Origin of the sequence: Methylocystis sp., from assembly GCF_050246715.1 — a bacterium.
Classification (GTDB): Bacteria; Pseudomonadota; Alphaproteobacteria; order Rhizobiales; family Beijerinckiaceae; genus Methylocystis.
The window spans coordinates 1-57,671 of the sequence record NZ_JBFWVN010000005.1 but is presented as its reverse complement, the minus strand read 5'-3'; the positions used below and the strand labels follow the sequence as shown (position 1 = coordinate 57,671).

45 protein-coding genes are annotated in these 57,671 nt (G+C 63.0%); 14 read left to right on the top strand and 31 right to left on the bottom strand.

Going from position 1 to position 57,671, the window contains the following annotated elements; all coding sequences use genetic code 11:
* Window positions 1–8: 8 nt before the first annotated feature.
* Complete coding sequence (locus AB7I51_RS03955; protein ID WP_428403428.1) at window positions 9–1,031, top strand: RluA family pseudouridine synthase; 1,023 nt, start codon at window positions 9–11, stop codon at window positions 1,029–1,031.
* A 223-nt stretch (window positions 1,032–1,254) separates the two neighbouring features.
* Here AB7I51_RS03955 and typA read toward each other — a convergent pair whose 3' ends face one another.
* The 3 genes from typA to epmA all read right to left on the bottom strand — a co-directional run bounded on the left by typA (window position 1,255) and on the right by epmA (window position 5,905).
* Window positions 1,255–3,075 carry a translational GTPase TypA gene (gene typA / locus AB7I51_RS03950; RefSeq protein ID WP_428403427.1) on the bottom strand — a complete coding sequence of 607 codons (1,821 nt, stop codon included), beginning with the start codon at window positions 3,073–3,075 and terminating at the stop codon, window positions 1,255–1,257.
* Between the two features lie 172 nt (window positions 3,076–3,247).
* Window positions 3,248–4,732, bottom strand: a complete 1,485-nt coding sequence (locus tag AB7I51_RS03945; protein ID WP_428403426.1) for a hypothetical protein — start codon at window positions 4,730–4,732, stop codon at window positions 3,248–3,250.
* 129 nt (window positions 4,733–4,861) lie between these two features.
* Entirely contained in the window at window positions 4,862–5,905 is a 1,044-nt protein-coding gene (epmA, locus tag AB7I51_RS03940) for an EF-P lysine aminoacylase EpmA (RefSeq protein WP_428403425.1), read from the bottom strand.
* Between the two features lie 96 nt (window positions 5,906–6,001).
* Between epmA and efp the strand changes: the two genes are divergently transcribed.
* Complete coding sequence (gene efp / locus AB7I51_RS03935) at window positions 6,002–6,571, top strand: elongation factor P (RefSeq protein ID WP_428403424.1); 570 nt, start codon at window positions 6,002–6,004, stop codon at window positions 6,569–6,571.
* 130 nt (window positions 6,572–6,701) lie between these two features.
* Here the strand turns inward: efp and AB7I51_RS03930 are convergent, their stop codons facing one another.
* The 20 genes from AB7I51_RS03930 to AB7I51_RS03835 form a co-directional block, all read right to left on the bottom strand.
* Window positions 6,702–7,115, bottom strand: coding sequence for a very short patch repair endonuclease (locus AB7I51_RS03930; RefSeq protein WP_428403423.1), 414 nt, complete (start codon window positions 7,113–7,115; stop codon window positions 6,702–6,704).
* A gap of 92 nt (window positions 7,116–7,207) precedes the next feature.
* The gene (locus AB7I51_RS03925; protein ID WP_428403422.1) at window positions 7,208–8,374 is read right to left on the bottom strand and encodes a DNA cytosine methyltransferase; all 1,167 of its coding nucleotides are present in this window, start codon (window positions 8,372–8,374) and stop codon (window positions 7,208–7,210) included.
* A gap of 218 nt (window positions 8,375–8,592) precedes the next feature.
* Entirely contained in the window at window positions 8,593–10,263 is a 1,671-nt protein-coding gene (locus tag AB7I51_RS03920) for a ribonuclease J (RefSeq protein WP_428403931.1), read from the bottom strand.
* Complete coding sequence (locus tag AB7I51_RS03915) at window positions 10,260–11,048, bottom strand: biotin--[acetyl-CoA-carboxylase] ligase (RefSeq protein WP_428403930.1); 789 nt, start codon at window positions 11,046–11,048, stop codon at window positions 10,260–10,262. Before AB7I51_RS03915 ends, AB7I51_RS03920 begins: the two co-directional genes overlap by 4 nt.
* Before the next feature lie 144 nt (window positions 11,049–11,192).
* Complete coding sequence (gene nuoN / locus AB7I51_RS03910; protein WP_428403929.1) at window positions 11,193–12,626, bottom strand: NADH-quinone oxidoreductase subunit NuoN; 1,434 nt, start codon at window positions 12,624–12,626, stop codon at window positions 11,193–11,195.
* A gap of 13 nt (window positions 12,627–12,639) precedes the next feature.
* A complete protein-coding gene (locus tag AB7I51_RS03905; protein WP_428403928.1) occupies window positions 12,640–14,148 on the bottom strand; it encodes an NADH-quinone oxidoreductase subunit M in 1,509 nt (502 codons plus the stop codon).
* Window positions 14,148–16,148, bottom strand: a complete 2,001-nt coding sequence (gene nuoL / locus AB7I51_RS03900) for an NADH-quinone oxidoreductase subunit L (protein WP_428403927.1) — start codon at window positions 16,146–16,148, stop codon at window positions 14,148–14,150. The genes AB7I51_RS03905 and nuoL overlap by 1 nt, the downstream gene beginning before the upstream one ends.
* 7 nt (window positions 16,149–16,155) lie before the next feature.
* The gene (nuoK, locus tag AB7I51_RS03895) at window positions 16,156–16,464 is read right to left on the bottom strand and encodes an NADH-quinone oxidoreductase subunit NuoK (RefSeq protein WP_428403933.1); all 309 of its coding nucleotides are present in this window, start codon (window positions 16,462–16,464) and stop codon (window positions 16,156–16,158) included.
* A gap of 14 nt (window positions 16,465–16,478) precedes the next feature.
* Entirely contained in the window at window positions 16,479–17,081 is a 603-nt protein-coding gene (locus AB7I51_RS03890) for an NADH-quinone oxidoreductase subunit J (protein ID WP_428403926.1), read from the bottom strand.
* Window positions 17,082–17,191: 110 nt separating this feature from the next.
* Window positions 17,192–17,680 (bottom strand): NADH-quinone oxidoreductase subunit NuoI, encoded by a 489-nt coding sequence (gene nuoI / locus AB7I51_RS03885; RefSeq protein WP_428403925.1) that lies wholly within the window; start codon window positions 17,678–17,680, stop codon window positions 17,192–17,194.
* A 7-nt stretch (window positions 17,681–17,687) separates the two neighbouring features.
* Entirely contained in the window at window positions 17,688–18,737 is a 1,050-nt protein-coding gene (gene nuoH, locus AB7I51_RS03880) for an NADH-quinone oxidoreductase subunit NuoH (protein ID WP_428403924.1), read from the bottom strand.
* Between the two features lie 11 nt (window positions 18,738–18,748).
* A complete protein-coding gene (gene nuoG / locus AB7I51_RS03875; RefSeq protein WP_428403923.1) occupies window positions 18,749–20,809 on the bottom strand; it encodes an NADH-quinone oxidoreductase subunit NuoG in 2,061 nt (686 codons plus the stop codon).
* A 34-nt stretch (window positions 20,810–20,843) separates the two neighbouring features.
* Window positions 20,844–22,148, bottom strand: a complete 1,305-nt coding sequence (nuoF, locus tag AB7I51_RS03870) for an NADH-quinone oxidoreductase subunit NuoF (protein ID WP_428403922.1) — start codon at window positions 22,146–22,148, stop codon at window positions 20,844–20,846.
* Between the two features lie 20 nt (window positions 22,149–22,168).
* Window positions 22,169–22,783 carry an NADH-quinone oxidoreductase subunit NuoE gene (gene nuoE, locus AB7I51_RS03865; protein ID WP_428403921.1) on the bottom strand — a complete coding sequence of 205 codons (615 nt, stop codon included), beginning with the start codon at window positions 22,781–22,783 and terminating at the stop codon, window positions 22,169–22,171.
* Window positions 22,783–24,003 (bottom strand): NADH-quinone oxidoreductase subunit D, encoded by a 1,221-nt coding sequence (locus AB7I51_RS03860; RefSeq protein ID WP_428403920.1) that lies wholly within the window; start codon window positions 24,001–24,003, stop codon window positions 22,783–22,785. Before AB7I51_RS03860 ends, nuoE begins: the two co-directional genes overlap by 1 nt.
* 10 nt (window positions 24,004–24,013) lie before the next feature.
* On the bottom strand, window positions 24,014–24,616 hold the full coding sequence (locus AB7I51_RS03855; RefSeq protein WP_428403919.1) for an NADH-quinone oxidoreductase subunit C: 603 nt from the start codon (window positions 24,614–24,616) through the stop codon (window positions 24,014–24,016).
* Between the two features lie 165 nt (window positions 24,617–24,781).
* Complete coding sequence (locus AB7I51_RS03850; protein WP_428403918.1) at window positions 24,782–25,372, bottom strand: NuoB/complex I 20 kDa subunit family protein; 591 nt, start codon at window positions 25,370–25,372, stop codon at window positions 24,782–24,784.
* Window positions 25,363–25,728 (bottom strand): NADH-quinone oxidoreductase subunit A, encoded by a 366-nt coding sequence (locus AB7I51_RS03845; RefSeq protein ID WP_409981132.1) that lies wholly within the window; start codon window positions 25,726–25,728, stop codon window positions 25,363–25,365. Before AB7I51_RS03845 ends, AB7I51_RS03850 begins: the two co-directional genes overlap by 10 nt.
* 186 nt (window positions 25,729–25,914) lie before the next feature.
* Window positions 25,915–26,727 carry an ATP12 family chaperone protein gene (locus AB7I51_RS03840; protein ID WP_428403917.1) on the bottom strand — a complete coding sequence of 271 codons (813 nt, stop codon included), beginning with the start codon at window positions 26,725–26,727 and terminating at the stop codon, window positions 25,915–25,917.
* Between the two features lie 118 nt (window positions 26,728–26,845).
* Window positions 26,846–27,919 (bottom strand): RluA family pseudouridine synthase, encoded by a 1,074-nt coding sequence (locus AB7I51_RS03835; RefSeq protein ID WP_428403916.1) that lies wholly within the window; start codon window positions 27,917–27,919, stop codon window positions 26,846–26,848.
* Window positions 27,920–28,092: 173 nt separating this feature from the next.
* On the opposite strand from AB7I51_RS03835, the gene AB7I51_RS03830 reads away from it, so the two are divergent.
* The 3 genes from AB7I51_RS03830 to AB7I51_RS03820 all read left to right on the top strand — a co-directional run bounded on the left by AB7I51_RS03830 (window position 28,093) and on the right by AB7I51_RS03820 (window position 31,418).
* Window positions 28,093–28,926, top strand: coding sequence for a hypothetical protein (locus AB7I51_RS03830; RefSeq protein WP_428403915.1), 834 nt, complete (start codon window positions 28,093–28,095; stop codon window positions 28,924–28,926).
* A gap of 35 nt (window positions 28,927–28,961) precedes the next feature.
* A complete protein-coding gene (locus tag AB7I51_RS03825; protein WP_428403914.1) occupies window positions 28,962–29,564 on the top strand; it encodes a MotA/TolQ/ExbB proton channel family protein in 603 nt (200 codons plus the stop codon).
* 75 nt (window positions 29,565–29,639) lie between these two features.
* On the top strand, window positions 29,640–31,418 hold the full coding sequence (locus AB7I51_RS03820) for a sodium:solute symporter (RefSeq protein WP_428403913.1): 1,779 nt from the start codon (window positions 29,640–29,642) through the stop codon (window positions 31,416–31,418).
* A 57-nt stretch (window positions 31,419–31,475) separates the two neighbouring features.
* Here the strand turns inward: AB7I51_RS03820 and AB7I51_RS03815 are convergent, their stop codons facing one another.
* Window positions 31,476–32,291, bottom strand: coding sequence for a sterol desaturase family protein (locus AB7I51_RS03815; RefSeq protein ID WP_428403912.1), 816 nt, complete (start codon window positions 32,289–32,291; stop codon window positions 31,476–31,478).
* 222 nt (window positions 32,292–32,513) lie between these two features.
* Between AB7I51_RS03815 and AB7I51_RS03810 the strand changes: the two genes are divergently transcribed.
* From AB7I51_RS03810 to AB7I51_RS03785, 6 genes are all read left to right on the top strand, one after another.
* Window positions 32,514–33,035, top strand: a complete 522-nt coding sequence (locus tag AB7I51_RS03810; RefSeq protein WP_428403911.1) for an SRPBCC family protein — start codon at window positions 32,514–32,516, stop codon at window positions 33,033–33,035.
* A 16-nt stretch (window positions 33,036–33,051) separates the two neighbouring features.
* On the top strand, window positions 33,052–33,504 hold the full coding sequence (locus tag AB7I51_RS03805; protein WP_428403910.1) for a PAS domain-containing protein: 453 nt from the start codon (window positions 33,052–33,054) through the stop codon (window positions 33,502–33,504).
* A 146-nt stretch (window positions 33,505–33,650) separates the two neighbouring features.
* Entirely contained in the window at window positions 33,651–33,920 is a 270-nt protein-coding gene (rpsO, locus tag AB7I51_RS03800) for a 30S ribosomal protein S15 (protein ID WP_428403909.1), read from the top strand.
* Between the two features lie 246 nt (window positions 33,921–34,166).
* Complete coding sequence (gene pnp / locus AB7I51_RS03795) at window positions 34,167–36,323, top strand: polyribonucleotide nucleotidyltransferase (protein ID WP_428403908.1); 2,157 nt, start codon at window positions 34,167–34,169, stop codon at window positions 36,321–36,323.
* Window positions 36,324–36,496: 173 nt separating this feature from the next.
* On the top strand, window positions 36,497–39,157 hold the full coding sequence (locus AB7I51_RS03790) for a DUF2235 domain-containing protein (RefSeq protein ID WP_428403907.1): 2,661 nt from the start codon (window positions 36,497–36,499) through the stop codon (window positions 39,155–39,157).
* A 240-nt stretch (window positions 39,158–39,397) separates the two neighbouring features.
* Window positions 39,398–40,471 (top strand): AI-2E family transporter, encoded by a 1,074-nt coding sequence (locus tag AB7I51_RS03785; RefSeq protein ID WP_428403906.1) that lies wholly within the window; start codon window positions 39,398–39,400, stop codon window positions 40,469–40,471.
* A 303-nt stretch (window positions 40,472–40,774) separates the two neighbouring features.
* On the opposite strand, the gene addA is transcribed toward AB7I51_RS03785, so the two are convergent.
* From addA to ahcY, 7 genes are all read right to left on the bottom strand, one after another.
* Complete coding sequence (addA, locus tag AB7I51_RS03780) at window positions 40,775–44,218, bottom strand: double-strand break repair helicase AddA (RefSeq protein ID WP_428403905.1); 3,444 nt, start codon at window positions 44,216–44,218, stop codon at window positions 40,775–40,777.
* Window positions 44,215–47,322: a double-strand break repair protein AddB gene (gene addB, locus AB7I51_RS03775; protein ID WP_428403904.1), complete on the bottom strand. Its 3,108-nt coding sequence runs from the start codon at window positions 47,320–47,322 to the stop codon at window positions 44,215–44,217. The genes addA and addB overlap by 4 nt, the downstream gene beginning before the upstream one ends.
* Window positions 47,323–47,327: 5 nt before the next feature.
* Window positions 47,328–48,020: a nucleotidyltransferase family protein gene (locus tag AB7I51_RS03770; RefSeq protein WP_428403932.1), complete on the bottom strand. Its 693-nt coding sequence runs from the start codon at window positions 48,018–48,020 to the stop codon at window positions 47,328–47,330.
* A 34-nt stretch (window positions 48,021–48,054) separates the two neighbouring features.
* Window positions 48,055–49,593, bottom strand: coding sequence for a tRNA (adenosine(37)-N6)-threonylcarbamoyltransferase complex ATPase subunit type 1 TsaE (gene tsaE / locus AB7I51_RS03765; protein WP_428403903.1), 1,539 nt, complete (start codon window positions 49,591–49,593; stop codon window positions 48,055–48,057).
* Window positions 49,590–52,094 carry an ATP-binding protein gene (locus AB7I51_RS03760; RefSeq protein WP_428403902.1) on the bottom strand — a complete coding sequence of 835 codons (2,505 nt, stop codon included), beginning with the start codon at window positions 52,092–52,094 and terminating at the stop codon, window positions 49,590–49,592. Before AB7I51_RS03760 ends, tsaE begins: the two co-directional genes overlap by 4 nt.
* A 448-nt stretch (window positions 52,095–52,542) precedes the next feature.
* Window positions 52,543–53,091, bottom strand: a complete 549-nt coding sequence (locus AB7I51_RS03755) for a nucleotidyltransferase family protein (protein WP_428403901.1) — start codon at window positions 53,089–53,091, stop codon at window positions 52,543–52,545.
* A 217-nt stretch (window positions 53,092–53,308) separates the two neighbouring features.
* The gene (gene ahcY, locus AB7I51_RS03750; protein WP_428403900.1) at window positions 53,309–54,718 is read right to left on the bottom strand and encodes an adenosylhomocysteinase; all 1,410 of its coding nucleotides are present in this window, start codon (window positions 54,716–54,718) and stop codon (window positions 53,309–53,311) included.
* 370 nt (window positions 54,719–55,088) lie between these two features.
* On the opposite strand from ahcY, the gene AB7I51_RS03745 reads away from it, so the two are divergent.
* The 3 genes from AB7I51_RS03745 (at window position 55,089) to AB7I51_RS03735 (ending at window position 57,558) form a co-directional block, all read left to right on the top strand.
* Window positions 55,089–55,820, top strand: a complete 732-nt coding sequence (locus AB7I51_RS03745) for a response regulator (protein WP_428403899.1) — start codon at window positions 55,089–55,091, stop codon at window positions 55,818–55,820.
* Between the two features lie 128 nt (window positions 55,821–55,948).
* Complete coding sequence (locus AB7I51_RS03740; RefSeq protein ID WP_428403898.1) at window positions 55,949–57,115, top strand: ATP-binding protein; 1,167 nt, start codon at window positions 55,949–55,951, stop codon at window positions 57,113–57,115.
* A gap of 47 nt (window positions 57,116–57,162) precedes the next feature.
* On the top strand, window positions 57,163–57,558 hold the full coding sequence (locus tag AB7I51_RS03735) for a hypothetical protein (RefSeq protein ID WP_428403897.1): 396 nt from the start codon (window positions 57,163–57,165) through the stop codon (window positions 57,556–57,558).
* The last annotated feature ends 113 nt before the right edge of the window (window positions 57,559–57,671 follow it).

Below are 57,671 nucleotides of genomic sequence, written 5' to 3'. Positions count from 1 at the left end.
AAAGCTCAATGAAGGTCAAGGCTCTGCCTCAAATTGACGCATCCGCCGAGCGCTTCGAATTTCTCGCGGCGCCGCAGCATACAGGCGTTCGGCTCGACCGTTTTCTCGCGGAACAGCCGGAAATCGCCGCGGCGCATCTCTCGCGCAGCCGCATCAAAACGCTGATCGAGGAAGGGTGCGCGACGATCGCCGATATTGCGGCGCGCGATCCGGCGAAGAAGCTCGCGGCTAGCGACAAGGTCTCGCTTGTCGTGCCGCCGCCGGCGCCCGCCGAGCCGCAGGGCGAAAATATCGCGCTCAATATCGTCTATGAGGATTCGCATCTTCTGGTGATCGACAAGCCCGCGGGACTCGTCGTGCATCCGGCGAGCGCGCATGAGAGCGGCACGCTAGTCCATGCGCTGATCGCTCACTGCGGCGACAGTCTTTCCGGCGTCGGCGGGGTGAAGAAGCCCGGCATCGTGCATCGCATCGACAAGGATACGAGCGGGCTGCTCGTCGTCGCCAAGACTGACGCCGCGCATCATGGATTGTCGCGGCTCTTCGCCGACCATGGCCGCACGCTGTCCTTGACGCGCGAATATCTCGCTTTCGTCTGGAGCGTTCCCGAACGCGCGCATGGAACGATTGAGGCGCCGCTCGGACGCCACGCGACTCAGCGCGAGAAAATGGCGGTGGTGTCGCCAGCGCGCGGGCGAGAAGCGATCACTCATTGGGAGAAGGTCGAAGACTATGGCGTCGCGTCGCTCTTGCGCTGTCAGCTCGAGACCGGCCGCACGCATCAGATCCGCGTGCATATGGCGCATGTCGGCCATCCGCTGATCGGCGACAAAACATACGGCGCGGGTTTTAAAACCAAAGTCGCGAAGCTTTCTGAGAAAGCGCGCGAAGTCGTGGAGCGTCTCGACCGCCAGGCACTGCACGCCGCGACGCTCGGCTTCGAGCATCCGATCACCGGCGAAGAGATGCTGTTCGAAAGCGACCTGCCTGAGGATTTGGCGGGGTTGCGGGAGGCGCTCGCGAGCGTATGAGGGCGGGCGCCGCAAGAGGCGTGCATTCTGTCCACGTCATGCCCGGCCTTATGCCGGGCACCCACGCGGCGCCGCTCCCCAAACCTCGCAGCGTTGCGCCGCCTCTCGACGTGGATGGCCGGGGCAAGCCCGGCGATGACGGGCTGAGATGTGGCGATGCTTGCTTACATACGCCGCCGCATTACGATCCCACGCGCTTCTGATGTTTGGCGCATCAGATGAATCACGCCACCAGCGCCGCCTTGCCCTTCGCCTTCTTGCGGTCGTTGGGGTCGAGATAGACCTTGCGCAGGCGGATCGACTTCGGCGTCACTTCGACGCGTTCGTCGTCCTCGATATAGGCCAGCGCCTTTTCCAGCGTCATCTGGATCGGCGGCGTCAGGCGCACCGCCTCGTCCTTTGACTGCGTGCGGATGTTGGTGAGCTGCTTGCCCTTCAAGACATTGATCTCGAGATCATTGTCGCGCGTGTGCTCGCCGACGATCATGCCGCGATAGACCTTCCAGCCGGGCTCGATCATCATCGGCCCGCGGTCTTCCAGCTTCCACATGGCGTAGGCGACCGCCTCGCCTTGATCGTTACTGATCAGCACGCCGTTGCGGCGCCCCTGAATGTCGCCCCGATAGGGCGCGTATTCGTGGAACAGCCGGTTCATGATCGCGGTGCCGCGCGTGTCGGTGAGGAGTTCGCCCTGATAGCCGATGAGGCCGCGCGTCGGCGCATGGAAGACGAGCCGCAGGCGATTGCCGCCGGACGGCTTCATCTCGATCATCTCGGCCTTGCGCTCCGCCATTTTCTGCACGACGACGCCGGAATGTTCCTCGTCGACGTCGATGACGACCTCTTCGATCGGCTCGAGAATCTCGCCGTTCTCATCCTTCTTGTAGACGACCTTCGGACGCGACACGCCAAGTTCGAAACCTTCGCGGCGCATGGTCTCGATCAGAATGCCGAGCTGCAACTCGCCGCGGCCGGAGACGATATAGGCGTCGCCCATCGGCGCATCCTCGACGCGCAGCGCGACATTGCCTTCGGCCTCCTTATAGAGCCGCGCGCGGATCATGCGGCTCGTGACCTTGTCGCCTTCCGTGCCGGCGAGCGGCGAGTCATTGACCAGGAAGGTCATGGAGAGCGTCGGCGGGTCGATCGGCTGCGCCTGCAGCGGCTCGTTCACGTCGAGCGCGCAGAGCGTGTCGGCGACGTTGAATTTTTCGAGGCCCGCGATGGCGACAATGTCGCCGGCTTCCGCCTCTTCGATCGGCTGGCGCTCGATGCCGCGGAAGGCGAGAATCTTCGAGACGCGTCCCTGCTCCACCACCTTGCCGGAACGATCCAGCACCTTCACCGGCTGGTTCGGCTTCACCGAGCCGGAGAACACGCGGCCGGTGATGATGCGGCCGAGATAGGGGTTCGCCTCCAGCAGCGTGCCCAGCATGCGAAAGCCGCCTTCTTCGACGGTGGGCTCGGGAACGTGCTTGAGCACGAGATCGAAGAGCGGCGCCATGCCGTCCTGCGGGCCGGTGGGCTCCTCCGCCATCCAGCCTTGCTTGGCGGAGCCGTAGATGATCGGGAAGTCGAGCTGCTCGTCGCTGGCGTCGAGCGCGGCGAAGAGATCGAACACCTCATTCACCACCTCGCTCACCCGCGCGTCGGGCTTGTCGACCTTGTTGACGCAGACGATCGGCTTGAGGCCGATCTTGAGCGCCTTGCCGACGACGAATTTGGTCTGCGGCATCGGGCCTTCGGCGGCGTCGACAAGAACGATCGCGCCGTCGACCATCGAGAGAATGCGCTCAACCTCGCCGCCGAAATCGGCGTGGCCGGGCGTGTCGACGATGTTGATGCGCACATCCTTCCAGGCGATCGAGGTCGCCTTGGCCATGATGGTGATGCCGCGCTCCTTTTCGAGATCGTTCGAGTCCATCACGCGTTCGGCGACGCGCTGGTTTTCGCGAAAGGCGCCCGACTGCTGGAGCAGACGATCGACGAGCGTGGTCTTGCCATGGTCGACATGGGCGATGATGGCGATATTGCGCAGCTGCATGGTGAACGGGCCGGCCGGGTAAAACAGCCGCCCCTGCGGCCGCCCGAGAGGGGCCGGGACAGAGGCGCTGGCTGTTGTTGCGATGCAGCGTCTCATACCCCAAGGCGGGGGATTATGGAAGCGAAACCGCCCTGCGCAAGCGGCGGACGATCAGCCCGCCGCTCGGGTCGCCTCACCGCGCCGGGCACCGCTGCCGACAGCGGATAAAGGCGGGGACGCATTGCGACGCCAGGCCGCCCTCGGCGAGACAGGAGTCGCGATCTGCAGCGCATTCCCGCAGGCATTCCTCGCGCGGCGTCAGCGGCGGGGGCGGCGGCGGAGGCTGGGGCGGCGGCTGCGCGGTGAAGGTGGTGAGCGGTCCAAGCTCCTGCTCGATCAGGTTCAACGGGCTGAAGACGAAGGAACTGCCATCGTCGGGTCCGCCCCAGAGAATGCCGTGCAGGCACGCCTGGCTGGCGGTGGGCAGAATCGAGAAGACCGGCGAGCCGCTGTCGCCATTGTCGGTCAGCTTATTGGTTCCGCTCACCCTGGCGACGCGGCTCTGGCACAGCAGCCGAACGTCGGTATCGGCGACATTGACGTCGATGCAGGTCGCGCGCACGTCGCCGAAGGCCCAGCCCGTGGTGCGGCCGACCTTGTTGAGCCTCATGCCGACCATCGAATCCGGCGTCTCGCTGACGATCCGGAAAGCGCTCGGAAAGCCGTTGATCGTGCGCGAACCGACGTTATTGGTCGTTCGGGCGATTTCGAACGGCCCGCGCGCGATGCGGTAATCGGCGTAGGCGCTGTCGCTGAACCGGCATCTCCTGCCCGACGGACACTGGCCGCCGGTGAAATATCGCGGATCAGCGTCCTCGTCGCCGATCTTATTGCCCGACAGCAGCGGATCATTGGGCTGATGGAAATCGTCGTCATTGCTGACGCCGCGGTTCCTGGTGCAATGGGAATTGGTGACGAAGCCGTCGCGGCCATTGCGCACGACATTGAACCCGAGCGTGCAGATTTTATAGGCGAAGATTCCGGTGTCGATTTCGATCTGCACGCCGGCCGGAACCGGCCGCCTTTTATCGCGCAACGACGCGTGAAACCGGATCGGCTGGGTTTCCTCGATGATCAGCGCCTCGAAGGGAACGCCAAGCGATTTCGCCAAGGCTTCGAATCTTTGGCGCGCGGGATCGCCGACGACGCCGACGGTCACGCGATTGCGGCGCTCGTCGAGATCGACAAAGACGATTTCTTGGCCGTCGAGCGCGGGCGCGACGCTCTTCTTCCATTTGGCGAGTTCGATCGCGTCATAATCGCCCTTGATGATATTGGGCTCCGACGCTCGGCCTTTACGGGCGCCGTTTTGCGTCAGAAAATCCGCGCCGAGCACGCTGGCGATCGCAGACGTCACCTGCGCCCGCGCGGCTTTCATCGAATCGGCGTTGCGCAGCTCGCCGGCGTTCTTCATATAGATTTGCACCGTTCCCTTCTCGTCGACGAACATGCCGCCAAAGCCCGGCGCCAGCTCGGCGATCTTGACCAGCTTATCGTCGAAGGTGGTCACCGGCGCGGCCGGCGGCGTGGCCGGGGCATCGCTTTTCTGCGCGATCGCGGTTGTCGTCGTTGAGATGGCGATCGCCACGAATGATGTCAGCAATATTCTCAATCTCATTGCGCCCTCCATGAAATCATGCTCGGGGGCGAACGCATCTCGCCCGCCGCCGCTCAAACGGCGCCACTATTAAAGGTCTCCTTGGCGCGCGATGTGCGCGCCAGCATTGCGTCGCAGTTTTTAGGGGAATTAGAGCGCCGAACCGCGCTCGGCCACTGGCGTCCACAGCACCTGTTCGATGCGCTCGGCGCCGGTCGCGAGCATCACCAGCCGGTCGAAGCCGAGCGCCACGCCGCAGGCCTCCGGCATTTCAGCAAGCGCCGCCAGAAAATCCTCGTCGATCGGATAGGCCTCGCCATAGATGCGGCGTTTCTCGGCCATCTGCGCCTCGAAACGGCGGCGCTGCTCGGCCGGGTCGGTCAATTCGGCGAAGCCATTGGCGAGTTCGACGCCGCAGACATAGAGTTCGAAACGGTCGGCGAAACGCGGATCGTCCGGGTTGACGCGGGCGAGCGCCGCTTCGCTTGCCGGATAGTCGGTCAGGATCGTTGGGCGCTCGCAGCCGAGCATGGGTTCGATCTTTTCGCTCATGATCTTGCTGAAGAGATCCGACCAGCCATCGTCGTCGGCGACCCTTATGCCGTCACGCGCGGCGGCGCGGGCGAGCCCGTCGCGGTCGCCGAGCAGCGCTGCAAGATCGATGCTGGCGTGGGTCGCGAAGGCCTCGCAGACGCTGACGATCTGAGGCTCCTCGAAGGGATCGCAGGTTCGGCCGCGCCAGGAAAAATCGCTCGCGCCGGCGGCGCGCGCCGCGCTCGCCAGCAGTCCGGCGCAATCCTCGATCAGCCGCAGCGTCGGCGCGCCGGCGCGATACCACTCCAGCATGGTGAATTCGGGATGGTGCAGCGCCGAACGCTCGCGATTGCGGAAGACATGGGCGAGGGTGAAAATCCGCTCCTCGCCGGCGGCCAGCAGCTTCTTGCAGGAGAACTCGGGCGACGTGTGGAGATAGAGCCGGCTGCGCTCACCGGAGGCGCCGATCAGCTCGGTGGCGAAGGCCGAAAGGTGAGTCTCATTGCCGCCGGAGAGCTGAAGCGCCGCCGTCTCGACCTCGGCGAACCCTTCCGCGGCGAGGAAGCGCCGGACCGCCGCGGCGATCGCCGTGCGCGCCTTGAGAAAGGGCTTGCGGTCGGCGTAGACATCCCGAGCCCACCAGGGCGACGCGCCCGTCATAAGGCCTCCCGCGAGGCGGGGCCCCGGATTGCCGGCGCGCCCGAAATATGGTCTTACCGCCGTTCATACCCCAGGCCGGCCACAAGGGATACCGACGTGAAAGTCATCGCCAGTTCGATTCGCAAAGGCAATATCATTGAGAGGGACGACGGCCAGCTTTACGTCGTTCTGACCGCCGAAAGTTTTTTCCCCGGCAAGGGCACGCCGACGACGCAGATCGACATGCGCCGCCTCTCCGACGGCGTGAAAGTGTCGGACCGCTACAAGACGACTGAACAGGTCGAGCGCGCCTTCGTCGAGGATCAGGATTTCAGCTATCTCTACAATGACGACGACGGCTATCACTTCATGAATCAGGCGAGCTACGAGCAGGTCGCCGTCTCCGCCGATACGATCGGCGATCAGACGCAATGGCTGCAGGAGGGCATGGTCTGCATCCTGTCGATGTTCAACGGTGCGCCGGTCGGCATTCAGCTGCCGCCGCGGGTGACGCTGGAAGTCGTCGAGACCGAGCCGGCGCTGAAGGGCCAGACCGCGTCTTCCTCCTATAAGCCGGCGAAACTCTCCAATGGCGCGCGCGCCATGGTGCCGCCGCATATTCAGACCGGCACCCGCGTCGTCATCCAGACCGAGGACGGCGCCTATGTGGAGCGCGCCAAGGATTGATAGCGGGGAGGATTCCCTCTCCCGCTTGCGGGAGAGGGTGGCCCGGCGAAGTCGGGTCGGGTGAGGGCCCTCATCCGTCGTCACTTCGTGACGACACCTTCTCCCGCAAGCGGGAGAAGGAGAAACGCCCCTACTCCAAAAATTCGCGCAGCTTTTTCTCCGTCGCGGCGGCGTCCTTCAATTCGCATTCCCAGATCGTGAGCGCGCGCCAACCCAGCGCCGCGAGCTTGTCGCGATGCGCGGCGTCGCGCGCGACATTTTTGGCGATTTTCGCGCGCCAATAATCGGCGTTGGCTTTCGGCATGCGCGCGCCGCGCGCGCAATCATGCCCGTGCCAGAAACAGCCGTGAACGAAGATCGCCCGCCTGCGGCCGATGTAAGCGATGTCGGGATTGCCGGGAACGTCCTTGCGATGCAGCCGGTAGAACGGCGCGAATCTTCTCAGCATCGCCCGCACCGCGAGTTCGGGCGTAGTGTCCTTCCCCTTCACCGCGCGCATGATGGCGGAGCGGCGTTCGCGCGTTTCTTTTGCGGTGACGCGCAATGCCCCCTCCCCAGCCCTCCCCTGCTGCGCTTCGCTTGCGGGAGAGGGAGTCTTCCCTCTCCCGCGGAGCGGGGGAGGGTCAGGGAGGGGGCTCAAGCCGCCTCCAATACGATGCATGCGTTCAGCAACGGCTCCAGCAGATGCGCCGCAATATGCCGCACGACCGGCACGACGACGCCGTCGCCCGTTAGATGGTAGGCCTCGTTGTAATTCTCCGGCAAAGCATATTCGTCCGGCAATCCCATCAGCCGCGCCGTCTCTCGCGCCGACATCAGCCGCGAACGCACTTTGCCCTTGTCGACGACAAGCACGAATTGCCGGCTCGAGCCGCCGGCCGGCGTGCGCAGGCAGCCGGCCACTTCGTCGAAACGCGCTTCGGCGCGCTGGTTCTTTACGTCGTTCTGATAACGCGTGCGGCGATAGAGCGTCCCGACCATTTTGCGCCCAGCGCGTTTCGCCTCTGCGATCTTGGCGAGATTGACGTCGCTCATCATGGCGATAAGCGCATTCGTCTCTTTGACGCTATGCCAAGCGACATCGATCGGCGCATCTTCGATCATGTCGATGAGCGATCTGTTGCGCAGCGGCGGCGCCGGCAAATTCCACCACAGCCAATTCTTGCGTAGCGTCTTCGGCAAAGATTCCTGTGCGGTGACAAGCGCGCGCGTGTGAAACAAATTGTTGTTCTGGATTGCTTCGCTTCGCTCGCAATGACGCAGGAGAGATGAGGGAACAGCGATGTCCTCCCGCGCGGCGATGACGAACAGCCGCGGACGCGATTGCGGGACGAACAGCGCCGCGTCGATAATGAGCGCGCCGAATCTGTAGCGCTCCTTCGCCAACGCCTCGCTGATTTTCTCAAAATCCTTGCCGCCGTGAGAGGTCAACGCGCCGCAGACATTTTCGAGAACGATGATGGACGGCGCGCGCCCCTCCTGGCGCAACGCCTTCATCAAATCCCAGAACGGCCAGAACGTCCCCGACCTCTCGCCCTTCAATCCGGCGCCGGCGCCGGCGAGCGACAAATCCTGACAGGGGAAGGACGCCCAGACGAGATCGGCATGGCCCGGCAATTGAGCCGTGGAGATTTCGCGCACGTCGCCGACATGCAGCTCTTCGCCGCCCCAATTGGCGCGGTAGCTTTCGGCTTTCTTTCGGTCGAAATCATTGGCGAAGAGACAGCGCCAGTTCTCTCCAAGCCCGGCGCGGACCATGCCGCCGCCGGCGAAGAATTCGTAATAGGCGGGTCTCTCGTCCATCTCCGACTCACGCTGTTTCAGGCGAGTCTAACGATTGTCAGCCCATTCCCGAATAAAAAAGGTTCGCGCCAACCCTCTCCCATTGGGAGAGGGTCGGACCGAAGGTCCGGGGTGAGGGGTTGCACGCAAAATTGAGAGGCGGCGACCCCTCTCCCGGCTGCTTCGCAGCCGCCCTCTCCCAAAGGGAGAGGGTTTCGCGCCCTTTATTGAGTGGCTTCTTACGTCGCGACCACCATCACATGGACGGTCGGCTTCTTGCCCCAGACGGACGACACCGCGCCCCGCACCGCCTTCTCGATCGCATTCGAGACCGCGTCAGCGTCGCGGCGGCGCGGGCGCGACAGGCCCTCGAATGCTGCGAAGAGCGCCTCGTCGATGATTTCGCCCATGTCCTCGCCGAACTTGCCAAGCTTCGGCACGCCGGCGAAGACGACGTCCGGATCGCCGACGAGTTCGCCCTTGCGATCGACGGCGAGCGCAATGGAAATCACGCCGACGAAAGACAGCCGCAGACGGTCACGCACCGCGCTGTCGTCTTCGGTTAGGACGACATCGCCATCCTTCATCAGGCGTCCATGCGGCGCCTCGCCGATCACGCCGGGCGCGCCGGGCGCGAGCCGCACAATGTCGCCATTGCGCGCCGAGACGACCTCCGCGGCGCCATGCGCTCTCGCAAAAGTCGCATGTTCCGTCAGATGATGCGCCTCGCCATGGGCAGGCACGGCGATCTGCGGCCTGATCCATTCATACATTTGCGCGACCTCGCCGCGGCGCGGATGGCCCGAGCAATGCACGAGATGATCATGGTCGGTGATGACCTCGACGCCGAGATCGCACAGATTATTGATGATGCGAAAAACGTCGCGCGCATTTCCTGGAATGACGCGCGATGAAAAAATCACCCGATCGCCGGAGACAAGCTTGATCGTGGGATGATCATTCGCGGCGGCGCGCGCCATGGCGGCGCGGGTTTCACCCTGGCTGCCGGTGGCGATGACCACGGTCTTGTCGCGCGGCAGGGTCGGCAGCAATTCGGGCGGGTGAAATCCGGGCACGCCGTCGAGATAGCCGCAGTCGCGCGCCACCTGAATGGCGCGATCCATCGCCCGCCCCGCAACGACGACGGTGCGTCCGCACGCCTGCGCCGCCTCGGCGATGGCGCGCAGCCGGGCGATATTGGAGGCGAAGGTCGTCACCAGCACGCGTCCCGGCGCTTCGGCGATCAGCGTGCGCAGCGTGCGTGCGACATCGGCTTCGGAGAAGCTGTCGCCCTCGCGCAGAATATTAGTCGAATCGCAGATGAGCGCGGCGACGCCCTCGTCGCCGAGCGCGCGCAGCCGCGCTTCGTCAATGCGCGTTCCGACGCCGGGCTCTGGATCGATTTTCCAGTCGCCGGTATGAACCAACAGGCCGAGCGGCGTGCGGATCGCCAGCGCATTGGCTTCCGGAATCGAATGCGCGACCGCGACATATTCGACCTCGAACGGATCGAGATCGAGCTTCGCGCCAGCGCGAGTGAGAGAAATGTCGATCTTCGGCGCGCCGGGCTCGTTCAGCCGCCGCACTTCGAGGAGGCCCGCTGCGAAGGGCGTGGCGAAGACCTTGCAGTTGAGCCTTGGCCACAATGTCGCGAGGGCGCCGATATGATCCTCATGGGCATGGGTGATGCAAATGCCGACGAGATCGCGGGCAATCTTTTCGACGAAGGCGATATCGGGAAAGACAAGGTCCACGCCGGGCAGTTCCGGTCCGGGAAAGCCCATGCCGCAATCGACCATCAGCCATTTGCGCTTCTGCGGCGGCCCATAACCATAGAGCGCCATATTCATGCCGACTTCCCCGAGCCCGCCGAGCGGCAGGAACACGAGGTCGGCTGCCGGCGTCGTCATGCGACGCCTCCCGCCGCGATCCGCCGCGGCCCGAGCGAGACGTCGCCCGCTTCGACCATTCGCTCGCCGCTGGGCGTCGCCAGAATGAGCCGGCCGGTCGCATCAATCGTAGCGAAGCGTCCTTCAATCGTTTCGCGTGGCAGCTCGACGCGAATAGGCGCGCCGAGATAGGCGGCGTGTTTGAGCCATTCGTCGCGGATTTGAGCAAACCCTTCTCCGCCGCGCCAAAGATCGAGCGCTTCGACGAGAGCGTCGGAAAGATGGGAAAAGAGCCTTGCCGCGTCAGGCGCGTTCGGACCGACCGACGTCAAGGCGCGCGCTTCAAACGGAAGCCCCTTCGGCGCCTCGGCACAATTGACGCCGATGCCGATGATCGCGACGGAAGCTACCGGCGCGCGCGCGTCGCCGGTCTGCGCGCTGACGTTCTCGAGCAAAATCCCGCCGAGTTTGGCGCCTTCGATCAGCAGGTCGTTCGGCCATTTCAGCGCGAAGCGGCCGACGTCTTCGGTCGTGGCGCGCAGCGCGCGCAACGCTGCGACGCCAGCGACAAAGCCGAGTTGCGGCGCGATTGCGGTCGCGCCGAAATCGCTCAGAACCAGGCTCGCATGCAGATTGCCCGGCGGCGAAATCCATTGGCGTCCGAGACGGCCGTGGCCGCCGGTCTGCCGCGCGGCGACCACCCATAGCGGCCCGCGCTCGCCCGTCTCGATCAGGCGGCGCGCTTCGTCGTTAGTAGAATCGACGCTCTCCAGCGCGAGGAGGCGCACGCCGCGGGCGCGCGCCAATGATCCCAACTCCACGCGCGAATTACCTCCCTAGATCACGCTGCGTTTAGGCGGAATCGCCTAAACGCAGGTGACGTGATCAATTCCAAAAGCTTCGAGCGCGCTTTTTGCGAAAAACCGGCATACACTTTTTCGCAGCGCGCTCTAGAAGAGCGATTTGGCAGCCGCCGCCGCCGCATCCATGACCGGCGAGGGATAGACCCAAAATCCAAGGAGCGCCAGAGTCGAGATGGCGAGCACGGCGCGAACCGCCCTCGGCGCGCGATCGAAGGCGGGCGCCGGCTCGTCGAAATACATGACCTTGACGACCCGCAAATAATAATAGGCCGCGACCGCGCTCGCCAAAACGCCGATCACCGCAAGGCCGAAGAGCCCGGCGTCAACCGCGGCGAGCAGCACATAATATTTGGCGAAAAAGCCGGCGAGCGGCGGCACGCCGGCAAGCGAGAACATCAGCATCGCCAAAAAGAACGCCATCCAGCCATTGGTGCGCGACAGGCCGGCGAGGTCGGAAATATTCTCGACATAGCGACCTTCGACGCGCATCGCCAGAATCGCGGCGAATGTTCCGAGCGTCATGATGAGGTAGATCGTCAGATAAATCGCAACGCCGCGCACGCCCGCCTCGTCGCCGGCGGCGAGGCCAATCAGCGCGAAGCCCATGTGGCCGATCGAGGAATAGGCCATCAGCCGCTTGATGTTCTCCTGGCCGATCGCCGCGAAAGAGCCGAGCAGCATCGACGCGATCGAGACGAAAACCACGATCTGACGCCATTGATCCTTCACGCCCGGGAAGGCGGTGAAGACAATGCGCGCGGTGATCGCCACCGCCGCCATCTTGGCGGCCGAGGCGAAGAAGGCGGTGACCGGCGTCGGCGCGCCCTGATAGACGTCGGGCGTCCACATATGGAATGGCGCCGCCGACATCTTAAAGGCCAGCGCGGCCAGGACGAAGACAAGCCCGAAGATCACGCCAATTGGCGCCGAGCTCGAGACGACCGCCGCGATCCCGGCGAAAGACACCGTTCCGGAAAAGCCGTAGAGCAGCGACGCGCCATAAAGCATCATGCCCGAAGACAGCGCGCCGAGGACGAAATATTTCAGCCCCGCCTCCGACGATCTGCCATCATCGCGCGCAAAGGCGGCCATGACGTAGAGCGCGAGCGACATCAGCTCAAGGCCGAGATAGAGCGCGATGAGATTATCTGCCGAAATCAGCAGCAACATGCCGAGCGTCGAGAGGATGATCAGCACCGGATATTCGAATTTCTCGAGCCCGTTGCGTTGCAGCCAGTCGACCGACATCAAGATCGACGCAATCGCGCCGATAAGGGTCAGCGCCTTCATGAAGCGCGAAAAGCCGTCGTCGATATAGGCGCCGTCAAAGACGCTCGTGTCGGGCGTGCTCGACAGCGCGATCGTCACCAGCGCGAGACCGAGAATGCCGACCGCCATTTCGTCGACGAGACCGAAACCGCGTTCGCCGCGCCAGGCGCCGATCAGGATGAGAACCATCACGCCGACCGCGAGGATCGTCTCGGGAAGAAAGTGATGCGCGAGTTGAACGAAGAAGGGCATCGTCAGCGATCCATCATTGGCCAGCGGCTGCGAGCTTAATCGCGTCGATGAACGCGGTATGGGTCTGGATGAGATTGTCGACCGACGCCTGCGTCGCGCTCAGAATCTGCTGCGGCTGCACGCCATAGTAGATGGTGAGCAGCACGAGCGGCGTGAAAATCGCGATCTCGCGCGCCGTCAGATCGGTGATGGTGATCAGACTCGCCTTCTCCAAGGCGCCGAAGATCACGCGACGATAGAGATAGAGCGCGTAAGCCGCAGAGAAGATGACGCCGCTCGTCGCGATCAGCGCGACCCAGCTGTTCGCCTGGAAGGCGCCGGCGAGCGACAGGAATTCGCCGATGAAGCCCGTCGTCCCGGGCAGGCCGACATTGGCCAGGGTGAACAGCATGAAGACGAAGGCATAGACCGGCATGCGGTTGACGAGGCCGCCATAGGCGGCGATCTCGCGCGTATGCATGCGGTCGTAGATGACGCCGACGCAAAGGAACAGCGCGCCAGAGACGAAGCCGTGGCTGATCATCTGGAAGATCGCGCCCTGCATGCCCTGAGGGTTCAGCGTGAAGAGCCCCATCGTGACATAGCCCATATGCGCCACAGACGAATAGGCGATGAGCTTCTTGATGTCTTCCTGAACCAGCGCAACCAGCGACGTATAGACGATCGCGATCACGGACAGCGCATAGATGAGCGGCGCGAAATTGGTCGAGGCGTCCGGAAACATCGGCAGCGAGAAGCGGATGAAGCCATAGCCGCCCATCTTCAGAAGAATCGCGGCAAGGATCACCGAGCCCGCCGTCGGCGCCTCGACATGGGCGTCAGGCAGCCAAGTATGCACCGGCCACATCGGCATCTTCACCGCGAAGGACGCGAAGAAGGCGAGCCACAGCCAGGTCTGCATGTCCTTGGGGAAATCGGTCTTCAGCAGCACAGTGATGTCGGTCGTGCCGGCCTTGCCATACATCGCAAGGATCGCGACCAGCATGAGGAGCGAGCCGACGAGCGTATAGAGAAAGAATTTGAAGCTCGCATAGACGCGCCGCTTGCCGCCCCAGATTCCGATGATGAGAAACATCGGGATGAGGCCGCCCTCGAAGAAGAGATAGAACAGCACGAGGTCGAGCGCGCAGAAGACGCCGACCATCAGCGTCTCGAGCACGAGGAAGGCGATCATATATTCCTTGACGCGCTTCTCGACTGACGTCCATGAGGCGAGAATGGCGAAAGGCATCAGGAAGGTCGTCAGCAGAACGAAGGGCATCGAAAAGCCGTCGACGCCCATCTTGTAGATGAGGCCGGAGCCGAGCCAGCTTTTCTCCTCGACGAATTGAAACGCCGCGCTCGTCGTGTCGAACCCGGACCAGATGAACAGCGACAGAGCAAAGGTGGCGAGCGTGGTCGCGAGCGTCGCCCAGCGGATATTGCGCAGGCTCGCTTCATTATCGCCCTTCTGGGTGAGCAGGAAGGCGACGCCAACGAGCGGCAGGAAGACGACGCCGGAAAGAATGCCGAAACCGAACATCAGCGCAATCCTCCGGCGATGAAGTAAGTGGCGATCGCCGCGACGCCGATCAGCATGGCGAATGCGTAATGGTAGAGGTACCCGGTCTCCAGACGCACCGCGAACCGCGCGCCGTCGGCGACCCGCGACGCGACGCCGTCAGGCCCGAGACCGTCAATGATTGCGCCGTCGCCGCCCTTCCAGAACAGCCGGCCGAGGGCGAAGGCGGGCCGAACGAACAGGAAGTCGTAAAGTTCGTCGAAATACCATTTGTTGAGCAGGAATTGGTACAGGCGCGGGAAGGTTCGCGCCAGCGCCTGCGCCGTTCCTGGCTTCAGCACATAGACATAGAGCGCGATGAGGAAGCCAAGAACCATCATCGCGGTTGGCGCATAGGCGGCCCATGCGGGGATGGCGTGCATCTCGTGCAGAACCTCATTGTGCGCGCGGGTAAAGATCGCTCCCTTCCAGAATTCCGTATAGGCGTGGCCAGCGAAATCGGGCTCGAAGACATAGCCCGCGCCAAGTGCGCCGACCGCTAGCACCGCGAGCGGAAAGAGCATGACGAGCGGCGACTCATGCGGCGCATGGCTGTGATCGTCATGACCATGACCATGTTCGTCGGCCGCCGATTTGTCGTGCGAATGATTGACTTCGCCTGCGTGCGCATGGCGCTGGCCAAAGAAAGTCATGAACACCAGACGCCAGGAATAATATGACGTCAGAGCCGCGGCGACGACGGTCGAAACGAAGCCGATCATCGCGGTCGTTCGATGTTCGCCGGCCGCGAACGCCGCCTCGATGATGGCGTCCTTGGAGAAATATCCGGCCGTATAAGGAAAGCCGGTCAGCGCCAGCGTGCCGATCGTCATCATCGCGAAGGTGAAGGGTATGTCCTTGCGCAGCGCGCCCATGTTGCGCATGTCCTGCTCATGGTGCATCGCGTGGATGACCGAGCCCGCGCCGAGAAACAGCAGCGCCTTGAAGAAGGCGTGCGTGAAGAGATGGAAGATGCCGAGCGAATAGGCCCCGACCCCTTCAGCGACGAACATGTAGCCGAGCTGCGAACAGGTCGAATAGGCGATGACGCGCTTGATGTCGTTTTGAACGAGACCGACCGTCGCGGCGAAAAAGGCGGTCGTTGCGCCGATGATGGTGACGAATTCGAGCGCCGTCGGCGCATATTCGAAGATCGGCGAGAGACGCGCGACCATGAACACGCCAGCGGTCACCATGGTCGCGGCATGGATGAGCGCCGAGACCGGCGTCGGGCCCTCCATCGCGTCCGGCAACCATGTGTGCAGAAAGAACTGCGCCGACTTGCCCATCGCGCCGATGAACAGCAGGAAAGCCGCTAGCGTCAGCGCATCGACAGTAAGGCCAAAGGCGTGAATCGACTCGCCGGCCAGTCCCGGCACGGTGGCGAAGACTTCGTCGAAGGTGAGCGACTTCGTCAATTGAAAAATGAGGAAAATGCCGAGCGCGAAACCGAAGTCGCCGACGCGGTTGACGACGAAAGCCTTGATCGCCGCGGCGTTGGCCGAAGGCTTTTGATACCAGAAGCCGATGAGGAGATAGGAAGCGAGGCCGACGCCTTCCCAGCCAAAAAACATCTGCAGGAGATTGTCGGCCGTCACCAACATCAACATGGCGAAGGTAAAGAGCGACAGATAGGCGAAGAAGCGCGGACGATGCGGATCCTCGTGCATGTAGCCGACCGAATAGAGATGCACGAGGCTCGACACCGTATTGACGACGACGAGCATCACCGCCGTCAGCGTGTCGACCTGCAGCGCCCATTCAACCTTGAACGCGCCGACGGTCATCCAATTGCCGAGAATCGGCGCGTAGCCCGGATTGTGGCCGAGCGCGACATCGAAAAAGACAATCCACGACAGGACGGCGCAGACGATCAGCAGGCTCGTCGTGACGAATTCCGAGACGCGCGCCCCGATCCAGGGTCCGAACGCGCCTGCGATCAGAAAGCCGACGAGCGGAAGAAAGACGATGGCGTAAATCATCTTGAGGTCAGCCCTTCAGGGAATTGATGTCTTCGACCGCGATCGTGCCGCGGTTGCGATAGAAGGCGACGAGGATCGCGAGGCCGATCGCCGCCTCGGCCGCCGCCACGGTGAGCACGAAGAGCGCAAACACCTGTCCGGTCAGATCGGCGAGCGACTGCGAGAAGGCGACGAAGTTCAGATTGACCGACAGCAGAATCAATTCGACCGACATCAGGATGACGATGATGTTCTTGCGGTTAAGGATGATGCCGGCGATGCCGAGCGTGAACAGGATCGCCGCGACGACGAGGTAATGCGTAAGGCCGATGGTCAGCATGGGTATCCTCGTTAGACGCCGGTCCGGAACGGAACTTTCTTGATTTCGATCACATTCTCGCGCGTGCGGGCGTTCTGCTCCTCGATCTTCTGACGCTTGATGTTGGGCTTGTGATGGAGGGTCAGCACGATCGCGCCGATCATCGCGGTGAGCAGCACCAGCGCCGACGCCTGAAAGAAGATCACATATTTCGTGTAAAGGATCTGGCCGAGCGCCGCGGTATTGCTCATTTGCGGAATGATCGGATTGGCGACGGCCTCACTGGCCGACGGCGCGGAACTCCAGCCGATCGCCATCATGCCCAATTCCACCAGCACCACCCCGCCGACGGTGGCGCCGACCGGCAGATATTTGATGAAGCCCTGTTTCAGCGCGGCGAAGTCGACGTCGAGCATCATCACGACGAAGAGGAACAGCACCGCGACCGCGCCGACGTAGACGACAATGAGGATCATCGCCAAAAATTCCGCGCCGGCGAGGAGGAACAATCCCGCGCCATTGCAGAAGGCGAGGATGAGAAACAGCACCGAATGCACCGGATTGCGCGCGAAGATGACGACGCCCGCCGAGGCGATCATGATCGTCGCGAAGAGGTAGAAAAATACGGCCTGCACGTTCGTCGTCCTCTCGAGCGCTGCGCTTTCGCGCCGCTCACATGCGAGCCTTAGGGCTCGCGGTCCATTCTTCCGCCCTCGACCGCGAGCCTGGAGGCTCGCAAATCCAGTTACCTGTATTGGGCGTCCATCGCGATGTTGCGCGCGATCTCGCGCTCCCAGCGGTCGCCGTTTTCGAGCAGACGCTCCTTGCTGTAGTAAAGCTCCTCGCGCGTCTCGACCGAGAATTCCGAATTCGGCCCCTCGACGATCGCGTCGACCGGGCACGCCTCCTGGCAGTAGCCGCAATAGATGCATTTCACCATGTCGATGTCGTAGCGCGTCGTGCGGCGAGTGCCGTCATTGCGGCGCGGTCCGGCTTCGATGGTGATGGCCTGCGCCGGACAAATCGCCTCGCAGAGTTTGCAGGCGATGCAGCGCTCCTCGCCATTGGGATAGCGGCGCAGCGCATGCTCGCCGCGGTAGCGCGGCGATTGCGGATTCTTCTCATGCGGATAGTTGATCGTCGCCTTCGGCTTGAAGAAGTAGCGCATCGACAGAAGGAATGCGCCGACGAATTCCGAAAGGAAGAGCGACTTGGCGGCTTGATCGAGTTTCATGACGGCCTCAACTGCCTGCCGGTCCCGCCGGCCAGAACTGCAGGACGGCGGCGACGATGATGACCATGGCGAGGGAGATCGGCAGGAAGACTTTCCAGCCCAGACGCATCAGCTGATCGTAGCGATAACGCGGCACGAAAGCCTTCACCATGGCGAAGAAGAAGAAGAAGAAGCTCACCTTCAGGATGAACCAGATCACGCCCGGCACATAGGTGAGCGGCGCGACATTGACCGGCGGCAGCCAGCCGCCGAAGAACAGGATCGTCAGCAGCGCGCACATGGTGACGATCGCCACATATTCGGCGAGCATGAAGAGGACGTAAGGCGTCGCCGAATATTCGATCATGAAACCCGCGACGAGCTCCGACTCCGCCTCGACGAGATCGAACGGCGGGCGATTGGTCTCGGCGAGCGCCGAAACAAAGAAGATGACGAACATCGGGAACAGGCGCAGCCAATACCAGCCGGCCATGCCATAGGGCGTATCCTGCGCGGTGACGATGTCGGTCAGGTTGAGCGAGCCGGCGCAAAGCAGCACGGTGATGATCACAAAGCCGATCGAGACTTCGTAGGAGACCATCTGCGCCGCCGAGCGCAGCGCCGAAAGAAACGGATATTTCGAATTCGACGCCCAGCCGCCCATGATGACGCCGTAAACGCCGAGCGAGGACAGCGCGAAAATGTAAAGGATGCCGACATTGATGTCGCCAACCGCCCAACCGTCGGCGACCGGAATCACGGCCCAGGCGGCGATCGACAGCGTCGCCATGATGAAGGGCGCGAACAGGAAAATGCCCTTGTTGGCGACGTCGGGAATGACCGGCTCCTTGAGCGCGAATTTGATGAAATCCGCGAAGCTCTGCAGAAGTCCCCAGGGGCCGACGACATTCGGACCGCGACGCAGCTGCACCGCCGCCCAAATTTTGCGGTCCGCAAGGATGACATAGGCCACGTAGATCAGCAGCGCGACCGCCAGCAGCACGCTCTTCACGAGCGCGAGAACAAGCGGATAGGCGATGAAGAAATCCGAAATGGCGCTCACCCAATCGTCGCTCACGTCCAAAGCTCCTATTCCGCCGCTTGCGCAAGCCGGCCCTGCGCCAGCGCCGAACATTCCGCCATGACCGCCGAGGCGCGGGCGATCGGATTGGTGAAGTAGAAATTCTCGATCGCCGGAACGAACGGGTCCTTCATCGCCACCGCCGGATGATTGGCGAGCGCGACGATCTGCGCGGCTTCGCTCGGGGCGATCTCATCGACTCGCGCGAAATGGCGATGCGCCTCGACCAGCCGCCGGCGCAGCGCCGCGAGCGAGTCGAAGGGCAGCGGATTGCCGAGCGCGCCTGAGAGCGCGCGCAATACCGCCCAGTCCTCGCGCGCTTCTCCGGGCGGGAAGACGACGCGGAAGGCGCGCTGCACGCGACCTTCCGTGTTCACGTAAAGGCCGGACTTTTCCGTATAGGCCGCGCCGGGCAGGATCACATCGGCGCGATGCGCGCCGCGGTCGCCATGCGCGCCGATATAGACCACAAAGGCGCCGGGCTCGATCGCGAGCTCGTCGGCGCCCAGGTTAAAGATGAGATCCAGCGCGCCGGCCTTCGCCATCGCGCGCGCATCCAATCCGCCTGCGCCCGGCGTGAAGCCTAGATCGAGCGCGCCGACGCGCGCGGCCGAGGTATGCAGAACCGAAAATCCGTTCCAGCCGTCGCTGATTCCGCCGAGCTTTTGCGCCGCCTGTGCGGCGAGCGTGAGAACCGCCTCGCCGTCGTCGCGCGCGAGAGCGCCCTGTCCGACGATGACGAGCAGCCTCTCCACCGGCTTCGCGGAGCGGATGAACTGCAGGAGCGACTCGGGACCGGCGCCGAGATAATCGTAGCCGTACGTGAGATCGGCGCGTTCGCCGACAAGCGAAACCGTAAAATCGCCTTTCAGCCAGCGCTTGCGCAGTCGCGCGTTGAGAACGGGCGATTCCTTGCGCGGATTGGCGCCGATGATCAGCGCCGCGCCGGCCTGCTCAATGCCGGCGACGGTCGCATTGAAGAGATAGGATGCCCGGCCGAAATGTGGGTTGAGTTTGGGGCCATCCTGACGGCAATCGAGGTGCGGCGTTCCAAGCTGCTCCGCGAGGAGCTTCAAGGCGAATGTCTCTTCGACCGCAGCGAGATCGCCGACCAGCGCGCCAATGCGCGACGGCGACGTCGCCTTGGTTTTGGCGGCGACGGCGGCGAGCGCCTCCTGCCAGGAGGCGGGGCGCAACCGGCCGTTCTCGCGAATATAGGGCCGATCAAGACGCTGCGTCTTGAGGCCGTCGACGATCTGGCGCGTCTTGTCGGAAATCCACTCCTCATTCACGAGGTCGTTGATGCGCGGCAGAATGCGCATCACTTCGCGCCCGCGCGAGTCGACGCGGATCGCCGAGCCGAGCGCATCCATCACGTCGATCGTCTCGGTCTTCTGATATTCCCATGGTCGGCCGCGGAAGCTCTGGGGCTTCGGCAGTAGCGCGCCGACCGGACAAAGATCGGCGACATTGCCCTGCAGCTCGGAGCTCATCGCGCTTTCGAGATAGGTCGTGATCTCCATATCCTCGCCGCGGCCGATCGCGCCCATGTCGCCGGTGCCGGCGACCTCGGCGGTGAAGCGGACGCAACGCGTGCAATGGATGCAGCGGTTCATCTCGGTCTTGACCAGGACGCCGATATATTTGTCCTCGACCGCGCGCTTGTTTTCATGAAAGCGCGAACTGTCGACGCCGAAGACCAGCGCCTGATCCTGCAGGTCGCATTCGCCGCCCTGATCGCAAATCGGGCAGTCGAGCGGATGGTTGATAAGCAGAAACTCCATCACCCCTTCGCGCGCCTTTTTCACCATCGGCGATTTGGTGAAGACTTCAGGCGGCGCGCCGTTCGGGCCGGGGCGCAAATCCTTCACCGACATAGCGCATGAAGCTTGCGGCTTCGGCGGCCCGCCCTTCACCTCGACGAGGCACATGCGGCAATTGCCGGCGATCGACAGGCGCTCGTGATAGCAAAAGCGCGGGACTTCGACGCCGGCCTGCTCGCAGGCCTGCAGCAGCGTGAAATCGCCCGGCACGTCCACTTCGACGCCATCGACGAGAATCTTGGTCACTTCGCTCTCTCCGAAGCCTCAACGAATTCGATCATCATTCGGCCGCCACGCGGATTGGATCAGGATGCGGATTGGCCGCATATTGATCGATGCGCTTCTCGATCACGTCGCGGAAATGGGTGATCAATCCCTGAATCGGCCATGCTGCGGCGTCGCCGAGCGCACAGATCGTGTGGCCTTCGATCTGCTTCGACACGTCGAACAGCATGTCGATTTCTTTCTTATGCGCGCGGCCTTCGACCATGCGCTGCACGACACGCCACATCCAGCCGGTGCCCTCGCGGCACGGCGTGCACTGGCCGCAGCTTTCGTGCTTATAGAAATAAGAGAGGCGCGCGATGGCGCGGATGATGTCGGTCGATTTGTCCATCACGATCACCGCCGCCGTGCCGAGGCCCGAGCCGAGCTTGACGAGACTGTCGAAATCCATCGGACAGTCGATGATCTGATGCGCCGGCACGCAGCGCACCGAGGAGCCGCCCGGAATGACCGCGAGCAGATTGTCCCAGCCGCCGCGCACGCCGCCGCAATGGGTCTCGATCAATTCGCGGAAGGTAATCGACATCGCCTCTTCGACATTGCACGGACGATCGACGTGCCCGGAAATCGAAAAGAGCTTCGTGCCGGTGTTGTTGGGCTTTCCGATGCCGGCGAACCAGGCGGAGCCGCGGCGCAGAATGGTCGGCGTCACTGCGATCGATTCGACATTGTTGACTGTCGTCGGGCAGCCATAGAGGCCGACATTGGCCGGAAACGGCGGCTTTAACCGCGGCATGCCCTTCTTGCCCTCGAGGCTTTCGAGCAGCGCGGTTTCCTCGCCGCAGATATAAGCGCCGGCGCCATGATGGACGTAAAGATCGAACGGATAGCCGTGGACATTGTCCTTGCCGATCAGCCGCGCCTCATAGGCCTCGTCGACGGCCGTCTGAAGCGCGATGCGCTCGGCGATAAACTCGCCGCGGATATAGATGTAGCAGGCATGCGCGCCCATGGCGTAGCTCGCGACGAGCGCGCCTTCGACCAGCGTATGCGGGTCGTTGCGCATGATCTCGCGATCCTTGCAGGTGCCGGGCTCGGATTCGTCGGCGTTGATGACGAGATAATGCGGCCGCTTGGGATCGACTTCCTTCGGCATGAAGGACCATTTGAGGCCCGTCGAAAATCCCGCGCCGCCGCGCCCGCGCAGGCCCGAGGCCTTCACCTCATTGATGATCGCGTCGCGGCCCTTGTCGAGCAGCGCCTTGGTGTTGTCCCACTGCCCGCGCTTTCTCGCGCCAGCGAGCGATCTGTCGCCGAGGCCGTAAAGATTGGTGAAGATACGATCCGCGTCGGAAAGCATGATTTTTCCTCTTCCCTCCGCTACTTCGCGCCGTCGCCGTAAAACGACGTCAGGCTCGTGAGCTTGCCGACCGGCTCCGAAGAGACGCGGCCGATCTGCGAGCCGGTCTTCACCGGACGACCCGCGGCGAGATTGTCGAGAAGCTTTTCGAAATTCTCCGCCGTCAGATCTTCGTAATAGTCGTCGTTGATCTGGACCATCGGCGCGTTGCAGCAGGCGCCGAGGCACTCGACTTCGAGCCAGGAGAAGAGACCGTCGTCGGTCACTCGGCGCTGAGGGCCGACCCGGCGCTGCAGCACGTCGATGATCTCATCCGAGCCGGCAAGCATGCACGGCGTCGTGCCACAGAGCTGGATGAAATATTTGCCGACCGGCGCCAGATTGAACATCGAATAGAAGGTCGCGATTTCGAGCACGCGAATCTTCGCCATGCCGAGCGCGTCAGCAACTTTTTCGATCGCCGCCTGCGGCAGCCAATTGTCGTTCTGCTTTTGCGCCTGCCACAGCGCCGGCACGACCATGGACGCCTGTCGGCCGTCCGGGTATTTGGCGATCTGCCTGTCGAGCCACGCCCTGTTTTCTGGCGTGAACTCGAAGCTTGCAGGTTGATCTTCGGCGAGACGACGGACGGACATTAGCGATCGACCTCCCCGAATACGATGTCGAGCGAACCCAGGATCGCCGAAACGTCGGCGAGCATGTGGTTCTTGCAGAGAAAATCCATGGCCGAGAGATGTGCGAAACCTGGCGCGCGCAGCTTGCAGCGATAGGGCTTGTCGCCACCGTCCGACACGAGAAACACGCCGAATTCGCCCTTGGGCGCTTCGACCGCGGCATAGACCTCGCCTTCCGGCACGTGAAAGCCCTCGGTGAAGAGCTTGAAATGATGGATCAAGGCCTCCATCGACCGCTTCATCTCGCGACGCGAGGGCGGCGTGATCTTATGATTGGGCGTCAGCACCGGGCCGCGGTTTTCGGCGCGCATCAGCTTCTCGACGCATTGTTTCATGATCGAGGTCGACTGCCGCATCTCTTCCATGCGGATCACGGCGCGATCATAGCAATCGCCATGCTTGCCGACCGGAATGTCGAACTCCATCTCCTCATAGCATTCGTAAGGCTGCGCCTTGCGCAAATCCCAGGCAGCGCCCGAACCGCGCACCATCACGCCGGAGAAGCCCCATTTCCAGGCGTCTTCGAGCGAGATGACGCCGATGTCGACATTGCGCTGCTTGAAGATGCGGTTGCCGATGAAGAGTTCGTCGAGATCTTCGACGACCTTCAGGAACGGATCGCAAAAGGCGCCGATGTCTTCGACGAGCTGGTCCGGTAAATCGCGCGCAACGCCGCCGGGCCGAAAATAATTGGCGTGCATGCGCGCGCCCGACGCGCGCTCATAAAACACCATCAGCTTCTCGCGCTCCTCATAACCCCACAGCGGCGGGGTGAGCGCGCCAACGTCCATCGCCTGCGAGGTGACGTTCAGGAGATGCGACAAAAGCCGGCCGATTTCGGCGTAAAGCACGCGAATGAGCTGGCCGCGACGCGGAACTTCGACGCCAAGCAGACGCTCAATCGCGAGACAGAAGGCATGCTCCTGATTCATCGGCGCGCAATAGTCGAGCCGATCGAGATAGGGCACGTTCTGCAGATAGGTCCGCGCCTCCATCAGCTTCTCGGTGCCGCGATGCAGGAAGCCGACATGCGGATCGACGCGCTCGACGACCTCGCCGTCCAGCTCCAGGATGAGGCGCAGCACGCCATGCGCCGCCGGATGCTGCGGTCCGAAGTTGATGTTGAAGTTGCGCAGTCCCTGGGACTCGGGTTTTGCCGGCGCGGATGTTTGATCGTTCATTTCGACGCGCTCACTTGCTCGCCTTCTCGTCGCCAGGCAGGTCGTAACTCACGCCCTCCCATGGCGAGAGGAAATCGAAGTTGCGGTATTCCTGGCTGAGCCGCACTGGCTCATAGACCACGCGCTTCTGTTCGTCGTCGTAGCGCACCTCGACGAAGCCGGTCATCGGGAAGTCCTTGCGGAGCGGATGACCGTCGAAGCCGTAATCGGTCATGATGCGGCGCAGATCGGGATGGCCGGAAAAAATCACGCCGAAGAGATCGTAGGTCTCGCGCTCGAACCAATCGGCGCCGGGATAGAGCGCGGTCAAGGAGGCGACCGGCGTCTCTTCCGACGCCGGCGTCTTGATGCGGATGCGGCGGTTGTGTTTCGGCGACAAAAGATGGGCGACGACGTCGAAACGCTCGGCGCGCTCGGGGTAATCCGCCGCCGTCACGTCGATGAAGCACGCGAAGAGGCAGTCCGGATTGTCGCGCAGATAGGTCGCCAGCTCGAGCCAACGCGGTCGCGCCACGGTCAGCGTGAGTTCGCCATAGGCGACCTTCACATCCGTGACCGCGCCTGGCAAGGCGCCGCTGATCTTCGCGCCGAGAGTCTCCAATTCAGCCGACATCCTGGATTCCTTGGCGTGCCGCAATTCCCTCGTCCTTCGAGACGGCGGCTGCGCCGCCTCCTCAGGATGAGGGAATTGCTTGACCCGAACCCGCCCTCATCCTGAGGAGCCCGCGCAAGCGGGCGTCTCGAAGGACGAGGGCGGACACTCCCTCAATTTCGCGTGCTAGCGCTCGATCGTTCCCGTGCGCCGGATTTTCTTCTGCAGCAGCAGCATGCCGTAAACGAGCGCCTCCGCCGAAGGCGGGCATCCCGGCACATAGACGTCGACCGGAATGATGCGATCGCAGCCGCGCACCACCGAATAGGAATAGTGGTAGTAGCCGCCGCCATTGGCGCAGGAGCCCATCGAGATGACGTAGCGCGGCTCCGGCATCTGGTCGTAGACCTTGCGCAGCGCCGGCGCCATTTTGTTGGTCAGCGTGCCCGCGATGATGATGCAGTCCGACTGGCGCGGGCTGGCGCGCGGCGCGAAGCCGAAGCGCTCCAGATCATAGCGCGGCATCGCCGCCTGGATCATCTCGACCGCGCAGCACGCGAGGCCGAAGGTCATCCACATCAGCGAGCCGGTGCGCGCCCAATTGATGACGTCGTCCGTGGCGGTGACGAAAAACCCCTTGTCGGCGAGTTCGTCGTTCAGATGAAGAAAGAACGGGTCGTCCGATCCGACCGGCTTGCCGCTGCGCGGATCGATCAGCCCTTTGGCCTGCGGCGCGATCAGGGTCTGGCGCGCGCCTTCCTTCTCGATCAATCCCATTCCAGAGCTCCCTTGCGCCACTCGTAGACGAAGCCGACGGTGAGCACGCCAAGGAAGACCATCATCGACCAGAAGCCGAAGGCGCCCGCTTCCTTGAAGGCCACCGCCCAGGGAAAGAGAAAGGCCACTTCAAGATCGAAGACGATGAAAAGGAGCGACACGAGATAGAAGCGCACGTCGAATTTCATGCGCGCGTCGTTGAACGGATTGAAGCCGCACTCATAGGCGGACATTTTTTCGGGGTCCGGCGCCTTGAAGGCGAGGAGGAACGGCGCGACGAGCAGCGCGCCGGCGATCACCGCCGAAAGCGCGATGAAAATCACCAGCGGCAGATATTGTTCGAGCAGCAGGGGCATCGAGTCTTGTCCGACTTCGGCGGGGCGAGGGCCGGTCGCGGGAGCGTTTCCTTGGCTGTTTTCCTTAGAACGACTCCAGGCCGCGCGTTCCGTAACAAAGGCCATTGTGCAAAGCAAGAGAGGAAGCGCCAGGCCAGCGAATTGGCCGCAGCCTTGAATTAAGGCGCCCTAAAAACGGGCGGTCGGTTACTCTGGCGTCGAAAGGCGCGACAAAGTCGCCGCCGCCCCGAATTCCTTGAAGCGCGCCGCCCGCCGGACCATGGCCTCGGCGTCCGCGCCCCAAGCGCGCGTCTGCCAGTCTTCATCGACATTGGCGGCGTCCCAGGCGGCGGCCACGTCGATTTCACCCAGCGCCGTCGCAAGCGCAATGATCGCCGAACCCGTGAGCGTGGTCATGACGCTTAGAGCCGCGAGCCTGAGAGGCGCGCCGGCGCCTTCGCCCACATAGGCGCACAAGGCGTGGGCAAAGGCGTCGAGCGCCGCCTGCGGCTGTTCGATGAACATGACGCCCTCTGCGAGCGCGAGCTTGGCGCCAAGCCGGTCGCGGGCGAAGCCGACGAGCGGGTCCCAGACCGCCGATTGCGCCGCCGCCAGACTCTCGGGCTCCCCGGCGCGGTAGCAAATGAGGTCAGAGCCGGCATATTTGGCGACCTCAGCCTCGACCTCGTCCATCTGCGCCGCAACGCCATCGAGCGCCGTGTTCATCAGCTTGGTCAGCGGCATCGTCGCGGGATCGATCGTCTCGCCTTGGCTTGCCCATTCGGCGGCGATCGCCTCCGCCAGCGGCAATGACGGCGCGACCAGCGGACGGCGCGCCGGCGTATTGACCGGCCGGCCGTCGAGGAAAATCCCGTATCCGCCTTCCGCCTGCCCGGCGACCGCCTCCTTATAAAAGCGCTTCGGTAGAGGGCGCGCCGGATCGCGCGCGGCCTTCACCGGATCGCGCTCCGAGGGAGAGACGAAGAAATCCGAGCCGAGGCCGAAAGTCTCTTTTGACATATATCAATCCTTGTGAGGACGCCCTATGGAAACGCCCACCACCTCGTCATGGCTGGGCTTGTCCCGGCCATCCACGGAAGCCACGGCGCGGACGCCGCCGACAAGCGCGGCACTGGCCTCACGCGTCGGGCGCGTCCTCGATCGGGTCGTGGCGCTTCACGTCGAAGCCGAAAAGCTCCCAGCTTTTCTTCATATGGTCGGGCAGCGGCGCGGTCACGTCCAGAACGCCGCCGCCTGGATGCGGCAATACGAGCCGCCGCGCCAGCAGATGCAGCTTGCAGTCGAGCCCCTCGGGCATCGCCCGCAGCGGATCGCGCCGTCGAACCTCATCCTCGGGCCGATGGCCATATTTCGGGTCGCCGAAAATCGGATGGCCGATCGCCTCGGCATGGGCGCGCAGCTGATGGGTGCGGCCGGTCAGCGGCTTCATCGACAGCCAGGCGCAGCGCGGCGCGACCTTGTCGACGATGGCGTAATAGGTCAGCGAATGCTGGGCGTCGGCCTCGCCATGTTTGGCGACGCGCATTTTCTCAAGCTCCCTCGCGCCGCCCCGCGATTTCTCCATGCCGGCGCCTTTCGCGAGATAAAGCGAGATGCGGCCCTGCGCCGGCTTCGGCACGCCCTCGACCAGCGCCCAATAGATTTTCTTGGCCTGCCGCGAGCGGAATATCTCGCCGAGCTCCGCGGCCATCCGACGGTTCTTGGCGACGAGCAGCACGCCCGACGTGTCGCGGTCGAGGCGATGCACCAGAACGGGGCGCGTATCGCCCTTGGCGAGCGATTCCAGCATGCCGTCAATATGGCGGGTCTGGCCTGATCCGCCCTGAGTCGCCAAACCATAGGGCTTGTTAAGGACGAGGACGTCCTTGTCCTCATAGAGCGTCATGTCGGCCAGCGCACCGGCGTCCCGAGGGTCCGCGCGCTTGACCGCGGGACCCAACGGCGTCTCGATCCTTAGCGGCGGCACGCGAACCTTCTGCCCCTCTTCGAGCCGCGTCGAAGTCTCGACGCGCTTGCCGTCCACCCGCACCTCGCCCTTGCGACAGATTTTGGCAAGATGAGAGAGCGCAAGCGCCGGATAGCGGCGTTTGAACCAGCGATCGACGCGCATCCCCGCCTCGTCCTCGGTGACGACGGCGGTGGAGACGCCTGACGCGCTGGCGGTCGCGAGAGAATTTGGAGGAGCGGCCATGCCGGCTTATCGGCCAAAGGCGACCGCCTGTCGATTCGCGTGACGGCGATTTTTCCGGGGGAAGCGAGGGTGTTACACAAAGCCGCATCGCCTCGCGACGCGCTCACGCGTTAAGTTTCACAGGCCAATGGCGGCAAATCATTCAAGGCGCATCGGCGGCGGAGCGCTTCACAGTGGAAAAGCTTACGACGAATTCGATCGCCGGCGCACGGGCGGAAGACCGTCCGCCGCTCAGGCCCCATTGGCTGCATCCCGCCTCGACCGCTACGGTCGTTGGCATATTTTTGGCCTTCTTCGCCTCAGGAATTTATTGGCCGCAAACGATCGTCGATCTTGGCGGCATCAACGCAGACCTTATCCCCGAAGGCGTGTCTCTGGAGGCGGGCGATCCCGCGCCCGAAGGCGATTCGCTGGAAGACCCGCTGCCGCTCGAAGAAGCTTCGCTCACCGACGAGGGGATGGACGAGCTGATCGCCGATGAGCCGCCGCCCCCGCTGATCATGGAGCCTGACGAGATTCAGGCGCCGGAGAGAAAAGAGAAGGCGCAGAAAAAGCAAAAGGTCGAGAAGCCCAAGATCGAGAAGTCCAAGCAAGCCGAACAAAAAACCCGGGCGCGTCGCGAGGCCGCAACCGACGGCCGCCGCGCCGATCAGACCGGTCGGCGCTATGGGCTTCCCGGCGGCGCGGGTCAGGGCGCGGGCAGAGCGCGGATCGCCGGGCGCTACGGATTGCCTGGCGGCGGCGGCGATGGTTCGGGCGCAACGCAGGCGACCTGTCTGGCGCAGATCGCGGCGTCAATCCGCGGACATACGCCGACTGTGACAAGCCTCGGACCGGGATCGGTCGTCGTCACTTTCTATGTGAACGCCGGAGGTGGTCTTTCCGGCATTTCGGTTTCGGGCGGCAGCGCCGCGCATGCGGCGATGGCGCGGCGCATTGTCGCCTCTTCGCGCGGACCCGCGAGCTGCACTCCGGTCTATGCTCGGCAGGGCATCACGTTCCAGTAAGTTTGACGTCGCGAGGCCTCGGGAGGGCGCAGCAGATGGAATTTGCTCCAATGTCGCCGTTTGGCATGTTTCTTTATGCCGGACCGGTGAGCAAGGTGGTGATGGCGCTCCTACTCGCCGCGGCGGTCTGGACCTGGGTGCTCATTATCGACAGCCTTTTTGTGCTGGTGCGGTTGTCCAAGGCGTTGGATCGCGCGCGGGCGGGCGGCGATATCGGCGTGCTTTGGCCGATCGCTGAGGCGGCGCGGGAAGCGTCGCACGTCGAATTGCCTGAAGAACCCCCCCATCAAAAGCGGGCGCGCGTGCTGCAGCAGATGAACCGGGCCGCGGGCGAATTCATGCTCGACGCCGAAAGCGGGCTTCCCGTTCTCGCGATCGTCGCCTCGGCGGGCCCATTCGTCGGCCTGTTCGGCACGGTCTGGGGCATCATGTCGAGCTTCTCCGGAATCGCCCAGACGCAGGACACGAGCCTTGCCGTCGTCGCCCCCGGCATCGCCGACGCTCTGGCCGCGACCGCCTATGGGCTCGCCGCCGCGATTCCGGCGGCGATCGGCTACAACCGCATGGGCATGGCCTTCGGCGATCTGAGAGAGAAACTGAGCCGCTATGTCATGTCTTATGCGAGGTCAATCGCCTGACGACGACGCGCCATCTTGGCCGGGGAAGCCTCCTCGTTTAGAGTTTGCCCGCTTTTGATTTGCGCGAGGCTATGAATGAGCGATCGGTCCAGCGAGCAGGCGTTGCTCGATCGAGCCAATCTCGACGCCAAAATCGCTTTTGTGGCCGCGAGCTTCCTCCTCGCTTACGCCTTCGCGGCGCTGCTCGATCGCGTCGGCGCGCCGGAGCGCTTTGTCGGCGGCGCCCCGCCCTATTTCACCGTTCTCGGTCTGGCCACGCTCGGCTTCCTTCTGCATTCGATGCGGGTGTCGGTCTATTACACCGCCGGCCGCGCGCTGCCTGCCGCCTATGCCGGCTTCGCCAACGCCGCGATCGTGGTCGCCCTGATGTTGCCCTTCGGCGCCCGTCTCGCCGGACGCAGCTGGTCGACGGGCGCCATCGCCGGCGTCTTCGTCGGCCTCGCCGTCGCCGGACTTTATTTGGGTCCGCTGCTGCGCAAGACCGGCGTGTTCTCAATTTCCGAGCTTCTCTGCGCGCGTTTCCAAAGCGCCGCGACGCGAGTCGGCTTCATCGGCGCGGTGGCCCTGTCGTCGACGCTGCTCGCCGCCGCCGGCGGCCTGATCGCGGTTAATGCGCTCGTCGACCTCACCGGCGCCAATCGCGCTTTCGCGGCCTTTCTCGTCGCCGCGACAAGCCTGATCATCGCCGGTCCGGGCGGATTGTCGGGCGTCATGTGGGCGGCGGCGGCCGCCGCGGGCGTGGCGACGCTGGGCTTCGGCTGGCCGGTCGCGGCGCTTAGCGTCCGCGACGCTCTCCCGGCCGGCCTGATCTTCGGCGGCGAGGCCTGGACCGAAGCGGCAAACCTGCTGTCGAACTGGAAGGTCACTCCGGCGCAGCTTGGCGTTCCGGTTGAACTCGCCACCACGCTGGCGGCGGCGCTCGGGCTCGCGACGCTCGCCCCCGTGCTCGCGACCTCGCTGACGACCGCCGACAAGCGAAGCGCGCGGCGCGCCGGGGTCGCGGCCCTGTTCTGGACCATCGTCATCGCTCTGCTGGCGGCGGCGGCGATCGCCGCCTCGGCGCTCTCTCTCGCCCGCGCGACCGCGGGACAGCCGCCGGAACGCCTGCCGCACACGGTCTATGAGGCAAGCGCGCGCGGCCTGATCAGCGTTTGCGGCTATTCCGTGCGCGGGCCTTCCGAGGCGCAACGCGCCTGCGCCGCGAGAGGATACGCCCCTGGCGCGCCGCTCGCCGCCTCGGACATCCGCCCGATCGACGGCGACTTTTTGCTTGGCTTCCTGCCCCAGGCGGCGGAGCTCGGCGCGGCGTCTTCCGGGCTTCTTGCCTCTGCGCTGGTGGCGCTCGGGCTTGCGCTCGCCACGGCGAGCCTACAGGCCTGCGCGACCGCCTTCGGCCATGACGCGCTGTATCGGCTGCGCGGCGAGATCGACCTGACGAGCCGGCGCCTTGCGGTCAATCGCGTGACGCTGGTGATCGTCTCGACGCTCGCTTACGTCGCCGCCGTCGCCGGCGTCTTCACGCCCGGCGCACTGGTCGCCGCAGCGCTCGCGGTGTCGGCCTCCTGCCTCGCGCCCTCTCTCGCGCTCGCCTTCTGGTCCCGCGCCGGCGATCGCGAAGCGCTCCTCGCGCTTAGCGGCGGCGCGCTCGGCCTCTTCGGCGCCTTGGCCATCGCCGAGACGCCCAATCGCGTCGAAGTCTACGCGCTGTGCGCGCTCGTCGGCGTCACGCTCGGCGCCGCCTTCGGCCTGCTGTCCGGACTTGCGTCAAATAGCGAGAAGCCGGCGGCGCGCGCCTTCATCACCCGCATGCTGCGCGGCGACGCCCAGATGCTCGAACCCGACAAGGGGGCGTAGGCCGCACTGCCTTTAGGCGGAAGAAACCAGAGTGCGCATTTCGCGCACGCGCGCGGGCTAAGCCTGAGAAGGGGACTTTCGAGGGACGAGATGCACGATGCGCGCAAGCCGTCGCTCGGTGAGAAAGGCCAAGCTGAAAAGCTGAATGAAGTTTTCCGCCTCGATCAGTTCGAGGCCGATCGATTTCGGCGTCAGAACCTTGCGCGTGCCAAAGATGATGTCCCAAATCGAAAGGACGATTCCATAATTGCTGTCGTGCTCGCTGCGCAGCGTCGAGTGATGCGCCCGGTGCAAAGACGGCGTAATGATGAAATAGGACAGAATCGTCTCGCCGGGAATCGTGATGTTGGCGTGGTGAAACAGCACGAAGAACATGCGCGCGATCTCGCATGACACCACGATATGCGCCGGCGCGCCGATGAGAACGGCGCAGAAGCATTTCACGATCACTTCCAGCAGCTGATCGAAGACATGGAACCGCAGGCCGGTCGTGACGTGAAAGCTCTTGTCGCTGTGATGGATCTTGTGGAACAGCCAGAGCGCTTCCCATTTGTGGCCGAGATAGTGCCACGCATACACCGCGAAATCGAACAACACGAAGCTTGCGATCCATTTCCAAGGCCCGTCGGGCAAGCTCGATAGCAGGCCATAGCTCGAATAATTCGCGGCGACGACGAGCAGGCTGGAAACCGACAAGAGATTCATGATGACGTTGTTGATCAGGAACGCCGAGGCGTTGGTGGAGAATGACGCCTTCAATCCCGCGCCCGCGAATTTCTTGTAAGGACGGAATTTCTCGACGACCAGGAGGATCGAGAAAAGACCGAATACCGCGATCAGCAGCAGGTTCTCGATATGTGGCGCGTCGCTCATCGCCGACCTCGCTGGATTTTAATGGGCCGTCCAAGGACGCACGGCTAACGCGCGCCCGACCGAAAGATGGGCGTTTTTGCCGCCCTGAAGACAGGCAATGTTCGCCAACTTGCCTTCGTTTTTGGACGATGCGGAAGTTGTCGCCAGAATCGCCCTTGTCCGTCGCCCGAAAAAGCCTAGCTCATTCGAGGGAGCCCACCCTGTTTTGAACAAGGGCCTCGCATGCTGGGACTTAACGTCGATCTCCAAGGTTTGAGCCGGCCGCGGCCGCCGGCGGTCGGCGGCGTCGCCAGAACAGTGATTTCCCGGAAACGAGACGATGCTTTCAATTTTGTCGCCCGCGATTTTTTCGCCAACTACCCGCGATGGTGTCCGCAAGTCGTGGAGCTGGAGCCAAGCGAAGGCGCGCCGGCGCGCGTCGGGATGACCGCGCGTCAAGTCACGATGGAACGGGGCATTCGCAGCGAGAGCACATTTGAAATCGTGGCCGTCGAACGCCCGCGCCTTCTCGCGTTGGTAGGAATCTCCGAACCCTTCTCATCTTCCTATGAATTCGAGCGCGAGTCGGATGGAACGACGCTTATTTTCACCTTCGAATTGCGCGAGATCGAATTTTCGATGCGACCCTTCGTGAAATTGATTCGCGCCGCATTGCAGGACGGCGCGGAGCAGATCGTCGAAAATATCCGGGCGCTTCTCGAAACCGGCGCGCCTTCAGCAGAAACCGCAGACGCGTCAGAATGAAATCGAGGTCAAAGCGATGTTCGTTGTTCAGAAAGACGGTGGGATCATCCCGAAGATTCTGACGCAGATTCTCGATTCATGCGTCAACGGCGTCACGCTGGCGGACCCGGATCAACCCGACGCGCCGATCGTCTATGCGAACAAGGCCTTCGAAAACATGACCGGCTACGGCCAGGAAGAGATCATCGGCCGCAATTGCCGCTTTTTGCAAGGCGAGGACCGCGATCAGGCGGGGCTTGCGCCGCTGCGAGAGGCCTTACGCAAGCATGAACCCATCGAAGTGACGCTGCGCAACTATCGGAAAAACGGCGAGTTGTTCTTCAACAAGCTCAATCTCACGCCGCTCCTCGATAGTCGCGGCGAGGTGATCTACTATCTTGGCGTCCAATATGACGTGACCGAGCTTGTCCGCGCGGAAGCGGAAATCAACAAGCTGGGGGAGCGACTGAAGGCGCTGGAGAAGGCATAGGCCCTCTATCCATCTCCTGCATTTCTGCTATAAGGCCCCCGCACGCCCCGGCCCGCCGGGGCGGCTCCGTTTTCGCGCGACCCTGCTGGACGACATCCCGGCCCTGGCCGCGGAGCGCGGACCACCCTTAAAAACAAGGACACCCGATGTCGATTACGGCGGAGCGCAAACAGGCGCTCATCAAGGAATATTCCACCAAGGCGAACGACACCGGCTCGCCAGAAGTTCAGGTCGCGATCCTCACCGAGCGGATCTCCAATCTGACCGAACACTTCAAGACCCATGCGAAGGACAATCATTCGCGCCGTGGCCTCCTCAAGCTTGTCTCCCAGCGCCGCCAGCTCCTCGACTATGTCAAGGTGCGCGACGAACCGCGTTACAAGAGCCTGATCGAGCGGCTCGGCATCCGCCGCTAGGACGAGAGGACTGCGGGCCTATGGCCCGCACATGTTACCGCGAGCCTTCGAGCCCGCACATTGTACCGCGGGCCTTATGGCCCGCTTTTGAGGGCTGCGAGCCTGGAGGCTCGCGGTCCATCTACGCCAGAGCCGTCATGGCAGGATCGCCGGACGCTGCGCCGACGCTTTAAAGAAACATAGCTGCCGCAGCCTCTCGCCGTCTTGCTCATGACCAGCCGCTGGCGGCATGAGAGAAAGACCAGCATGTTCCAGATACATCGTGAAGAAATCGATTGGGCGGGGCGCAAGCTCGTGCTCGAGACCGGCAAAGTCGCCCGCCAGGCCGACGGCGCGGTGATGGCGAGCTACGGCGAGACGACCGTGCTCGCGACCGTCGTTTCCGCCAAGGCACCCAAGCCCGGGCAGGACTTTTTTCCGCTCACCGTCAATTATCAGGAAAAGGCCTTCGCCGCTGGCCGCATACCCGGCGGCTATTTCAAGCGCGAGGGCCGCCCCACCGAGCGCGAGACGCTGATCTCCCGCCTCATCGACCGGCCGATCCGTCCGCTTTTCCCCGACGGCTACCGAAACGACACCCAGGTGATCGTGACGGTGCTGTCGCATGATCTCGAAAACGATCCGGACATCCTCGCCATGGTGGCTGGGTCGGCGGCGCTCACCCTTTCGGGCGTTCCGTTCATGGGACCCGTCGGCGGCGCGCGGGTCGGCTATATCAACGGCCAGCTGAAGCTCAATCCGACGATCGAGGAGATGAAGACTTCGACGCTCGACCTCGTCGTCGCCGGCACGCAGGACGCCGTGCTGATGGTCGAGTCGGAAGCCAAGGAGCTCTCGGAAGAGACGATGCTCGAAGCGGTGATGACCGGCCATCGCGGCTTCCAGCCGGTGATCGACGCGATCATCCGTCTCGCCGAACGCGCCGCCAAGGACCCACGCGATCTCATCATCGCCGACACGACGGAAGTCGCCAAGGCCGTTTCGGAGATCGCTGAGGCGGAGCTGCGCGAAGCTTATAAGCATACGGTGAAACAGGAGCGCTATGCCGCCGTCGATGCGGTGAAGGCGAAAGTGATCGCCGCGCTCTTTCCGGAAGGCGGCGAAGCAAAATTTTCGAAGGAACAGGTCGGCGAAATCTTCAAGGAGCTTCAAGCCAAGGTCGTTCGCAACAATGTTCTCGACACCGGTCTGCGCATCGACGGCCGCGACGTGAAGACCGTGCGTCCGATCGTCGCCGAGGTCGGCGTTTTGCCGCGCACGCATGGTTCGGCGCTGTTCACCCGCGGCGAGACTCAGGCGCTCGTCGTCGCGACGCTGGGCACCGGCGAAGACGAGCAATATGTCGATTCGCTCGAGGGCACCTATAAGGAGCGCTTCCTGCTCCATTACAATTTCCCGCCCTATAGCGTCGGCGAGACCGGCCGCATGGGTTCGCCCGGCCGTCGCGAGATCGGCCATGGCAAGCTCGCCTGGCGCGCCATTCGCCCGATGCTGCCGGCGGCGGCGGAGTTCCCCTATACGCTGCGCGTCGTCTCGGAAATCACCGAGTCGAACGGCTCCTCCTCGATGGCGACGGTCTGCGGAACCTCGCTTGCGCTGATGGACGCCGGCGTGCCGCTTAAGGCGCCGACGGCCGGCATCGCCATGGGCCTCATTCTGGAGGGCGCGCGCTTCGCCGTGCTCTCCGACATTCTCGGCGACGAGGATCACCTCGGCGACATGGACTTTAAAGTCGCAGGCACGTCAAATGGCGTCACCTCGCTGCAGATGGACATCAAGATCGCCGGCATCACCGAGGAAATCATGAAGGTCGCGCTCGCTCAGGCGAAGGACGGCCGCATGCATATTCTCGGCGAAATGGCCAAGGCGATCGCCAGTTCGCGCGCCGAACTCGGCGAATTCGCGCCGCGCATCGAGACGATGAAAATCCCCACCGACAAAATCCGCGACGTGATCGGCTCGGGCGGCAAGGTCATTCGCGAGATCGTCGAGAAGACCGGCGCAAAGATCAACATCGAGGACGACGGCACGGTGAAGGTCGCCTCCTCCGACGGCAATTCGATCAAGGCGGCGATCAACTGGATCAAGTCGATCGCCTCCGATCCGGAAGTCGGCATGATCTATGAAGGCACGGTGGTGAAGACCGCCGACTTCGGCGCCTTCGTCAATTTCTTCGGCGCCAAGGACGGGCTCGTTCACATCTCCCAGCTTTCCAAGCAGCGCGTGAACAAGACCACCGACGTGGTGAAGGAAGGCGATCGCGTGAAGGTCAAACTTCTCGGCTTTGATGATCGCGGCAAGGTGCGCCTGTCGATGCGCGTCGTCGATCAGGAGACCGGCGAGGACCTTGAGGCCAAGGAAAAGGCCGAACGCGAAGCCGCCGCGGCAAGCGGCGGGGACTAAGATTCCGCAGTGAGTCGCATTTGGGGCCGGCCTCGCGCCGGCCCGATTCCCGAACCTGTCCCAGGCGGCTCGCAATAATTATGGGGCATTGCCGAACGTACCTCTTTGAATTATACTCTTTCTCGCCGATTTTTTCGGTCCCTATTTTCAACAATATTTATAGCGAGCTAACTATGGCCAAGAAAATAGTTTTGTTTGCCGATGGCACCGGCAACGCCTTCTCGACTCAGGAATCGAATGTCTGGCGCCTTTCCGAGGCGCTCGACGCGTCGAATGACACAGCCACCCTCTATCTCGCCGGAGTCGGCACCTCATCATTCAAGCCTTGGGCGATATTTGATGGCGCCACAGGCGTTGGCGTCCCTGCAAACGTTCGCACGCTCTATGCCTTTCTCTGCGACAATTGGGAGCCGGGCGCCAAGATCTATATGTTCGGCTTTAGTCGCGGAGCCTTTACAATCCGTACGTTGATCGGACTCATCGCGAACCAGGGGATTGTCGCCAAAGATCAGCCAAATCCGGATGGCACGACACATTCAATCGACCGTAATGAGATGCAGAAATACGCGAACGCGGCTTATACCGACTATCGGCTCGAGATCGCAAGAAACTGGAAGTGGTACGAGCGGCCTCCGGCGGTTTCTATCGTCCATAAGCTCAAAGAATTACGCCGACATTTTTACAAGACGGATTACGAAAAGGCAGAAAAAGTACAGGAACAGCCCTGGATCGAGTTCGTAGGCCTGTTCGACACAGTCGAGGCTTTCGGCGTTCCAATCGATGAAATGCGGCAGGCGATTGATCGGCTCATCTGGCCGATTTCGTATCGCAACGGCCGCATGAGCACGATTGCAAGAAATGTGCGCCACGCGCTCGCGCTCGATGACGAGCGCACATCTTTCCATCCGCTTCGTATCGAGCCGAGCGAGGACGAAAATCCCGAGACAGCGCGGAATCGCATCAAGGAAGTCTGGTTCGCCGGCGCGCACTCGGACGTCGGCGGCGGCTACCCCGATGGCGCGCTCTCCTACGTCCCGCTGGTATGGATGCTCGACGAGCTGAATAATGCGGAACGGCTGAACAAGGGCGATGGACTGACGTTTTTTCCAGACGCCGAGAGGCACTGGAGAGAAGCAGCATCCTTTAGTGCGCCCAAACATGATTCGCGCAGCATGACCGGGGCGCTCTACCGCTATGCACCACGCAACGCTCAGGGACGCTCGCGCTTCGGTGAAACGGAATTCGAGGCCCCGCTCGTCCATTACAGCGTGATCGAACGCATCGCCTTCGGCAACGACCGCTATACGCCGTCGCCGCTGACGAAAAACGCGAGGGTGCCGCTGCCGAACGGTCTCGTTTCCGACATCCTCTCTGAACAGGGTATCATTCCCGTTGGTTTGAGAGGCGTCAAAGCAGATGCCAGCCTTGTACGGCCCTTCGCGGCCATAAAATCACTCGATGGTCCCAAAGAAGCGATACTGGAAAAGGCTCAGGATCGGATTTGGTGGCGGCGCCTAATTTATTTCGCGATGTTGGCTTTGATCGCCGCTTTTCTTGCACTGCCCGCTTACGCGGACGGCTTGAGCGACTGGCTTTGCGAGAGGGTAAAAGGCATTCCCGGCGTCGACTATTGGTTGTGCGTATGGGAAGGCTTCGGAAACGCAATTGGTCCGATCATCGGGTTCCTCGTCCCGAACGTTGCAGGCTATGTTGGTCCCTACTTGCAGACGCTGCGCGAGCATCCAGCCATATTTTTGAACCTCATCTTGTTGATCGTAACGCTCTACGAGTTGAGCGACGTGCTCGCGAGAGCAATCAGCGACTTCACCTACAAGGCCTGGACGAAGCACGGTGAGCCAAAGAAAGACGGTGTGCTATCGAGGTGGGGAAAGGCCACACGCTGGCTGCGGACGAATGAATTTTTCAAAAGCGCCTATCATATAAGCGCCCGTGGGGCTGTGCCCGTGATGTGGGGCCTCGTGCTCATCCTATTCTTCGGCGTTCTGTTTAGCCGACTGGTTTTCGACTTCCGAGCCGGCGCCAACTTCGCGAGCTTCTGCGTGCGTTCATCCGCAAAAGACCTTCGCCCCGTCAATGAGATGCCCGTCACAGCCGCCTCTGACTTCGCAACCAGTGCGCCCTGCTGGCCGAGCGAGCTTGAGGTAACAAAGGGTCAGAAGTACCTTTTGACGCTGATCGTCAAGGAAGCGTGGGTCGATCGCACGATTGTGACCGATGCTGCTGGCTTCGAAACGCCTCTCATTGCGGAACCCGCGTTCTCGATATCGCGTCCGCTGCTGCGGTGGGCGTTTGACCCTTGGTTCCATCCCATCGCGCGCATAGTCGGCGAAACTGGCGGCGAAGAATGGCCTCTCCAATTCAAAGACGTCAATCGCAACGAAATCCGGGCGGCTACGCTTGTCAACGCCAAATGTCCCGCAACGCCAAGGCGCTACGAAGAGTCGCCCGAATATTGCGAAGCGCATAACTATAAAACTAGGGAGCAATGCTCTGCTTCCCCCCTCAACATCAACTCTTTCAGTCATCTCGACGACACCGATCAGAAGGGCGCGCAGCGCGTTTTTGACAATGCTGCGAATCGCGAACGGGAAGGGCCGGATTGCCGCAACCTGCCGAAAACGCGGAAAGTATTCATAGCGGAATTCGACGCGCACAAAACTGGCGAGTTGTTTCTCTTCGTAAATGACGTCATGCCTGTTTTCGGATTTTTTGATGAATTCTACAAAAACAATCTTGGCTCTGCGACGATCACTGTGCAGCGCGTTCCCTTTGGAGAATCATTGTCGGTCGCGAACGCGGAACGCGCAAAGTGACCGCATTTGGTCGGGCCTTCGCTAAGGAGGCCCGACCAAGCCGAAATATTATCAAGATCGCCATCATCTGAGACGATCAACGCCACGGCGGCTAAACGAACTGAGCGCGATCCGCAAACGTCTTGTTATTCCTTTGCTGCCGCGTTCATCCGAGCTTTCACAGGCGATCGCCACGGTCGCCACCTTGCCTCGCCAGCGACGCGCCCTGTCTATAGGCTGAACGCAGCGACGAGGCGAGAAATGCACGAGGAGCTGGAAGCGGCGGCCCTGGTCGATCAGGATCAGAAATTCTCGATCGACGTTTTTGTGCTCGCGAGACTCGCCGTCACGCTTGCCTTTATTGGGGCCGCCCTGCTGGTCGCCGCGCCCTTTCTGCCGGCGCTTACGTGGGCGCTTGTGCTTGCGGTTCTGTTCATTCGTCCACAGCATCTGCTGGAGCGCATTCTACCGCGTTCGCTCGCGGCAGGCGTCTCCGTTCTGATCATCGGGCTCGTCGTCGTTGGCCCGCTGCTGCTCGTGGTCGAACAGATCGTCAGCGAGGCCGCGTCGGGCGTCGCCTATGTCCAGCAAGCGGCGCAGGAAGGCGATTGGCGAGTGATGCTCAAGGCGCATCCTTGGCTCGCCAATCTGCAACAGTGGATCGAGCGCCGGTTCGATCTTCAGTCGATTTTCTCCCAGGTCGGCGCGTTCCTCACCAATCTCGCCGCCAATTTCTTGCGCGCCTCGACGGGCCAGGTGATCACAACGCTGCTCGCCTTCTATCTGCTCTTCTTTCTATTGCGCGACCGGGCGGCGGCGCTTCAAATGATGGCGCGGCTGTCGCCCTTTTCAAATCTCGAAACCGGCAAGATCATCGTGCGCGTGCGCGATACGATCCATGCGATCATTTTCGGAACGCTTGCCGTCGCCGCCCTGCAGGGCCTGCTCGGCGGTTGCATGTTCTGGGCGCTCAACCTGAACTCGCCGGCGCTGTGGGGCCTGATCATGGGGCTCGTGTCGATCGTGCCAGTGCTCGGCTCCTTCGTCATCTGGATACCGGCGACGATCTATCTTTTGATCGAGGGCCGCTGGGTCGCAGCTCTCATTCTCGGCCTGTGGGGCGGCGTGGTGATCGCCAGCATCGACAATCTGGTTCGGCCGCTGCTGATAGGCGACAGCATGCGGCTGCACACCGTGCCTGCTTTCATCGCGATGCTCGGCGGCCTGCAATTATTCGGCGCTTCGGGCATCGTTCTCGGACCGATCGTCATGACGCTTTGCCCCTTGTTGCTGGAATTCTGGCGCCGGCGCGTCGGACCCGATCAATCAGCTTAGAGCGCGCCAACCCCGGCTTGTTCGCGACCATGCGAGCCTGGAGGCTCGCGGTCCAGAATGCGCGCCATTGGAACGCGAGCCTCCAGGCTCGCCAAAGCTCCGCGACCGATTCATACAAATTCCGCTTGCTCAGTTCGCTTGGACCTTGTCATTCCCGGCAGGCCGAAGGCCTGACCGGGAATCCAGAGCCAATCCAGGAGCGCTGCGTTTGCTCTGGATTCCCGATCGCGCGCTATGCGCGCGTCGGGAATGACAACCCAGCCGTTTAGACGGATGTCGTATCAGCAATTTCATGGCGTCGTCTTAAAGCGCGCTTTCGAGCGCGGCGGCCAGCGCCGTCTCCTCGGCCTCAAACACGCTGGCGTTCTGCGTATAGATCAGAAAGCAGCGCAACCGCTTGCCCGGAAAAAACGGCGCGACCGCGGCGCGGTAAAGCGCGAGCTGACGCAGATGCGCGTCTTCGATTTTTCCGCGCGGCCGGCCCGTCTTGAATTCGGCGATCAGCGCTTCGCCCGCCGTTTCCGCCAGCCGGTCGATGCGACCCGAGACGACCGCGCCATTCTCGAGCGTTGCGACGATGTCGACTTCCGGACTCGAGTCCGGTCCGAAAAGCGGCGCAAGCCGCGGGTCGCCGATGATCGCGAGCGCCGATTGCGCCAGCATCTCCTGTTTATCTTCGTCCAGGAAACCGCCCCGCGCTAAAAGAAAACGCCGCGCCGCCTCTCGCCGATGGTCTGGCGCGCAGGCGGGCAGATGCTGCAACAGCGCGTGAACCAGTCGCCCGTGCAGCAATCGCTCCGCTTGGTCCGCGTTCGCCGGACTCTGACCGGCGAAGTCGATCTCGTCGGCGCCGGCGAGCGCGCTCGACGGACGCAGTGGTGGCGCCGACGTGTCTTCGCGCGGCGCCTTGGTGCTGGCGAAAGCGGGAAGGTCGACGTCGACGGACGCCTGCTCCCCTCTCGCAAGATCAAATCGCGGCAAGGCTGAGCCGCGTCGCAGAACGGTCGATGTCGGTTCCAGCGGGTCGGGAAAAATCTCGCAGCTCGGTTCGAGCGCCTGGCGAATGGCGTCGTGCCAGCAGCCCTCTGCTCGCCCCCGCGCGCCGTGAGCGCCGCAGATATAGAGCCGCTCTTCCGCGCGCGTCAGCGCGACATAGAGCAGGCGCTGGCTTTCGTGATGCTCGCTGCGCCGATGCGCGTCACGCGCCGCTTTGAGCGCGGCGGGATCGCTGTCCATGCCGAGCGACCAGAGGAGAACCGCTTCGTCCTCAGCGCCGAACACATAAAGCTTCGGATCATGCTTGCCGGCGGGCGCGCCGCAGGTGTCGGGCAGAAAGACGATTTTCGCCTCCAGGCCCTTGGCCGCATGAGCGGTCATCACCCGCACCGCGCCGCCGGCCGATTCCATATCGCGCTTGATCGACAGATCGAGCGACTCGGCCATCGCCAGAAACTTTACGAGCGATGGCGGCTCTTCGCGTTCGAAGCTAGCCGCAAGTTTCAAGAATTCGTCGAGCGCGTCTTCGGCTTCGCTCCCAAGTCTCGCGACGAGCTGTACGCGTCCGCCGTCAGGGCCGAGAACATGGCTGTAGAAATCAAAGGGCGCGCGCTCAGCGGCGTCGCGTCGCAAACGCTGCAGACGTTCAGCGGCGGCGAGGCAAAGCGGGTCTTCGGACTCGGCGAGCGCTTCGATAAGCGACGCGCGCCGGCCCGGCGCGAGCGCGATGAGAGCGTCATCGTCGAAGCCGAAGAAGGGCGACTTCAGCACGCTCGCCAATGTCAGATCATCTTGCGGCAGCAGCGCCGCGCGTCCAAGCGCGATAAGATCATGCACGGCGATGTGGTCGGCGAGATTTAGACGGTCGGCGCCGGCCACGGCGACATGTTCGCTCTTCAAGGCGCGAATGATCGCCTCGAAAAGCGGACCGCGCTTGCGCACGAGAATCAATATGTCGCCGGCTTCGACCGGGCGCAAAACGCCGCTATCCTCGACGCATTCGCCGTTCTCCGGCGCAAGCAGCGCCCTGATCTTGCGCGCGAGCTTTTGCGCCAGCTTCTCATTCGGGTCGCCCGCATCGGCGTAGTCGAGCGGCAGGCGCCAATCGCTTGGGTCCGGCGCCTTTTCGGGGCCGATCGGCTCCCAGATTTCGATAAGCGCGGCAACGTCGGATTTCCACGCCTCATGCCTTGGCGCCGGCTCCTGCAAATCGAAACTTAGACCGAGACGATTTGCTTCAATCGCGAAAACATCGTCCACGGCTTGCAACACGCCGGGCGCCGAGCGAAAGGATTGGGTGAGCGTCACCGCTTCGAAGCGTCGCTCGGCGCGTTCGAATCTGAGACGAAATTCGCGCCGCATCGCCTCGAATCTTTCGGGCGCGGCGCCTTGGAAGGAAAAGATCGACTGTTTCTCGTCGCCGACCGCGAAGAAGCTGCGCGGCGGACCGCGTCTTCCTTCGCGGGCGCCGGCGCCGGCGCAGAATTCGTCGGCGATCGCGGCCAGAATGTCCCATTGCGCCGAACTCGTATCCTGCGCCTCGTCGAGCAGGATGTGATCGATTTGCGCATCGAGCTTGTAGAGAACCCATGACGGACTCGAACGATGGAGCAGGCGCCGCGCGCCTTCGATCAAATCATCATAGTCGAGCAGCCCGCGCCGCCTTTTGGCGTGCTCATATTCGCCTAAGATCGCGTCGCCGAGCGCATGGAGCGCCAGCGAGCGCGCGGCGACGGCCGCGCCCTTGCGCTTTTCGATGAGCGGAACGAGCCTGTCGCGCTCGGTCTCCATTCGCGCGAGAAGCTGCGGTTCGCGCTTGGCAAGCGGGCCGGTGACGATTTTGGCTTTTCCGACGCCGCGCGGATCGCCATCCTTGGTGAAAAAGGCCGAGAGATAGTCGTCGATGCACTCCGGATTCGGCGCCAAAGCGAAGGCGCGCTCGAGCGAATCGGCGAGCTTGCCGTCATTGCTCGACCCTACGCGCAGCAATTTGGCGAGCGTCGGCCATGCCGCCGGCGGTTCGCCGTCGTCGATGATCGCCGCTTCGATCCGCGCCAGCGTTTCATCAGCGCGCAGACCGAGCGCGGCGAAGACTCTCGCGTCATAATCGTCCTGCTCGCGCATGCGCGCGATTTTCTGGCGATGCTGCAGCAATTCCTCGCAGAGCGAGTCGAACCCCGCTGCGGAAGCCTCGCGAGCGACGCTCTCCAGCGCCTTTCGCAGCAGCCCGCCGTCACGCGTCGCGGCGTCGAGGGCGCGCCGACGCGCGGCGTTCATCAGCTCCGCGCGTTCGAGATCGTCGACGACGCGGAAGGACGCCGGAACATTGGCTTCAAGCGGAAAGATGTGAAGCAGCTTCTCGCAGAAGGCGTGAATCGTCTGGATTTTGAGTCCGCCGGGCGTCTCGACGGCGCGCGCGAAAAGCCGCCGGGCGAAATCAAGATCTCCGCGCGACCCGATTGTTGCGCCCATTTCGGCGATGTCCTTGGCGAGCGAAGAATCGTCGAGCGTCGCCCAGCGCGCGAGCCTGTCGAAAACCCGCGACCCCATATTTGCGGCGGCGGCCTTGGTGTAGGTGAGGCAGAGAATCTGCGATGGACGCGCGCCGGCCAGCAGCAGCCGCAAAACCCGCTGCGCCAGCACATGGGTTTTGCCCGACCCGGCATGCGCCGAAACCCAGGCGGACGCCAATGGATCGGAGGCGGTTTGCTGACGTTTGATTGTCAGACCGCCGACAGGTCGGTCGATCATGCCGACTCTCCGCCGCCGCGCATCCATTCCTTCACCCGCGCCAGATGATCATAGTCGCCGACATCGGTGAGGAACGCCGGATGCGGGCGGGACGCATAGGGCATCGACTCTTCGCGAAACTGCGACAGGAGTTCTTGGAGTTGCGCGCGATGCGCCGCGACGATGTCGGCAAAGCCCACATCAGTCCATTCGAGCCATTGTGTCTTGCCGCCCTTGCCCAATCCGATATAGGCGGCGCCGGCGACATTTCGCACGCCGATTTCGCCGAACGCGCCGGCTTCGATCATCGCCGCCTCCAACGTCAGCTGCGGCGACCAGCCGACCTTCACCTGCTTGTTGGACGGCGGCGCGCCCGTCTTATAGTCGAAGACATAGGCTTGGCCTTCTCTGTCGACCTCTATGCGATCCGCGATTGCGGTCACGCGAAATAGAATTTCGTCGGAGAGCGTCAGCGCCATCTCGCCAGAAATTTCGACATGGATCTCGCAGCCGCGCGCGCGTCGCTCCTGTTCGAAGCTCAACGCATGATCGAGCCCGGCTTCAATCCGCGGCCATTGGAAGCTTGCGAAAGACGGATCAGACAGGAAACCGTCGAGCTTCTCGCGCGCGAGATCGAGCAGCTTGTCACGCGCGTCAAGAGGAAGCGCGCCGTGAGGATTTCGCGTAACGAATTCGGCAAGCGCGTCATGAATCGCCATGCCGATTTCCCGTGCGCCGGCCTCCCTGCCGATCGGCGCCAGAGGCGCGAGTTTGAGAACATATTCGGCGAAAATCGCATAAGGATCGCGACGCAGGCGTTCGATGCGGGTGACGCTCAAGCGTTGCGGGCGCAGCGCGAGAGCGGGGCGCGGCTGCGGTCGTTCGATCGATGTCGTCTCCTTTGGCCGATCCAACGCCGCGGCGATGGCGAGCATGGCGTCGCCGCGCTTTTTGCAGTCGGCGAAGGCGTCGCCAGCGAGCGCTGCGAAACGCGAGATGAAGCGCGAGGGGACGGTCGGCGCGCCGTCGCGCTTGACGGCGCGGCTCAGCACGACACGCTTGGCGCCGAGCGCCATGACGAAATCATGCGCGCTCTGGCCGATGCGCCGCTCCGGCGCCATCAGGCCGAGTTGCGCGCGCATCGAGCGATTGAGAAAGGCGCCCGTGTCAGTCTGCGGCGGCCATACGCCTTCGTCCAGTCCGGCGAGCAGAATGAGGTCGGCGTCGATGAGCCGGGCTTCCAATGGTCCGAGAATCTTTAGCCGCGGATGCGCGCGCCTCGGACCACGCAGCATCGTCTCGGAAAGGAGTCGATCAAACAGCGCCGCATAATTATGCGCGTCAAACCCCGGCGGCGCCTCGGCGCGCGAGAGCCGGTCAAAGAGTTCGAACAGCGCCGAGGCGCCTTCTTCATCAAGCTCTTCGACGCCGGCGATCACGGCGTCGAGCGCGGCGCGATGCGCCCGTGCGCGATCGGCAAGCGAGGCCGTCGGCGCCAATGCCGCGATCGGCGCGAAAGCGGCGTCGATGCGCGCCAAGGCGTCTTCGATCTTGAACCATTCATCGTCGGTCATGCGCCGCACCGCCGGATGCGCATGCTTTGCACGCGCCAATTCGCGCGCCGATGCGACGCGCGACGCCCAACGCCCGTCAGGCTCAGCGAAGACACGCAGCACGCCGATCTCGACGAGCGGGGCCAGCGCGGCGACGCGCGCGCGCGAAAGCCCCAACGCCGCCAGCGGATGCGCAAGCAGCGCCGCGACATTGACGGCGCCCGCGCGATCCGATCCGATCGCTGCGACAAGCCGCGCCAGCGCGCCGATCGATGTCCGCGCCATTGGCATGCCGCCGGAATCGTCGATCTCGATGTCGAAGCGCCGCAGCTCGGCGCCGACGCGCCGCGCGATGAGCCGATCCGGCGTGACCAGCGCCGCCGTGCAGCCGGGCGTCTCCAGCGCTTCGCGCATGAACAGCGCGAGCGTCAAAGCTTCCAACCGCTCGTCGGGCGCCTCGAGCGAAATGACGCCTTCCAGCGCCTGCGCGAAGCCGCCGCTCTCGCTCGCCTGATAGTCGCGCCATGCGGAAGTCGCTTGCGCCGGCGCCATGGCTTGCGACACGAACGCTCGTCGCGCCGCAAGCGCAGGCGTGAGGCGCGCGAGTTCGCGCGGCTCGTCGCGCGCGACGCCGATTGTGGCGAGCAGGCGTTTCAACATGGTTTGCGGATGAGTAAAGGCTGGTTCTCCGGCGTCGTCCGCCTGGCCGACGCTCGCCCACGCGTTTTCGCTCATGGACTGATCAAGGCCCGGCAGAACCACCGCGCCATTGTCGAGCGTAGCAATGGCGGCGAGAAGCCGCGCCGTCGCCGGCTGTGCGCCCGTCGAGCCTAGCGCAATCACCGGCGCAGTCGGCGGCGCACGGGTCAGCGCCTCGATCTGTGCTTCGACAAGGCGCTTTTGATAGGCGCTGGCGTCGATCCGCCCGCGCTCAAAGAGAATCCGGGGCCATTCGTGCAAGGCGATCCGCAGAAATCGCGTCGTGATCGCCCAAAATTCGCTATAGGCGTCGTCGCTCAGCGTTTCGAAGGCGTCCACTGAGACGTCTTCAATGTGCAATTCATCGATCAGCGCGCCGAGATCGGCGGCAAGCGCATAGGCGGCCGAGGGCGTCGATGCGACAAGCAGCGGTTCGCTGTCATGCAAATTGGGCGCGCCGGTCGGATCGATCGAGATGATCGCGCGCCCCAAAGCTTCCGCCCATTGCAAGATGAGCTGAGACAGGAGAAGGCGTCTCTCCAGCTCTTCTATCGGCGCGGCGAGCGGCGCTTCGGCGTCGATGTCGAAATCTGCGCCGAACAGCGCGGCGTTCTCGCGCTCCTCGAGGGCGCCGAGCGGCAGAATGCGCGGCAACAGCGTCGCGCGCGCATCCAAAGCCTCGGCGAATTCGGCCGCCAGCGCGCGGGCCGCGCGTTGCGTCGGCACATAGATCGTGGCGCGGGTCATCGTCAGCGGCGCCGTTTCGCGCGACAGCGCCGGAACGATCTCGCCGTCGAGTAGAGCGCGAACGAAGGTCCTCAGAAATGGCGCGCCAGGCGCAATGGTGAAAAGATTGCGCCGGCGCGCGAGCATCGCTCTCAGCCCCGGCGCGCCGCAATCGCCCGTTCGGCTTCGTCGATCGTGGCGACGGCGCCGACGTGAAGCCAGAGACCGCTAGAGACGACGCCATAGAGCCGTCCCTTGCTGGCGGCGTCAAAAAAGAACGGCGCGAGCTTGAAGACATCATCCGCAACGCCAGCGAAGAGCTGCGGCTTCATCAATCCGACGCCGGCGTAGACATAGGGCTTGGCGCCATCGCGTCGGACGATGCGCCCCTCGGCGTCAAGATCGAAATCGCCGTCCCAGTCGACGCCGACGCTTCCAATGGTCGGCGCGAGCAAGAGCGCCGCGTCCATCCTGTCGGCGTCGAAGGCTTCGGCGAGCGCGAGAATGTTGGAGCGCGCCGCATCGACCCAAAAGGCGTCGGTGTTGCAGACGAAGAAGGGATCGTCGCCGATGAGGGGAAGGACTTTCTTGATTCCACCGCCCTGATCGAGCAGCAGCCCGCGCTCGTCGGAGATAACGATGCGCGGATGAGCGCGGGCAGCGAGATGGGCCTCGATCTGATCCGCGAGATGATGGACATTGACGATCGCCGTTTCGACGCCGGCCTGTTCGAATTCGTCGAGCGCGCGGTCGAGGAGCGTGCGGCCGGCGACGGAAACCAGCGGCTTCGGCGTCGTCTCGGTCAGCGGCCGCATGCGCGTCCCCAACCCGGCGGCGAACACCATGGCGACGCTCGGCGCCGGCGCAGGCGTCGGCCGATCAGGCGTCTCGAAACAAGCCGGGGATGTTGGCCTCATACCAAGCCTTAACGTCCGCCAGCGCCGGATGGCGCAGGCTTTTTCTAAGATAGGATTCAACGCGCGGAAGATGCCCGAGATATTGCGGCTTGCCGTCGCGTCGATCGAGTCGCGCAAAAATCCCCAATATCTTCGTCGCGCGCTGCGCCGCCAGGATCGCGTAAGCCTTGGCGAAAGCGGCCATATCGAACGCAGGATCGGCGTCGCGCCGCAGTTTGGCGTAAGCGGCGAGAAGCTTCAACTCCAAATCGTCGGACACGTCGACGCGGGCGTCCTGCCCCAGCGACGCGACGTCATAGGCGGGATGGCCGAGCACGCAGTCCTGAAAATCGAGCATGCCGACCCGCGCCAAGCCGTTGCGCTGCGCAAGCCACAAAAGATTGGGAGAGTGATAGTCCCTCAGAGTCCAGCTCGGCGCGGCGGTCGCCGCTTGGACGAGCGCCTGGCGCCAGAGATTGAGAAAAATGGCGCGCGCGCCCGACGAGATCGGCGCCTTCACGCGCGGCAGATACCAGTCGACGAGCAATTCCACTTCGATCAGCAGCGCATCGAGATCATAGGGCGGGATACGATAATCGCCATAGCCTTCGATCGCGATCGTATCCGGCAAGTGCTGCGCGTGAAGAAAGGCGAGCGCGCCCGCCGCCTCAAGATAGCGTTCGACGATGGGGCCATTGTCATCGACGACGCCCTCGCCGCCAAGATCCTCGATGATCAGCAAGCCGGCGTCGAGGTCCATGGCGTAGACTTCGGGAGCCGAGAGTCCCAATCCGCGCAGCGCTTGCGACAGGGCGACGAAAGGAACGACATTTTCAGCAAGACGCGCGATGGCGCTGTATGATTTGCCGTATCGAATCGGCGGTCCATCGGGACGCGCCGGCGAGATCATCAGAATGGCGCGGCGCCCGTCCGGCTGTTCGAGACGCTCGTAAGCGCGCGTCGAGGCGTCGCCTTGCAGAAAACTTCGCGCGACGCCGGCCCAGCCCGACTTGCGCAGAAGTTCGCGAATCGCCTTGAAGGATGCAAGCTGCGAGACGAATCGGCCATAGCCGGAAATGGTCAGGCGCCGCGCCTCGCGATTGTCGCCATCGACGAAGCTTAAGCGCACTTCGAGGCGATCGGGCGAGAGCGCTTCGCGCGCGCGTTCGGCCCATTCGACAAGCACGATCGAATCGTCGGTCGCCTCTTCCCAGCCGAGACCCGCAAGTTCCGCAGCGTCCTCGAGCCGGTAGAAGTCGGCGTGGACGACGCGTTTCCCGGCGCCCTCGTAAATCTGCATCAGCGTGAAGGTCGGGCTTGGCGCCTCAAGCGCCGGGTCCTCGACCAGGGCGCGAATGAGCGCCCGCGCGAAAGTCGTCTTGCCGGCGCCGAGATCGCCGGAGAGCATGACAGCGTCGCCGCAACGAACGAGAGTCGAAAATTCCTGCGCCAGTTCGATCGTTTCGGCCTCGCTGCCAATGTCGAGCCGCCAGACCGATTTTTGCGCGGGATCGTCGCTCATTCGGCGCCTCCCACGCCCGCCGCCGCGAGACTCGCCGCTTCATGCGCGGCATGCGCAGGAAAAATGCAGGTCACTGTCGTGCCTTCGCCAGGCGCGGAATCGATGTAGACCTTGCCGCCGTGAAGCTCCACGAAGGCGCGCACGATGGAGAGGCCAAGTCCCACCCCCCGGTGGCGCGAGCCGGCGGTGTGCGAGGCGAATCGATCGAACACGCGTTCGAGAATTTCGGGCGACATGCCGCGCCCGCGGTCGGTGACTTTAAAGACGATTTCGTTTCCGCGCCGCATCGCGACGAGCGTGACCGTCTGGCCTGGACGCGAGAAGCCGATGGCGTTCGACAGAAGATTGAACAGAATCTGGCGCACGCGCTTGGCGTCGCCGCGGAAGGCTCCAACGTCGTCCATGGGGACGATCTGCACGTCGATCGAATTTTCGACGAGACGGTCTTGCACGCCTTCGATCGCGGCGCGCATCGTCGCCTCGACGTCGACGTCGGAGAACTCAAGCTCCATCGCGTCTTCGTCGATCGTCGCGAGATCGAGAATATCGTCGACAATGGCGAGCAGCGCCGCCGAGGATTTGCTCACATAGCCGAGATATTCGCGCTGGCGCGGATTGAGCGGCCCTGTCGACGCCTCGCCGAGAAGATGCACGAAGCCGTTGATGTTGTTGAGCGGCGAGCGCAATTCGTAGCTGACGTGATGAATGAAGTCGTTGCGCAGTTTTTCGGCGGCGAGCAACGCCTTGTTGCGATCCGTCAATGCGCGTTCGACGCTCACGTCGGCCGAAACGTCAACGAAAGTAAGGAGCGCGGCGCCGTCGAGCAGAGGCTGCGCCGCGCAGTCGAGGACGACGCCGTCATTGCGCTCGATGCGCCGGGTGAAGCCTTCGCGCATTTCATTGAGGCCGGTGACGAAGCCCTGCAGCGCCGCCCATGTCTCCTCTTCCGGATGAAGCGCGCAACATTTGGCGGCGAGCGCCTCGAAGCGCGGCCGCTTCGACAGATCCTGAGGATCGAGCCGCCACAGGCTGGCGAAGGCGGGATTGCTGAACGTCAGGCGCCCGTCGGAGCCAAAGACCGCGACGCCCTCATGCAGCGTGTCGAGCGTTTCGCTCTGCATGCGGGCGAGCGCATTGACGCGCGTTTCAAGATCATAGGCCTTGGTGGCGTCGTCATAGAGATAGGTGACGCCGCCTTTCGGGTTAGGATGCGCGACGACGTCAATGATCCGGCCGTTCGGCAGGTGCCACGTGTGATAGACAGGCTCCGGCGATTGATAGGCTTCAAACAGCCTTTCCTTCCACGCGCGGTAATCCGATTCGACGGGAACGCGCTGCTCGGCGCGCAGCCGGTCGAGAATCTGCCCGTCGGTCGGCTGTTGTTCAAGGAAGTTCGGATCGAGCTGCCACAGCTTGGCGTAAGATTCATTGCTGTAGATCAGACGGCGCGAGCGATCGAAGCTCGCCACCGCCGTCGGCAGCTGATCGAGCGTGCGGACATGCGATTGCATCTGCCGTTCGAGGTCCGCGCGCACCGTTTCGATCTCGCGCCGGTCGATGGCGATGGCGGCGGCGGCGCCCGAGGCGGCCGCCTGCGTCACGTCGAGCTGATGGCGTTCGCCGGCGACCACCGCGTTGACGCGCTCGCGCCAGACGTTGTTGTTCAGCCGCGCCCGTTCGGCAGCGCTGCGCGCCGACTGGTCGAGCAGCTCCAATTTGCGGGAGATGGCGTCTTCGGGACTCTTCGCTTCGACCGCCTGCGCATAGGCGTCGTTGACGAAGACCAGTTCGCCCGCCTCGTCACGAATCCAAAATGGCGCCGGCAGCGCCTTGAGCATCGCGCGCAGGCCGTTAAGTTCGGATTGCGCCGCGGCGTAGCGCTCGCGCAGGCCGATCAGCTCCAAGCGGTCGCCGGAGACTTCGCGAATGCGCAGCACGACACCGCCGCCGACCGCCCGCCCCTCTGCGTCGAAGTGCCGTCCGGCGACGCCAATGACCGCCAGGCGAAAGCTTTCGCCGCTCTTCCGCAACCGCTCGACCGCGCTTTCCAGCTCCAGCGCGTCTTTTGGCGCAAGCCAGGCGTCGAAGTTCAAAATGCGGCGCGGCGCGGCGGCGGCGCCGGTCATGACGAGCGACGACGAATGAATGTCCGGTTCGGCGTCAGGCGCCTTCCAGGCGACGAAAATCTGCGGCTCGGACGCAAGGAAGTTTTTCGCCCGGTCGAGCTGGGCGCGCGAATCGTCGAGTTCGACGCTCAACGCGGCGTCGCGCCGACGCCAGACGGCGCGCTCGCGCAGATAGCTGATCACGATCGCCGCGGCGAAAATCGCCAAGCCGCCGCTCAAGGCGAAGCTGACGAGATGCGGCTCGATCGGCGGATCGTCGAGGAAGCCTGCGCCGCGCGCCGGCGCCGCATTGAGCCACAGGAGCAAAGACCCGAGGGAAGCGCCGGCAAAAGGAGGAGCGCCGTGTTGGCCGGTCGCGCGCCGCCATCCCTTCATTGCGAGGATGACTCCGGTTGCTGGCGGTCGGCTAGCCTGCAATTAGGTTGGCGCATCAAGAGAACCGGTCTCCACGGTCGATAGCGGGCGCTCATCACAATACCGCCGTAAGCGGTTCACGCAGGACGTGGACAAAAGCCTGCGGCGCGCAGGATCGTGCCCGTCGCGCCGGATGCGAATCAGCCTCAATCTAAAGCGCCAAAGCCCAAAACGGAATCGTCGAGGCGCGAAAAGACGCCGCAAAAGAACGGCCTCGGTTCAGGCAAGGAAGGCCGGTCGCGCCGATGCGCCAATTCGGCTCGTGGATATCGCCATTCGACACAAGCTCCGGAGCGGCCAGGCAATGGACCGCGAGCCTCCAGGCTCGCCAGTCCACGATCACTCGGTCATGCGCGCCTGGAGGCGCGCGGTCCAGGGAGAGGCGCCAGCCATCCGCGCGAGCGAACGCTCAGACCTCGACACGAAGAAGCGGCCACCTATTCGTCCAATCCTTTTTCTGAATGCGGTCTTCATAAATCTCGCGCTTCGTGGCGGCGAAGCGCGGCGTTGGCCTAACAACCATGTGGAACAAGTCTCTTAGGCCAAAAGGCGCTGCAATCTCGCAACAATCGCCGCAGGTTCGTCTTATCGCGACCGCCGTCGCCGTCTCGGGCCAAAAACGCATCGCGTCTGCGGATGAAACATAGGGAGCGTCGTGATTGCGCAAGTGCATTCGCGCCTGATTCCTCACCGACCAGCGAACAGTCGGGTCTGCTTTCCGCAGCGCAATTTCAAGCGAATCATCTTCAGCTTCCGATGCTCGATGGCGGTCAAACCAAATGACATCGACGTCCCCATCGAGAAGCGAAGAACTCCGACCGTGAAGATTATCCCACACCGCGTTTCTGACGAAGCCTGCGCCGACCCAACAATCCGGCAATCGCAACTCCCGCACAAAATTCAGGACAGGCCACCTGATGGGATCGTTGACGATGAGATTTTGAAGAGTTGCTTCCATACGCTCACAAGCGAATGACACTCGCCGTCATGGCCGGGCTTGTCCCCGCCCCAGACCGCTCGTCACGCCGGTGTAAAGCGTTCCGTTAGGCCGGTTCGTCATGATGGAGACCCCTCCCGCCCCGCATTGTGCGCCGCCGCTCGGCGTGGATGGCCGGGACAAGCCCGGCCATGACGTGGTGAACAACCCTCGCGCGTGCGAGGGAAGGTAATGCCCATCAATACCGGTAATGATCCGGCTTGAACGGGCCTTCCTTCGGCAGATTGAGATATTTCGCCTGCTCGTCGGTCATCTGGGTCAGCTTGACGCCGATCTTGTCGAGATGGAGCGAGGCGACCTTTTCGTCGAGGTGCTTGGGCAGCGTATAGACGCCGACCGCATATTGGCCCTGCTTCGTCCACAGCTCGATCTGCGCCAGCGTCTGATTGGTGAAGGACGCCGACATCACGAAGGACGGATGGCCCGTCGCGCAGCCGAGATTTACGAGGCGCCCTTCCGCGAGCAGGATGATGCGCTTGCCGTCCTGGAACTCAATTTCGTCGACCTGCGGCTTCACATTGTGCCACTTCAGATTGCGCAGGCCGGCGACCTGAATCTCAGAGTCGAAATGGCCGATGTTGCACACGATCGCGCGGTCCTTCATGACGCGCATATGCTCGATGGTGATCACATCGACATTGCCGGTCGCCGTGCAGAAAATGTCGGCGCGCGGCGCCGCCTCTTCCATCGTCGTGACTTCATAGCCTTCCATCGCCGCCTGCAGCGCGCAGATCGGATCGATTTCGGTGACGATCACCCGGCAGCCGGCGTTGCGCAATGAGGCCGCCGAGCCCTTGCCGACATCGCCATAGCCGGCGATGCAGGCGACCTTGCCGGCCATCATCACGTCGGTGGCGCGGCGGACGCCGTCGACCAGCGACTCGCGGCAGCCGTAGAGATTGTCGAATTTCGACTTGGTGACCGAGTCGTTGACGTTGATCGCCGGCCAAAGGAGCTTGCCCTCCTTGTGCATGACGTAGAGGCGATGCACGCCGGTCGTCGTCTCTTCGGTGACGCCTTTGATCGCGTCCGCGTTGCGCTTGTAGAAGCCGGGATTGGCCTTCAGGCGCTTCTTGATCGCGGCGTAGAGGACTTCCTCTTCTTCATTCGAGGCGGTTTCGAGGAAGGCCGTATCGCCCTGCTCGGCGCGCAGGCCAAGATGGATGAGCAGCGTCGCGTCGCCGCCGTCATCGAGAATCATGTTCGGGCAGCCGCCGTCGCCCCATTCGAAAATCTTGTGGGTGTAATCCCAGTAATCTTCGAGGCTCTCGCCCTTCTTGGCGAATACCGGCGTGCCGGTCGCGGCGATGGCGGCGGCGGCGTGGTCCTGCGTCGAATAGATGTTGCACGAGGCCCAGCGCACATCGGCGCCGAGCGCCTTCAGGGTCTCGATCAGAACCGCCGTCTGGATGGTCATATGCAGCGAGCCGGCGACGCGCGCGCCCTTCAAGGGCTGCGCGGGACCGAATTCGGCGCGGGTCGCCATCAGGCCCGGCATTTCCGTCTCGGCGATGGCGATTTCCTTGCGGCCCCATTCGGCGAGCGAAAGGTCGGTGACGGCGAAATCGTTAAAGTGATGTGCGGTCATGCGAAATCCTTCTGTTTCGTGCGGCCCGGTTGCGGCTGTCACTCCCGACGCGCGAAGCGCGATCGGGAATCCAGAGCAGAGCCAGCATTCCTGGAGCTTCTCTAGATTCCCGGTCGGGCCTGCGGCCCGCCGGGAATGACACGCCGGAACGGCTCAACCGAATTCGCGCCGCCGGCCTCGGCCAGCGGCTCGGCGCAAGCCTATATCAGGGGCGGTGGAGAAAGGCAATAAAGATATAAAGATTTCTTTATGTCTATCCGCTGAGCAGGCCGAGTCGCGGCAACAAATCGAAACAAATGCGCCGGAATCTCGACACGCCTGAATGGAATTCTCGGCTGGCGACTCGCCGTTCGCCCGGCGCCGCGAACAAATGAGATCACTGGCCTTGAATCAAACCGCATCAAGCGCGGTCGAGAGTCGACGAATCCTCATCGTCGAGGACGACGAAGAGATCAGATCACTCCTATCGAGATATCTGACGGACCAAGGATTTAAGGTGATGCTTGCCGGGGACGGCAAGCAGGCGGACGAGGTTCTCGCCAGCGCGCAGGTCGACCTCATCGTGCTCGACATAAATCTCCCCGGCGAAGACGGACTTTCAATCTGCATTCGTCTGCGGAACACGGGCAGCCCCCCATTGATCATGTTGACCGCGCGCGGCGAAGACATGGACCGGATACTCGGCATCGAACTCGGCGCCGACGATTATCTGGTCAAACCCTTCATTCCGCGTGAGCTGCTCGCGCGAATCGGCGCCGTCCTTCGGCGGACGGCTCCAGACATCGGACCTGCCCAGCAAATCAATGCCTATTGCTTTTCCGGCTTTCTTTTGGACCCCTTCGCGCGACGCCTGTTAGGACCAACCGGCGTACGGGTGATCCTGACAAGCGCGGAATTTGACCTATTGCTGATGTTCTGCCGCAATCCTGGAAAAGTCTTCTCGCGCGACGAACTGAAGGCGGCGTCAACGACCGAGCGCAGCGTGGACATATTGATAAGCCGGCTTCGTCAAAAGATCGAGAACGACCCGCGAGACCCGGCGCATATTCAGACAGTCCGCTCACTCGGCTACACGTTTACAGCGAAAGTCAGCGTTCAGTGAGAATCGCTGCGTTCCGGAACATCAATGTGCAGCTGGGACTTCTCCTCCTCCTGTGCGTCGGACTGTTCCACGCAGCGGTCACCACGATCTTTTTCCTGTCTGAACCCGCTCCTGGCGGACCTCGGGACTTGAGCGCCTCCATCGTCGTGACAGCCCTGACGGCCTTGGACGCCGCCTCAGCGACCGAAAGATCAGCGATCGCCACGGCCTTTAACGCCAACCTTCCAGAGTTTCACATCGCGCTCTCAGAGCCAGGAATCGCAGTGCGCGACGGGGGATATCCTGTCTATTTCCGATCCCGCCTTCCCGCAGGAGTCGAGGTCGAAGCCCACGATGTCGACAAGCAATTTAGCGGATCGCTGCACGATGGTCAGAAATTCGTCCTAAGCGCTCTGACCCGCCATCCCGGATTCCCTCGGTTCGTGATCGTCAGCCTCGGCTTCGTCGCGATCAGTCTGTTCGTCTTCTCCTTATGGGCTGCGTTGTCGCTTACGCGTCCCCTCACGAATTTCGCAAACGCCGCCGAATCCTTCGGGCTTGACAGCGTTCCGGCACAGCTAGCGGAGACCGGCCCCGCAGAGGTCCGCAAGGCGACGCGGGCCTTCAACCGGATGCAGCGTCGCATCGCGGAGATGGTCTCCCAACGAACGAGGATGTTGACCTCCGTTAGCCATGATCTTCGGACCCCAATCACGCGAATGCGTCTTCGCGCCGAATACATCGAAAGCAGCGAAACGAAAGTGAAACTGCTGCGTGACCTCGACCAGATGGAGGCGATGGTCGGCGGCTGCCTCGACTACTTGCGCGGCGGTTTCCAGCAGGAGATGGCGCCCCTGGATCTGGCGAGCCTGTTGCAATCGGTTGCCGATGAGTTCGTCGACGTTGGCGCCGACGTGCGCTACGACGGAGTCGAGCACGTCAACGTTCTCGGCAGCCCAGATGATCTGCAGCGCGCGTTCTCCAACCTAATAGACAATTCGGTAAAATACGGGGAAAGCCCCGAGGTCCGGCTGTTGGAAAGCGATGAAGCAGCGGTCGTCGAGGTCGTCGACAAGGGTCCGGGCATCCCCCAGGAAAAGAGGCAAACGATGCTAGAGCCGTTCGAGCGAGGAGACCTAGGCGCGTCCTCGAACGCAAGCGAGGGATTTGGGCTGGGCTTGGCGATTGCGCGCGCGATCGTGGAAGCGCACCACGGACGCCTCACATTGGATGAGCGGACTGGCGGCGGCTTGATCGCGAGAGTGTCGCTGCCGAAAGCGGCCTTCGAAACAAAACGAAACAACTTGAGCAAATAAATGTCTCCAGCGAGTCCGACCTTGACGGCCCAAAGAGGGTCATCGGGATGTCGATACATCAATTAGATCCGGGCTGCGCCGCGCTGTCGGGAAAAACCGTTGCAGTTGTGCACCCGGCCTGGCATTCCTGCGGAACGCACCAGGTTATCGCCAGTCAAATCAGGGCCTATAAAAGACTTGGCGCGCGCGTGCTCTCGATTGCGCTTATGGACGACGTCACGCCCTCAATCGGCCGCGGCGAACGCTGGAAGAACTACAGGCTGCATAGTCAGGACCTCGCCGCCGACGAAACATATGAATCGTCGGCCACGATCGCGGACCTCTTCAAGACATCGCTCCTCAAGGACGGTTGGTTGCCCTTGATCCATGGCGACCATGCAACCTGGCTAGTGGAGCTGGTGAAGCGCGCGCCTCTGCCCGAAGCGCTCGATAGTCGCCCGTGAAGAACGCGATTTAAGCGGCGATTAGTCGGCGATTTGAGGCGTTGGCGTCGTCGAGGACGCTCAGGAACAAGGCCCACAGAAGCGCCAGCCATGCGAGCAGGCGGCGGAAGTTG

Excerpts from the sequence above, each read along its gene's own strand:
- AB7I51_RS03850 (WP_428403918.1), bottom strand. The coding sequence starts at position 25,372 with ATGGGATTGATCGAGAAGGAAGGCGCGCGCCAGACCCTGATCGCGCCG.
- nuoE (WP_428403921.1), bottom strand. The coding sequence starts at position 22,783 with ATGTCCGTCCGTCGTCTCGCCGAAGATCAACCTGCAAGCTTCGAGTTC.
- pnp (WP_428403908.1), top strand. The coding sequence starts at position 34,167 with ATGTTCCAGATACATCGTGAAGAAATCGATTGGGCGGGGCGCAAGCTC.
- AB7I51_RS03955 (WP_428403428.1), top strand. The coding sequence starts at position 9 with ATGAAGGTCAAGGCTCTGCCTCAAATTGACGCATCCGCCGAGCGCTTC.
- nuoN (WP_428403929.1), bottom strand. The coding sequence starts at position 12,626 with ATGCCCTTCTTCGTTCAACTCGCGCATCACTTTCTTCCCGAGACGATC.
- AB7I51_RS03925 (WP_428403422.1), bottom strand. The coding sequence starts at position 8,374 with ATGGACGAGAGACCCGCCTATTACGAATTCTTCGCCGGCGGCGGCATG.
- addB (WP_428403904.1), bottom strand. The coding sequence starts at position 47,322 with ATGCTCGCGCGCCGGCGCAATCTTTTCACCATTGCGCCTGGCGCGCCA.
- nuoL (WP_428403927.1), bottom strand. The coding sequence starts at position 16,148 with ATGATTTACGCCATCGTCTTTCTTCCGCTCGTCGGCTTTCTGATCGCA.
- AB7I51_RS03760 (WP_428403902.1), bottom strand. The coding sequence starts at position 52,094 with ATGAAGGGATGGCGGCGCGCGACCGGCCAACACGGCGCTCCTCCTTTT.
- AB7I51_RS03920 (WP_428403931.1), bottom strand. The coding sequence starts at position 10,263 with ATGACGACGCCGGCAGCCGACCTCGTGTTCCTGCCGCTCGGCGGGCTC.
- AB7I51_RS03845 (WP_409981132.1), bottom strand. The coding sequence starts at position 25,728 with ATGCCCCTGCTGCTCGAACAATATCTGCCGCTGGTGATTTTCATCGCG.
- AB7I51_RS03835 (WP_428403916.1), bottom strand. The coding sequence starts at position 27,919 with ATGGCCGCTCCTCCAAATTCTCTCGCGACCGCCAGCGCGTCAGGCGTC.
- AB7I51_RS03825 (WP_428403914.1), top strand. The coding sequence starts at position 28,962 with ATGGAATTTGCTCCAATGTCGCCGTTTGGCATGTTTCTTTATGCCGGA.
- AB7I51_RS03755 (WP_428403901.1), bottom strand. The coding sequence starts at position 53,091 with ATGGAAGCAACTCTTCAAAATCTCATCGTCAACGATCCCATCAGGTGG.
- AB7I51_RS03810 (WP_428403911.1), top strand. The coding sequence starts at position 32,514 with ATGCTGGGACTTAACGTCGATCTCCAAGGTTTGAGCCGGCCGCGGCCG.
- epmA (WP_428403425.1), bottom strand. The coding sequence starts at position 5,905 with ATGACGGGCGCGTCGCCCTGGTGGGCTCGGGATGTCTACGCCGACCGC.
- AB7I51_RS03905 (WP_428403928.1), bottom strand. The coding sequence starts at position 14,148 with ATGTTCGGTTTCGGCATTCTTTCCGGCGTCGTCTTCCTGCCGCTCGTT.
- nuoI (WP_428403925.1), bottom strand. The coding sequence starts at position 17,680 with ATGAAACTCGATCAAGCCGCCAAGTCGCTCTTCCTTTCGGAATTCGTC.
- AB7I51_RS03815 (WP_428403912.1), bottom strand. The coding sequence starts at position 32,291 with ATGAGCGACGCGCCACATATCGAGAACCTGCTGCTGATCGCGGTATTC.
- nuoF (WP_428403922.1), bottom strand. The coding sequence starts at position 22,148 with ATGCTTTCCGACGCGGATCGTATCTTCACCAATCTTTACGGCCTCGGC.
- AB7I51_RS03860 (WP_428403920.1), bottom strand. The coding sequence starts at position 24,003 with ATGAACGATCAAACATCCGCGCCGGCAAAACCCGAGTCCCAGGGACTG.
- AB7I51_RS03855 (WP_428403919.1), bottom strand. The coding sequence starts at position 24,616 with ATGTCGGCTGAATTGGAGACTCTCGGCGCGAAGATCAGCGGCGCCTTG.
- AB7I51_RS03735 (WP_428403897.1), top strand. The coding sequence starts at position 57,163 with ATGTCGATACATCAATTAGATCCGGGCTGCGCCGCGCTGTCGGGAAAA.
- AB7I51_RS03945 (WP_428403426.1), bottom strand. The coding sequence starts at position 4,732 with ATGAGATTGAGAATATTGCTGACATCATTCGTGGCGATCGCCATCTCA.
- AB7I51_RS03805 (WP_428403910.1), top strand. The coding sequence starts at position 33,052 with ATGTTCGTTGTTCAGAAAGACGGTGGGATCATCCCGAAGATTCTGACG.
- AB7I51_RS03785 (WP_428403906.1), top strand. The coding sequence starts at position 39,398 with ATGCACGAGGAGCTGGAAGCGGCGGCCCTGGTCGATCAGGATCAGAAA.
- addA (WP_428403905.1), bottom strand. The coding sequence starts at position 44,218 with ATGATCGACCGACCTGTCGGCGGTCTGACAATCAAACGTCAGCAAACC.
- rpsO (WP_428403909.1), top strand. The coding sequence starts at position 33,651 with ATGTCGATTACGGCGGAGCGCAAACAGGCGCTCATCAAGGAATATTCC.
- ahcY (WP_428403900.1), bottom strand. The coding sequence starts at position 54,718 with ATGACCGCACATCACTTTAACGATTTCGCCGTCACCGACCTTTCGCTC.
- AB7I51_RS03745 (WP_428403899.1), top strand. The coding sequence starts at position 55,089 with ATGAGATCACTGGCCTTGAATCAAACCGCATCAAGCGCGGTCGAGAGT.
- typA (WP_428403427.1), bottom strand. The coding sequence starts at position 3,075 with ATGCAGCTGCGCAATATCGCCATCATCGCCCATGTCGACCATGGCAAG.
- AB7I51_RS03840 (WP_428403917.1), bottom strand. The coding sequence starts at position 26,727 with ATGTCAAAAGAGACTTTCGGCCTCGGCTCGGATTTCTTCGTCTCTCCC.
- AB7I51_RS03770 (WP_428403932.1), bottom strand. The coding sequence starts at position 48,020 with ATGGTGTTCGCCGCCGGGTTGGGGACGCGCATGCGGCCGCTGACCGAG.
- AB7I51_RS03790 (WP_428403907.1), top strand. The coding sequence starts at position 36,497 with ATGGCCAAGAAAATAGTTTTGTTTGCCGATGGCACCGGCAACGCCTTC.
- tsaE (WP_428403903.1), bottom strand. The coding sequence starts at position 49,593 with ATGAGCGACGATCCCGCGCAAAAATCGGTCTGGCGGCTCGACATTGGC.
- AB7I51_RS03820 (WP_428403913.1), top strand. The coding sequence starts at position 29,640 with ATGAGCGATCGGTCCAGCGAGCAGGCGTTGCTCGATCGAGCCAATCTC.